Raw genomic sequence first — 57,671 nt, 5'->3', positions numbered from 1 at the left:
AAATCTCCCTGAAATTAAGCGTATGGAGTGTTTCGATATAAGCCACACGATGGGAAATCAAACGGTAGCATCTTGTGTTGTTTTTAATCAAGAAGGCCCACTGAAATCTGATTATCGTCGTTTTAATATTGAAGGCATTACTGGTGGGGATGATTATGCAGCAATGGAACAAGCGTTGCAGAAACGTTATGAGCGTGATTTAGAAGAAGATAAAATTCCTGATATTATTTTTATTGATGGTGGAAAAGGGCAATTAAATCGTGCGCTGAACGTGTTCCAACATCTTCAAGTAAAATGGGATAAAAATAGACCGCACTTAATTGGCGTGGCAAAAGGTGTGGATCGTCGAGCAGGGCAGGAAGTACTGATCATCAGCAAACAAGACCGCGAAATTCATTTGCCTGATGATAGTTTGGCATTGCATTTGATTCAACACATCCGTGATGAAAGTCATAATCACGCAATAAGCGGACACCGTAAAAAACGTCAAAAAGCCTTTACACAAAGTGGTTTAGAAACTATTGAAGGTGTGGGTGCTAAACGTCGTCAAGCTTTACTGAAATATCTTGGCGGTTTACAAGGTGTGAAAAAGGCGACCTTAGATGAAATAGCCTCTGTACCGGGAATTTCCCTTAAACTTGCTGAAAGGATTTTTGAAACGCTTAAAAACGACTAATCAATCATTTCTCAAATATAAATAACGATTGCTTTTCATTATAAAGCCATTATGATCCGCACTTTCGGATTTATTTAACTCTATTATAGGAAAAATTATGTTTGAATGGATTGCAGATCCTGAAGCGTGGGTATCACTTACGACACTTGCTGCTTTGGAGATCGTTTTAGGTGTCGATAATATTATTTTTATTAGCATTCTAGTTGGGCGTTTACCTGAAAGCCAACGCCAGTCTGGTCGTATTGTTGGACTTGGTTTAGCAATGCTGACAAGAATTTTACTTTTAATGTCACTTGCTTGGATGATGAAACTTACAGCACCGTTATTTACTGCGTTTAATCAAGAAATTTCTGGGCGTGATTTGATTTTATTAATCGGTGGTTTATTCCTGATTGTAAAAAGTTCAGGCGAAATTAAAGAAGCAATCAATCATCAAGGCCATCATGAATCGGAAAGAAAAAATAAAGTGAGTTATCTTGGCGTATTAATTCAAATTGCAGTGCTAGATATTGTTTTTTCTTTAGATTCTGTGATTACAGCAGTAGGTATGGCAAGCCACCTTCCTGTGATGATTTTGGCGATTATTATTGCCGTTAGCGTGATGATGTTTGCAGCAAAACCAATCGGCGATTTCGTAGATACGCATCCAACCTTGAAAATTCTAGCTTTAGCCTTCTTGGTTTTAGTGGGAATTAGTTTAATTGCAGAAAGTTTAGATATTCACATCCCGAAAGGTTATATCTATTTTGCAATGGGATTCTCTGTTGTGGTCGAAATGATCAATATTCGAATGAGAAGATTGATGAAATAAATTAGAAGTGCGGTCTATTTAGACCGCATTTTTTCGATTAAGCCTTTTTCAAAAACTCAGATTTCAACATGATTTTGCCGCAATCGACGTTATGATCGCCATTTACTAAGCGGATGTTTTTGAATTTTGTACCTTTTTTCAATACTTCTGATGAACCTTTTAATTTTAAATCTTTAATCAAAAGTACATTGTCGCCATCTGCAAGCAAATTCCCATTGCTGTCTTTTACGATCAGTTGATCGTCATCTGATTCTTGAATTTCATTATTATCCCATTCATTACCGCAATCAGGGCAAACAAAATTAATTGAATCGTGGTAAACGTATTCACTTTGACATTTTGGGCAATTAGGCATTTGATCCATTGGGTTTTCCTTCTTGATTACATATAATAGGCGCGCGAGTATAGCAAAAAAGATGTCTTTCGCCAAAGCGTGAAAGTTTTTGATAAATTTTTGAGGAAAATGTATGAAAAAACAAATTCTTGCCTTAGCCTTAGTTTGTGGCGTAATGTTTAGTAGTTCAATTTGGGCACACAATTTGCAATTAGAACAATCTTTACCATCGGTCAAAGTGAGTGAGTATGGTGAAATTGTGTTTTCTGGAAAAGATACTGTGTTTCAACCTTGGGGTTCTGCGGAATTAGCGGGCAAAGTGCGTGTTGTTCATCATTTAGCGGGTAGAACGGCTGCAAAAGAGAAAAATCAGTCGATGATTGATGCGATAAAAGCATCCCATTTTAATCCTGTAAAATACCAAACAACCACTATTATTAATGGGGATGATGCGATTGTTGGTACAGGTATGTTTGTAAAAAATAGTGCGCAAAAAGGCAAACAGGAAAATCCACATAGTCAAGTTGTGTTAGATGATAAAAGTGCGGTAAAAAATGCTTGGGGATTAAATCCTAAAGATAGTGCAATTATCGTGTTAGACAAAACGGGAAAAGTAAAATTTGTGAAAGAAGGAAAATTGTCTGATAGCGATATTCAGACTGTTATTTCACTAGTGAATGGATTGACCAAATAACGTAATACAAAGTAAAAATCCCTAAGCCGTGTGACTTAGGGATTTCTTAATTCTGATGGCGGAGGAATAGGGATTCGAACCCTAGGAGGGCGTAAACCCTCGCCGGTTTTCAAGACCGGTGCCTTCAACCACTCGACCATTCCTCCGTGATTAATGCGCGTAGTATAATGAATATTTTATTGATGTAAATAGAAATTTGATGATTTAACTTTAGATGATGATAATTTATTCATTTTGATGAAATTAATTCCATTAATACCATTGACTTTTTTATCCCTAGCCCTTACTTTACAAGAGACTTTTTATTTATTTTACAAGGAGCTTTTATGCAATCACGTCTTATTGTGGATGCTCAAAAAGAATCGTTACTCAGCACACATAAAGTGTTGCGTAACACGTATTTTTTACTGGGATTAACAATGGCTTTTTCAGCGGTTGTTGCGTTTATTTCAATGAGCTTAAACTTGCCTTATCCAAATATTATTGTGTTACTAGTGGGTTTTTATGGCTTACTTTTCTTAACCAATAAATTAGCTGATCGCCCTGCTGGTATTTTGGCTGCCTTTGCTTTCACTGGATTTATGGGATACACCATCGGGCCAATTTTAAATATGTATGTGGCACGTGGAATGGAAGATTTGATTATGCTTGCATTCGCAGGAACTGCTATCGTATTTTTTGCGTGTTCTGCTTATGTATTGACTACGAAAAAAGATATGTCATTTTTATCAAGCGCAATGTTCGCATTATTTATTGTGTTATTGCTTGGTATGGTGGCGAGTTTCTTCTTCCAAATTCCTGCTTTATCGGTCGCAATTAGTGCATTATTTGTAGTGTTCTCAACAATGACCATTTTGTATGAAACCAGTAATATTATTCACGGTGGAGAAACAAATTATATTCGCGCAACCGTGAACATCTATGTTTCAATCTACAATTTATTCTTGAGTTTATTAAGATTACTTTCTATCTTTTCAAGTGATGAATAATGATTGAATTTTGACTTTATGACCCCACTATTTAGTGGGGTTATTTTTTTGGAATAGGCAATGGAAAAACAAATTTTTGAACATTCAGTTAATGTAGAGGAAGAACACTATCAGCCCAAGCAAGAATTCCATAATATGGAAGCAAAGCTAGATGAAGCGTTGGACGGAGAGTTACTTGATGCTCAACTTGAACAAGCATTGAAACCAAAATCCAGTTTTAGAAAAACTTTATTAAAATTTACCGCACTTTTATTTGGCTTGGCGACGGTTGCGCAATCCGTGCAGTGGATTTGGGATAGCTATCAACAGCATCAATGGATTTATCTTGCTTTTGCTTTAGTCAGTTTGATTATCATTTTATTGGGTATTAAAGAGATTATTTGTGAGTGGCGACGTTTAGTTCGTTTAAAAAAACGTGAGCAATGGCAACAGCAAAGTCAGCAGATTTGGTTAGAAAGTGCGGTAAAAAATGGCGATGTTTTTTCCTTTCATAACGCAGAAAAAAGTAAAATTCTTTGCTTAGATATTGCAAAATCTTTAGGTTTGGAAAATGATTCTCCAGCGGTAATTCAATGGCAACACCAATTAAATGAAGCTTATTCAGCACAAGAAATTGCTCATTTATTCAGTCGTCATGTTTTGTCTTCTTTTGATGCACAAGCTAAAAAATTGATTAGTAAAATGGCAGCTGAATCAGCTGTGATTGTTGCGATTAGTCCACTTGCTGTAGTGGATATGTTTTTTATTGCGTGGCGCAATCTTCGATTAATGAATAAGATTGCTGAAATTTATGGGATTGAATTAGGGTATTTTTCACGTATTAGATTGTTAAGAATGGTATTGGTCAATATCGCTTTTGCTGGAGCAACCGAAGTGGCACAAGATATTGGAATGGATTGGCTTTCTCAAGATGTGACAGCAAAATTATCTACACGTATCGCTCAAGGAATTGGTGTGGGATTACTCACTGCAAGATTAGGCGTGAAAGCAATGGAACTTTGTCGTCCGTTAGCATTTCAATTAAACGAAAAACTAAAACTGTCACATATTCAACAGGAATTACTTAGTTCGGTAAAAGATATTGTTCTCGGTAAAAATAAAATTTACAAAAAGGAGCAAATCTGATGGAAATCGAGGTTGTTTATCAACATAGTGATTTTATTATTATCAACAAGTCTGAGGGTATTAGCGTTCATAAAGATCAAGAAGAACAAGGCTTAACAGAACTTGTTGCAAAACAACTGAATGTGCCTAAAGTATGGTTGGTTCATCGCTTAGATAAAGTAACTTCGGGTTTGTTAATTCTGGCGTTAAATGCTGAAAGTGCGGCTGAATTTTCACGACTTTTTTCTGAACATAAAATTCATAAAACTTATTTGGCATTAAGTAACCAAAAGCCTAAAAAGAAACAAGGTTTGATTATCGGGGATATGAAGAAAGCTCGAGAAGGTGCATGGAAACTTTGTCAAACCAAAGAAAATCCAGCAATTACGCGTTTTGAAAGTGTAAGCTGTGAACCTAATTTACGTTTATTTATTTTAAAACCACAAACGGGGAAAACGCATCAATTACGTGTTGCGATGAAAAGTTTAGGTAGCCCGATTTTAGGCGATGGACTTTATGCTAAAAACACAGAAAAAATTGACCGCACTTATTTGCACGCTACTCAATTGGAATTTGATTATCTAAATAATTTTATTTCGGTCACTTGTTTACCTTCTCAAGGTCAATTTTGGATTAAGCCTACAGTATTTGAGCAAATTCAGGTTTATCTGACAAAGCCGTTTTTATCAAAATAGAAATCTCTGTATAATAAAGCCAATTTCACTCTTTAATAGGAACAAAAATGAAATTTATTTCTTTCAATATAAATGGGTTACGTGCTCGCCCACATCAACTTGAAGCCATTATTGAAAAATATCAGCCAGATGTGATTGGCTTACAGGAAATTAAAGTTGCTGACGAGGCTTTTCCCTATGAAATTACAGAAAACTTAGGTTATCACGTATTTCATCATGGTCAGAAAGGTCATTATGGCGTGGCATTATTGACTAAACAAGAACCTAAAGTGGTTCGTCGTGGTTTTCCAACTGACAATGAAGATGCACAAAAACGCATTATTATGGCTGATCTGGAAACTGAATTTGGCTTATTGACTGTCATTAATGGCTATTTCCCACAGGGGGAAAGCCGTACACATGAGACTAAATTTCCAGCTAAAGAGAAATTTTATGCAGATCTTCAACAGTATTTAGAAAAAGAACACGACAAATCTAATCCGATTTTAATTATGGGCGATATGAATATTAGTCCAAGTGATTTAGATATTGGTATCGGAGATGAAAATCGTAAACGTTGGCTAAGCACAGGTAAATGTTCTTTCTTACCGGAAGAACGAGCGTGGTATCAACGTTTGTATGATTACGGATTAGAAGACAGTTTCCGTAAGCTGAACCCAACAGCAAATGATAAATTCTCGTGGTTTGATTACCGTTCTAAAGGTTTTGATGATAATCGAGGTTTACGAATTGATCATATTTTGGTAAGCCAAAAATTAGCTGAACGCTGTGTCGATGTGGGCATTGCATTAGATATTCGAGCAATGGAAAAACCGTCTGATCACGCACCGATTTGGGCTGAATTTAAATAGGAAAGCGAAATGGATATGGCAAATTGGCAGAATTATCGTTCTACTGTGAATGGTATGCCTGCCGTGTTTACCGCAAATATTGAAGATGTTGAAAAATATCACGGTAAAGGTCTCGATAAAATAGTGCAGTTTACTATTGATTATCAGGCTGATGATGAAACGGGTTTACCCTCAGAAGTTGAATACGATAAGTTAATTAACCGTGTATTTAAAATTTTGACACAACTAACCGCACTTCCAAATGTATTTTTTGCGGGGCATTTTATTTGTAATTCTCAAATAAAAATACATTTTTATTGTAAGCACGAAAATCTTATTGTAGAAACTTTACAACAAATTGATTTTGTTAAAGATATTAATGTGCAAAAGGATTTAATTTGGGATACTTATTTTGACTTTTTGCTTGCTTCTCCATTGGAGATTAAGTTAAATGCAACGGAAGAATTGCTTGATTTATTAAAAAGTAAAGGTCGTAATTTAAGTGATACCTATTTAGTAGAGCATAGTTTTCATTTTGATGAAGAGCAGAGAATGTTCCCTTTTATGGATGAGCTTAGTTTAGGGGATTATTCTTTCACGACATTACAATATTCAGCACAAGCGATTCAGTTTAATGAAGATGACGAACCTTATTTCTTGGTAAAATTAGAGCAAGAAATTTCATTAGAAAATGGCGAAATTTTTGAACAAGTAGAACGTTTTGAAAAATTGGCTGAACAATTTTCGGGAGAGTATATCGGTTGGGAATGTGATTCTTTACTGGATAGCAATAAGCCATTGAATTAGGTATTTGAAACATTCATAAATCATGAAAAAGAGAGAATTATCTCTCTTTTTTAATGTAATTTAACTTTTCTGCGTATTTTACGCATTAATAAAAATACCCACGGCCATAGTAAACCAGAAGCGAATGCGCCTAAGATGGCTTGCCAATGAAAAAAGGCAGTATGGAGTGAAAATTCAACTAAGAAAATAAGTAATCTTATAATGAAGACGAAAAGTACAACCAATAAACTTTGGAACCAAAGTGATAAATTTCGCAGAATTAAATAGTTTTTGGCAATGATGTACATGCTCGTAGAAAGTACGAGAGCGTGAACGCCTAATGTAGAGCCTAATATTAAATCCCAAGTTAATCCGAGTAAAAATGACCAGCCTATACTTACTTTATTGGGAATAGCTAATACCCAATAAAGTAATACAAGTACAAGCCACGCAGGCTTTAGCATTTGGAAACCAACTGGCCAAGGTGCAAGTTCTAATACAAAGGCAATAACAAAGAAGCTTAAAATAGTGAACCATTGTAAAATAAATCGTGTTTGCATTAGTCTTCTATCCTTTCTTCTTGCTGTTCTATGGGAAGATCTTCTTCATTTTGAAGAAAATCTGTTGGAATATCTGGTTCAATAATGGTTTTTTCTTCATTTTCTGGAAAGTCTTTTTCTGTTAAGCGTGTTTTTTTGACTCTATAATTTGCTTCATTAGCTTGGCTTTCTAAACGTTTTTGCACCAGATTGCGAACTTCTTCTGGCGACATTGATTTTACTTTTGATATATCTAGGTTACTTGGCCAAAGTAAAAGTACATAACGTAAACGTTCTAATAAAGATAAAGGTTTAGCCTTAACTATTGCAAAGTAATTAGAGCTATCACGCGAAACGCTTTGTACAACAGCTACGGGATAGCCTTCAAGAAAACGCCCACCAAGCCCAGAGGTTACGAGAAGATCGCCTTTTTCTATATCAATGGAACGAGGCACGTTATCGAGGCTTAGTTCATCGGTATACCCAGTCCCACTCGCAATAACACGAACATCATTGCGTAGAACTTGCACTGGAATTGAGTGTGTTACGTCTGTGAGTAGCAGTACTCGGCTAGTATTTTCGCTCACGGAAATAATTTGTCCAATGACGCCTTTTTCATCAATGACAGGCTGACCTACATAAGCACCGTCTTTTTTGCCTTGATTAATAACAATTTGTTGGCGATAAATATCTGTTTCTGCAGTAAGAACTTCGGCGATTTTTTTGTATTCATCGGTTCTTAACGGAGAATTTAATAAAAGACGTAATCGCTGATTTTCGACTTTGAGTTGATCAAGTAAAAGTAAATCTGCATTTTTTTCCAAAAGCTGTTGGCGTAGTACTTTGTTTTCAATTTGTAATTTATTGGTATCAACAAGATTTTCTGAAATGCCATCTAAGATACTTCTAGGGCTATTTGCAAGATAATATAAACCGCCTATTGCCGTTTCCATTGCACTACGTGCTTTCGTTATTGAGCTATTACGTCCATCAGCTAAAATTAAGGCAATAGATGCAAAGATAGCGATAAGCAGACGAATACCTAGGGGAGGGGCTTTGCCGAAAATGGGTTTCATTAAACTTTCTCTTGTTGAATGAAAAAAGTGAAAGGAAAAGTGCGGTTATTTTTAACCGCACTTTTTGTTCATATTCTGATTAAATTTCATCACTAAAAATATCGCCGCCGTGCATATCGATCATTTCTAATGCTTCGCCACCACCACGAGCAACACAGGTTAATGGATCTTCTGCGATGATAACAGGGACACCAGATTCTTTAGAAAGTAAAATATCAATATTACGTAATAAAGCACCGCCACCAGTTAATACCATACCACGTTCGAAAATGTCTGCTGCGTGTTCTGGTTGGCATTCTTCAAGTGCGGTTCGAACCGCTGCCACAATACCGTTTAATGGTTGTTGAAGGGCTTCTAGGAGATCACGTGATGTTAAAGTAAATGAACGTGGCGCACCTTCGGCTAAATTATGTCCGTGTACTTCCATTTCTTTAATTTCGTCACCTTCTTGAATATAAGCAGAACCAATTTCTTGTTTGATGCGTTCGGCGGTAGGTTCTCCGATAACCGAGCCAAAAGTGCGGCGAACATAAGAAATAATCGCCTCGTCGAAACGGTCACCACCGATACGCACGGAAGAAGAATATACGATACCATTTAAGGAAATTACAGCCACTTCTGTCGTACCACCACCGATATCAATTACCATAGAACCAACTGCAGTAGAAACGGGTAATTTAGCTCCAATTGCAGCTGCCATTGGTTCTTCAATTAAATATACTTCACGCGCACCAGCACCGATTGCTGATTCTTTAATTGCGCGGCGTTCTACTTGTGTTGCACCAGCTGGCACGCATACTAATACACGCGGGCTTGGACGCATAAAATTACCGCTATGAACTTGTTTGATAAAGTATTGCAACATTTTTTCTGTCACAAAAAAGTCTGCAATAACGCCATCTTTCATCGGACGAATTGCTACAATACTTTTGGGAGTACGACCTAACATTAATTTAGCTTCTTTACCCACAGCTGCAATGCTTTTTAATTTGCCTACGCGATCTTGACGAATCGCAACAACAGAGGGTTCATCAAGTACAATACCTTGTCTTTTGACATAAATTAAAGTATTAGCTGTGCCTAAATCAATAGAAAGATCGTTTGAAAACAACCCACGAATTTTTTTAAATAACATAATTATACCGTTTAAAATGAAAGTTAGTTTTGTTTGACAAAAAGTAGAAAATGACTTTGTCAAACATACAAAAAATTGCGCTAAATGTATCAAAAAAAGCGTTGCGATTACAGTGTTTTTTTAGCGTTTTTTTATAGCACTTGCCATTGCCCTTTGTCTTGCAGAATTAACTGTTGTTGATGTAAGGTTTTAAGGGTTGAACGGTGTCCCACACTGATGATTGTTGTTTGTGGTAGTTCTTGTTGTAACAATTGATACATCGAAAATTCTAAACCTTCATCCATACTAGCTGTGGTTTCATCTAAAAATGCCACCGCTGGTTTGTGTAGAATTAATCGTGCAAACGCCAAACGCTGTTGTTCGCCAAGAGAAAGAATACGTGTCCAGTCTTGTTCTTTTTCTAATTGTTCAGCCAAATGTCCTAGTTGTACTTTATTTAATATTTCTACAGCTTGTGTATGTGAAATATTGTCAGCGTTATTTGGATAAGCTAATGCTGACATTAAATTTCCTTGTGGCACATAGGGCTTTTGTGACAAGAAAAGCTGATTTTGCGTAGGGCAATTTATTTCCCCCTCGGCGTAGCTCCAAAGCCCCGCAATGGTGCGTAAAAGAGTGGTTTTTCCTGCTCCAGATTTTCCTTGAATAAGCAAACTTGTTCCTTGCGGTAAGGTAATGTTTAGATGTTTAATTAGTGTATGACCTAATGGATTTTGAATACTTAAATTTTTGAAAATCACATCTGTTGGATGATTGTGGATCTGTGTTTGTGATTTATTATTTGCTTTTTCAATGGCATAACAGAACCCAGTTAAACGATCTAGCGTTGCTTTATAGCTTGCAAAATTATCATAAGTACTGCGGAAGAATGAAAGATTTGCGTGTAACTGACCAAATACTTGCAAGGTTTGCATTAGATCGCCTAGTTTTATTTGCTTTTCAAAGTAACGTCCAACTTGAATTAACAATGGAAAAACAACAGAAATTTGGCTTACGACTAGGTTAAATCCTGAAAATTTTAGTGTTCTAAATATAATGACCCACATATTGTGAATGACGGCGTTGAACTGCTGATAAAGCTGATTTTTTTCGACTTTTTCGCCCGCATAAAAAGCAATGCTTTCAGCATATTCTTTAATGCGAATTAAAGAATAACGATAGTTTGCGTTTAGGCGTTCATTAATAAAATTCAATGAGATTAATGGGCGACCGAGCCAGAATGCGATGAGGGTTGTGAAAATGACATAACCAAACACTAAAAATACCATCATATGCGGAATTTCTACACCAAGTACTATCATTGGACCGGCTAATCCCCATAACAAAATCGTGTAAGAAATCATCGAGGTGACCGCATCAATGACGCCAGTGCTTAAAGAAAGCGTGGTTTTTACATAAGATTGCACATCTTGTTGAATACGTTGATCGGGGTTATCAAGATTTTCTGATAAATACTGTGTTTTGTAATAGGCGCGATGTGCCATCCATTTATTAACAAGCTGTTCGTTAAGCCATTCAATCCAGTTGATGACGAAACGTTGCTCTAAATAATAGCTTACTAATGCTGCTGAAACAGAACTTGCTGCGATGACGCAGAATAAGCCCATTTGTTGCCAAAATACATGTTCATTAAATTCTTGCAATGAGGTATACATATTTTTATACCACTCAGAATTTACAAGGCTGATACGTACGCTAAGTAATGTCATTGCAACAATAAGCAGAAAGAATAAGATAGGTTTAATGCTACGTTTAGGCGAAAGATAACCGCCTGCAAACATCCAAAATTGTTTTCCCCATTGGGTAAAACGCACCAAAAGAAAAATGCCAAAACTAAAGACGACTGAGGTGATGGCTAGCGTTTGTAAAATCCAAATAAGAGAAGTAATAGCTTCTTGGCTGTAATCCATAAATATTCCATCCGAGATAAAAGTGCGGTGAAAAATAACCGCACTTTTTGTAAAAGGGTCAAAAATTTTCGGTATTGTAGAGGCTATGCTCAATTTCGCAAGAAAAAATGTGACGAACGTATCATTTTTTGAGTTTGGTTAAGGTTTTCAAAAAACAACTTGGATATAATCCAAAGGAGTTAAATTTCATTTTTAAGGGGTCAATATGAGTGATATTGCGATCACGATTAGTCTTCTTGCCCTCGTCGCCGTAATCGGCTTATGGATCGGGCATTGGAAGATCCGCGGGGTTGGGCTTGGCATTGGTGGCGTGCTGTTTGGCGGCATTATTGTTGCCCATTTCACTAATCAATATGGCTTGAAACTGGATGCACATACGCTGCATTTTGTGCAAGAATTTGGTTTGATTTTATTTGTTTATACTATTGGTATTCAGGTTGGACCTGGCTTTTTTTCTTCTTTACGAAAATCTGGTTTAAAGCTAAATGCCTTTGCCATTTTGATTATTGTGCTGGGGTCAATTGCCGTGGTTCTTGTACATAAAATTGCGGATGTTCCACTGGATATTGCCTTAGGTATTTATTCTGGTGCTGTTACTAATACGCCAGCGTTGGGGGCAGGGCAGCAAATTTTAGCAGAATTAGGGGTGCCTCAAACCACTGTGACTATGGGGGTGTCTTATGCAATGGCTTATCCATTCGGGATTTGCGGTATTTTGCTTGCAATGTGGTTAATCCGCTTGTTTTTTAACGTCAAAGTGGACGATGAAGCCGCTCGTTTTAATGCGGAGAGCAGCCAAGATAAAGAAAGTTTACATAATATTTCTTTAAAAGTGACGAACCAAAATCTAGATGGTTTGACATTGATTCAAATTCCTGGATTTAGTGATGAAGAAGTCGTATGTTCACGTTTAAAACGCGATGATATGGAAATTGTTCCAAAGGCAAGTACTGAGATTCGTACCAACGATATTTTACAATTAGTGGGTGATGATAATTCGCTTGCTAAAATGCGTTTAATTATCGGACACGAAGTTGATGCACCAACCGTTGCCTATAGTGGCGAAATTCGTTCCGAGCGTGTGGTGGTAACGAATGAAAAAGTATTAGGCAAAAAGATCCGTGCGTTAGGCATTCATCAAAAATATGGGGTTGTAATTTCACGTTTAAATCGTGCAGGGATTGAGTTAGTTCCAACGGGAAATACCACACTGCAATTTGGCGATGTGCTACATATGGTTGGACGCAGTGATGTCCTAAATCAGGCCATTTCAGTTATTGGTAACGCACAACAGAAATTACTTCAAGTGCAAATGTTACCAGTGTTTATCGGTATTGGTTTAGGGGTACTCGTTGGTTCGATTCCATTCTATATTCCAGGTTTCCCTGTTGCGTTAAAATTAGGGCTTGCTGGCGGGCCATTGGTGGTTGCGTTGATTTTAGCGAGAATTGGCACGATTGGTAAACTTTACTGGTTTATGCCACCAAGCACTAACTTGGCATTGCGCGAAATTGGGATTGTTCTTTTCTTGGCGGTTGTTGGTTTAAAATCAGGTGGAAGTTTCTTTGATACTTTAGTGAATGGTTCGGGACTTGAATGGATGGGATACGGTATTTTTATCACTTTTGTGCCGTTGATTATTGTTGGGACTATAGCACGCTTATATGGAAAACTTAATTACCTAACTATCTGTGGTTTACTTGCAGGTTCAATGACGGATCCTCCCGCTTTAGCATTTGCGAATGAAATTAAAGAAGATAACGGTGCTGCAGCACTTTCTTATGCAACTGTGTATCCGTTAGTGATGTTTTTGCGAATAATGTCGCCGCAGTTATTGGCAGTGTTATTATGGGCAGCATAGTAAAAATAATTTCAATTTAGACATAAAAAGCGCGGTTAATTTCGCGCTTATTTTTTGCGTGGATTTTGCGCAAGAGGGTATTCAATGATAGAATTCCGCACTTTTATTGCTAAGTGAGAACAAAATGGCGTTAGTTGAATTTTTGATGGAAACCTTAGATGGGTTAAAGGGAACAGATATTGTACATTTTGATGTACGTGGAAAATCCTCGATTACGGATAATATGATTATTTGCACGGGGACGTCGAGTCGCCAAGTTTCTGCAATGGCAGATAATTTAATCACAGAATGTAAAAAAGCAGGTTTTGAAACCTTTGGAGAAGAAGGTAAAAATACTGCAGATTGGATTGTGGTGGATCTTGGTCAAGCTATCGTACATATCATGCAACCTGACGCCCGTGAAATGTATCAATTAGAGAAACTTTGGGCGTAAATTTTAGTAAAGTGCGGTAAAAAATAACCGCACTTTTTAGATAAGGATGACTTGTGAAAATCACGTTAATTGCCGTCGGAACAAAAATGCCTTCTTGGGTTACAACGGGTTTTGAGGAATATCAACGCCGTTTCCCAAAAGATATGCCTTTTGAACTAATTGAAATCCTAGCAGGCAAGCGTGGAAAAAATGCTGATATTAAACGTATTTTAGAACAAGAAGGTAAAGCGATGTTAGCGGCCTGTGGAAAAGGCAAAGTCGTGACGTTAGATATTCCTGGTAAACCTTGGACGACACCGCAGCTAGCTGAGCAACTAGAAGCGTGGAAAAATGATGGTCGCGATGTTTGTTTATTGATTGGTGGGCCTGAGGGGCTTTCGCCAGAATGCAAAGCTGTCGCAGAGCAAAGTTGGTCGCTTTCTCCCTTGACATTACCTCACCCGCTTGTTCGTGTCGTGGTGGCTGAAAGTTTGTATCGTGCGTGGTCGCTAACCACTAATCATCCTTATCATCGAGAATAATATATCCTTATTTTTAGTCAGATGAATTTAAAAAAATTCTTCAATACACCAACGCACGAACCGTTCCGCGATAAAAAAGCGGAGCGTAACCTTTTTGCACGCCGAACGTTAGTGGCTTTTTTGGGGATTTTGCTCTTAACAGGCGTGTTATTCACCAATATTTATCAGCTACAGATTGTTAATTTCGATACTTACCAAACGCGTTCTAATGGTAACCGAATTAAATTATTACCTTTACTACCAACGCGTGGCTTAATCTATGATCGTTACGGCAAATTATTAGCCGAAAATCTTACTTTTTTTGGTTTATACATTGTGCCAGAAAAAACTGAAAATTTAGACCGCACTTTAGATGAATTACGCTATATTGTGGGATTGACGGATAACGATATTGAAAATTTTAAAAAGGAACGTCGCCGCGGAACGCGTTATACACCGATTTTATTAAAGCCGAATTTAACAGAAGAACAAATTTCACGCTTTGCGGTAAATGGCTACCAATACCCGAGCTTAGAGGTACGTCCTTATTTCAAACGCCATTATTTATATGGCGAAACAATGGCACATATTTTGGGCTATGTAGGTAAAATGAATGATAAAGATGTAGAACGTTTGAAACGAGAGGATAAATTCGCGAATTATGCGGGAACGAACGATATTGGAAAATTGGGTATTGAACGTTATTACGAGGATATACTGCAAGGTACCACAGGTTTTGAAGAAGTAGAAATTAATAATCGCGGCAAAGTAATCCGCACTTTGCGTAGCCGACCTGCTGTGGCGGGAAAAAGTATTCATTTAACCATTGATTTGGCATTACAGCGTTATATTACTGAACTTTTATCGGGACTAAAAGGTGCTGTAGTTGTGCTTGATCCGAAAGATAGTAGTGTATTAGCGATGGTATCTACACCAAGTTATGATAATAATTTATTTGTTGATGGTATTTCCTCCGAAGATTATAAACGTTTATTAAATGATCTTGCTCGTCCACTTTATAGTCGTGCGACACAAGGTGCGTATCCGCCCGCTTCGACAGTCAAACCTTTTATTGCAGTAGCCGCACAAACTGAAAATGTGATTACACCAAACACAACGATTTTTGATCCGGGATATTGGGTATTACCTAATTCCACAAAACGTTTTCGTGATTGGAAAAAAACAGGCCACGGGGATACGGATTTGAATAAAGCGATTACTGAATCCTCTGATACTTATTTTTATCAAGTGGCTTATAATATGGGTATTGATCGCCTTTCTAATTGGATGAAGGATTTTGGTTTTGGTATGCCAACGGGGATTGAAATTCAAGAAGAAACGGCTGCCAATATACCAACTCGAGAATGGAAACAAAAACGTTATAAACGCCCTTGGGTGCAAGGCGATACGATTTCGGTTGGGATTGGTCAAGGTTATTGGACGGCAACACCACTACAAGTAGCAAAAGCGACGACAATATTGGTCAATAATGGCAAAGTAAATACACCGCATTTGATGAAAGCAATTGAAGGTGCAGTATTAGAGTCTTATGAAGATCCGTTACTTTATCCTGATATTAACACACCTAAAGTGGCAGCTTGGGAGGCAGCGAAACGCGGTATGTACAATGTTGTTAATGCTGCAAATGGAACTGGGCGAAAAGCCTTTGTAGATGCAAATTATCGTGTTGCAGGGAAATCTGGCACTGCACAAGTGTTTAGTTTAAAGGAAAATGAAAAATATAATACGGCAGGCTTAAAAAAAGAATTGCATGATCACGCTTGGTTTACCGCTTACGCCCCTTATGATAATCCTAAATTAGTTGTAACAGTGATTTTAGAAAATGCAGGTGGTGGTTCAAGTAATGCCGCGCCGTTAGCACGTAAAGTGATGGATTACTATTTAAATCAGCGTTTACCACAAGTTGAAAAATATAATGTACCTATTCAGCAAAAAAAAGATTTGTCACAAGAGAGCGAACAAATAAATGGAAGATAAAATCCCTTTTTGGTTGCGTGTTTGGCAACGTTTGCATATTGATTTTTGGCTGTTTATCGGACTTCTTGCAATAACTGCTTATGGTATGCTGGTGTTATATAGTGCATCAGGTGCCAGTGAAACGATGTTTAATAGCCGAATTATTCAGGTCTTACTTGGATTTATTGTTATGCTGTTAATGGCTCAATTTCCACCAAGATTTTACCAACGCATCGCACCTTATCTTTATTTAATTGGTTTTGTGTTATTGATCTTGGTAGATGTTATTGGTACGACAAGTAAAGGTGCACAGCGTTGGCTTGATCTTGGATTTATTCGTTTTCAACCCTCTGAAATTGTAAAACTTGCTGTGCCATTAATGGTGGCGGTGTATTTAGGTAATCGTCCGCTTCCACCTAAATTAAGTGAAACATTTATAGCGATTGCAATGATTCTACTGCCAACATTGCTTGTGGCGATTCAGCCTGATTTAGGCACATCAATTTTGGTCAGTGCGTCAGGTTTATTTGTCGTGTTTTTAGCAGGAATGAGCTGGTGGCTTATTTTAGCGGCAGTGATTGGCTTAGCTGGATTTATTCCGATCATGTGGTTATATCTAATGCACGATTATCAACGCACTCGCGTTCTCACATTATTGGACCCAGAAAAAGATCCTCTCGGTGCTGGCTATCATATTTTACAATCAAAGATTGCGATTGGTTCTGGTGGATTAAGCGGAAAAGGCTGGATGCAGGGGACTCAATCACAATTAGAATTTTTGCCCGAACCTCATACAGATTTTATTTTTGCGGTAATGGGTGAAGAGCACGGAATGATTGGTTTCTTGATTTTAATGGCGATTTACTTGTTTATTATTGTGCGAGGTTTAATGATTGCCGTCAATGCTCAAACTTCTTTTGGGCGTATTCTTGCTGGTGCAACAACATTAATTTTCTTTGTTTATGTATTTGTGAATATTGGAATGGTAAGCGGAATTTTGCCTGTTGTGGGTGTGCCATTACCTTTATTTAGTTATGGTGGTACCTCTTATGTTGCGATTATGGCAAGTTTTGGTTTACTGATGTCTATTCATACGCATAAAAGTCAATTTATGAAAAGGAGCTAATTTCATTTTTTTCTTTCTTAAAGAAAGAATAAATGAAAAGCGTTAATATTTTATGAAATTAAAAACTGGGTTAAATTTGACCGCACTTTTGCTATTTATGATAAGCGTAGCTTTTCCTGTGCAGGCTGATACGCAAAAAATGTATGGTATTCGAGGGGATAATCTTTCTATCGCAACTCAAATGCCTGCGCCAAGGACTTATTCAGTAAAAGGGCAAACTTATACTACTAAAAGTGGGAATGAAGCCAAATCTTATATTAAAGAAGGTTTAGCAAGTTATTATCATCTTAAATTTGATGGGCGCAAAACAGCAAGTGGCGATGTTTATAACTCAAAACAATTTACTGCAGCACATAAAACATTGCCAATAAATTCTTATGCTTTAGTGACAAATTTACATAACAATCGTAAAGTTATCGTACGTATTAATGATCGTGGGCCTTTTAGTGATAAGCGTTTAATTGATCTTTCACACGCTGCGGCAAAAGAAATTGGCTTAATTTCCCGCGGCATAGGGCAGGTAAGAATTGAGGCGTTGCACGTTGCTAAAAATGGGAATTTATCAGGCGCAGCCACAAAAACACTGGCTAAACAAGCAAAAACTCAGGAAGCTGCCGATCGTTTAGTATTAAAATCTAACACGCTTTTTGATAACGCATCTAAGTCAATAAATGCTCTAAAAGGAACCGAATTTTACTGTTTGAAAATGCTTGAATTAACCTCTCGTAGCCAAGCAAATAAATTAATTACGCAACTTGCGTTAGCGAATATTCAGACTGAAGTAAATCGCTCAGGAAATAAATATGAAATTTATATTGGGCCTTTTGATGACAAAACAAAAATGGCACAAGTGAGAACTAAATTACAAAAAATGGCAAATAATAAGCCATTAATTGTTTATACGTATAAAAATTAATTGTAGGAACACACTATGTTGAAAAGAACAACAAAAATCGCATTTTTATCAAGTTTTGTGGCACTTAGTGCTTTTTCGGTATCTGCAGAGGATATGCAGTTTGGCGTAACTCCACCACAAATTACGGCTCAAACGTATGTATTGATGGATTATAATTCAGGTGCAATTTTGACCGCACTTAATCCAGATCAACGTCAATATCCAGCATCACTGACTAAAATGATGACAAGTTATGTAGTTGGTGTCGCATTAAAACAAGGCAAAATCCATAATACCGATATGGTTACCATTGGTGAAAGTGCGTGGGGGCGTAATTTCCCTGATTCATCAAAAATGTTTTTAGATTTAAATACACAAGTATCTGTAGCAGACTTAAATCGAGGTGTGATTGTTGTTTCTGGTAATGATGCGACTGTTGCATTAGCTGAACATATTTCTGGCAATGTACCGAACTTTGTAGAAACAATGAATAAATATGTTCAACAATTTGGTTTGAAAAATACAAATTTCACCACGCCCCATGGTTTAGATGATCCAAATCAATATTCTTCCGCGCGTGATATGGCAATTATTGGTGCGCATATTATTCGTGATTTACCTGAAGAATATAAAATTTACTCCGAAAAAGACTTTACATTTAATAAAATTAAACAACCTAACCGTAATGGACTATTATGGGATAAAACTATCAATGTTGATGGAATGAAGACAGGGCATACTAGCCAAGCAGGATATAACTTAGTCGCTTCAGCGACTACATCAAACAATATGCGTTTAATTTCTGTAGTAATGGGTGTGCCAACTTACAAAGGTCGTGAAGTAGAAAGTAAGAAACTTTTACAATGGGGTTTTGCTAATTTTGAAACCTTTAAAACTTTAGAAGCAAGTAAAGTCATTTCAGAGCAACCTGTTTATTATGGTGATAAAGGTAGCGTGAAATTGGGAACGCTACAAGACCGCTTTATCACTATTCCGAAAGGTAAACAAAATGAGCTTAAAGCGCGCTATGAGTTCGAAGGTAAAAACTTACAAGCACCTTTAGCAAAAGGACAAATTGTAGGGAAAGTCGTTTATCAATTAGAAGGCAAGGATATTGCAGCGGTAAACTTACAAGTAATGGATGAAGTTGGCGAAGCTGGTATTTTCGGAAAAGCTTGGGATTGGCTGGTGCTCACTGTAAAAGGCTTGTTTGCATAAAATATCTGAGAAATTACCGCACTTTTTTAATTAAGAGATTACGTACTATGTGGGTAGTTTGCCATCCACGCATAATTTTTATTACTGGGAAATAATATGACAACGGAAAACGATTACGCAAAACTTAAAGAATTAATGGAATTTCCAGCAAAAATGACCTTTAAAGTTGCTGGGATTAATCGAGAAGGGTTAGCACAAGATCTTATACAAGTGGTTCAAAAATATATTAAAGGCGATTATATTCCTAAGGAAAAACGCAGTAGTAAAGGCACTTATAATTCTGTTTCAATCGACATTATTGCTGAAAACTTTGAGCAGGTAGAAACACTTTATAAAGAACTTGCTAAAGTTGAAGGCGTAAAAATGGTTATCTAGTATGAATAATTCCCTTATCGTTCGTCAGTTAGGGTTGCAAGATTATCAAGAAATTTGGCATAAAATGCAGAATTTTACAGATAGTCGAACCGAGGAAACGCAAGACGAAATTTGGTTGGTGCAACATCCTCCTGTATTTACCCAAGGGCAAGCAGGTAAACCAGAGCATCTTTTACAACGTAGTGAAATACCTGTAGTGCAGTCCGATCGTGGTGGGCAAATAACCTATCATGCACTCGGTCAGCAAGTGATGTATGTGCTCATTGATATTAAGCGTCATGAGAATTTAAATGTACGTCAATTAGTTACCGCACTTGAACAAACGGTGGTAAAAACCTTAGCTGAATATGGTATTGAAAGTTATCCAAAACCTGATGCACCAGGTGTGTATGTGGATGGAAAAAAGATTTGTTCTCTTGGACTACGTATTCGTCGTGGTTGCTCTTTTCACGGGCTAGCATTGAATATTAATATGGATCTGAATCCATTTCATTATATTAACCCATGTGGCTATGCTGGTCTTGAAATGTGTCAATTAGCGGATTTTGTTAATCAAGATGAGGCTAATTGCGATAAGGTTTCACCAAAATTAATTAAACACTTCGCCGAACTTTTAGGCTATAATGTAACAACTTTATAACATTTTATAAAAAGTAAATGCCCAACTTGGGCATTTTTATTTAGGAAAATACTATGTCTACTCCTTTCAAAATGGAACGCGGTGTAAAATATCGCGATGCGGCAAAAACCTCAATTATCCCCGTGAAAAATATCGATCCTGATCAAGAACTATTAAAAAAACCAGAATGGATGAAAATTAAACTTCCAGCAAGTTCAGTTAAGATTGAAAACATTAAAAAAGGTATGCGCCGTCACGGGCTACATTCTGTTTGCGAGGAAGCTTCTTGTCCGAATTTACACGAATGTTTTAATCATGGAACGGCAACCTTCATGATTTTAGGTGCAATTTGTACGCGTCGTTGTCCATTCTGCGATGTAGCTCACGGTAAACCATTACCGCCCGATCCTGAAGAACCTCAAAAATTGGCAGAAACCATCCAAGATATGAAATTAAAATATGTGGTGATTACATCAGTGGATCGCGATGATTTGCCTGATCGTGGCGCGGGTCATTTTGCAGAATGTGTAAAAGCTGTGCGTGAGCTTAATCCTAACATTAAGATTGAAATTTTAGTGCCTGATTTTCGTGGTCGCATTACACAGGCATTGGAAAAATTAAAAGATAATCCGCCAGATGTCTTTAACCATAATTTAGAAAACGTACCGCGCCTGTACAAAGAAATTCGCCCCGGTGCAGATTATGAATGGTCGCTTAAATTACTGCGTGAATTTAAGGAAATGTTCCCAAATATTCCAACCAAATCTGGTTTAATGGTGGGATTAGGAGAAACTAACGAGGAAATTTTGCAAGTAATGCAAGATTTACGAGATAATGGTGTAACGATGCTGACATTAGGGCAATATCTCCAACCTAGCCGTCACCATTTGCCCGTTGCGCGTTATGTTCCGCCTACCGAGTTTGATATATTTCGTGATAAAGCTAATGAAATGGGCTTTGAACATGCAGCTTGTGGACCATTTGTTCGTTCTTCTTACCACGCTGATTTACAAGCCAGCGGTGGATTGGTGAAATAATTTAAAATTGCGCTGAATTAAACCGCACTTTCTGCTTGCAACAAAAGTGCGGTTTATTTTTACAACTCAGAGTAACCGCCAATATTGCCTATTCATTAATCAACTATTAAGCCTATCATCATTTCCGCAATTGTAAGGAAAAGGATATCAAGAAAATAGTATTTTTAACTTATATGATCGAGAACCATGTAAGTTTTTGAAAAAAAAGAAAATATCTATAAATTATTCAATGTATAATGCAGTGTAAAGATAATATTAGATTATAAAGTTGGGGAAAATATGAGCTTATCTTGTATCGTAATTTGCTCATCGCTTACAATAACTCTATACTACTAACTTGGTAGTGATGTTATGTTTTCTTCTTTTTTGGAGAGTCGATGCAATTTGAGCGAATTTCTACTGAACAAAAAAAACTTTCTCTCATTCAGACATTTTTACATCAAAATGCGCTTAAATTAGATGAACAAATCGAGTATTTTGTTGTTGGCTATAATGATAACGAACAAATCGTTGTCTGTGGCGGTTTAGCAGGCAATATCATAAAATGTGTTGCGATTGATGAGTCTTTGCGTGGTAGCGGTGTTGCCCTGCAATTAATTACTGAATTGGTTGATTTAGCTTACACGCTAAAACGCCCACACCTTTTTATTTATACAAAACCCGAATATGCAACGTTGTTCAAATCTTGCGGTTTTTATATCATCTCTGATGCCAATCCTTATGTAGTATTGTTAGAAAATAGTGCTACGCGTTTACAAAAACAATGCTCATTATGGGAGAAAATGCGTGTGGTTGGTAATCGAATTGGCTCGATTGTAATGAACGCGAATCCATTTACCTTAGGTCATCGTTATTTAATTGAGCAAGCATTACAACAATGTGATCATCTGCATTTATTTATTGTTGGTGAAGACGCATCGCAATTTTCTTACGCTGAACGATTTGAAATGGTTAAACAAGGTATTTTCGATTTATCCAATATCACTCTTCATTCTGGCTCTGACTATATTATTTCTCGTGCAACATTTCCAAATTATTTCCTAAAAGATCAATTAATTACAGATGAAAGTTATTTTGAGGTTGATCTGAAGTTATTCCGTTTACATATTGCTCAAGCTTTGGGAATAACACATCGCTTTGTTGGTACTGAGCTAAATTGTCCCGTCACTGCCGAATATAATCGCCAAATGCATTATTGGTTAAGGGATGCCGAAATGAATGCAGCAAAAATAAATGTTATCGAGATACCTAGAAAAACAGCAAGCAACCAGATTATTTCTGCGTCTACAGTACGAAAGCATTTGGCTGAAAAAAATTGGGCTCAACTCGCAGAGTTTGTGCCTATGACTACGTTAAATTATTTACAAAAGTGCGGTCGTTTTTAAATACATTTTTATTCATCAATATACGGAAGGAAAATCTATGAAAATAACAAAAGTAGCCGTTGCAGGGACACTGGAATCCAGTGATGTTCAAGTACGGGTTCAACCTTTTGATTCACTCGATATTGAAATCAATAGCTCAGTAGCAAAACAATTTGGTGAACAAATTGAAGCGACAGTTCGTGAAGTATTAGCAAAACTTGGCATTACAGCAGCACAAGTCATTGTAGAAGACAAAGGGGCGTTAGATTGCGTGTTACAAGCTCGAGTAAAAGCTGCTGCAATGCGTGCAACTGATGAAATGATTAACTGGGAGGCTCTGTTATGAAATTAAGAAGAAGTATGTTATTTGTGCCAGGCTCAAATGCCGCCATGTTAAGTAATAGCTTTATTTATAAACCAGATTCCATTATGTTTGACTTAGAAGATGCGGTTGCTCTCAAAGAAAAAGATTCTGCTCGTTTATTAGTCGCTCACGCACTTCAACATCCGCTTTATAAAGAAATTGAGACCGTAGTTCGTGTTAATCCGCTAGATTCTGAATTTGGTTTATTGGATTTGAATGCGGTAGTGCGTGCGGGTGTGGATGTGGTACGTATGCCAAAAACTGAAAGCGCGCAAGATGTGCTAGAGATGGATCAAGCCATTACTGAAATTGAGAAATCCTGCGGTCGAGAAGTCGGTTCGACTAAAATGTTAGCGGCTATTGAATCTCCATTAGGCATTACTCAAGCCAATCAAATCGCTTTCTCTTCTAAACGTTTAATTGGAATTGCATTGGGTGCAGAAGACTATGTGCGTAATTTGAAAACTGAGCGTTCTGCAGAGGGGATTGAATTACTTTTCGCTCGTTGTTCTATTTTACAAGCTGCACGTGCTGCTGGCATTCAGGTCTTTGACACCGTGTATTCCAACGCAAACAATGAAGAAGGCTTCTTAAAAGAGGCTGCGTTAATTAAACAGCTTGGTTTTGACGGTAAATCCTTAATCAACCCACGCCAAATTGAATTGTTACACAACTTATTTGCACCGACACAAAAAGACGTGGAGCAGGCAAAACGCATTATTGAAGCGGCAGCAGAAGCTGAACGACAAGGGGCTGGTGTTGTTTCGTTAAACGGTAAAATGATTGACGCACCGATTATTGATCGCGCAAAACTTGTATTAGAACGTGCGAAATCAGGTGTTCGTGAAGAGTAAGGGAGATAAAAAGATGACAACAAGAGAACAACGTATTGAAAAATATCACGCTGATCGCTCAGTCTATCAAGCGGTGCCTAAATCTGAATCCCTTTCTCGTACAGCGAAAGATCGCAAACTTTGTACCTCTCTAGAAGAAGCGATTAAACGCTCTGGCTTAAAAGATGGTATGACTGTTTCATTTCATCATGCTTTTCGGGGCGGAGATTTTGTGGTGAATATGGTGATGAATAAAATTGCCGAAATGGGTTTCAAAAATCTGACCCTTGCATCTTCATCTTTAATTGATAGCCACTTCCCGATTGTCGAACATATCAAAAATGGCGTGGTCACCAAAATCTATTCTTCTGGTTTACGCGGTGAACTTGCAGAGCAAATCTCTCGCGGTTTATTGAATGAACCTGTAAATATTCATTCTCATGGTGGACGTGTTCACTTAGTAAAATCTGGCGAATTAAAAATTGACGTTGCTTTTTTAGGCGTGCCTTGCTGTGACACATTCGGTAATGCCAATGGATTTACTGGAAAAAGTAAATGCGGCTCTCTAGGCTATGCGCGTGTCGATGCTGAATATGCTGACAAAGTTGTGTTGCTCACAGAGGAATTTGTTGAATACCCGCACCACCCAATCAGCATAGCTCAAGATCAAGTAGATTTAATCGTGCAAGTTGAAGCAGTCGGTGACCCGAAAAAAATTGGTGGTGGTGCAACCCGAATGACTACCAATGCACGCGAATTACTCATTGCGCGTAAATGTGCAGAAGTAATTTTTGCCAGTGGTTATTTTAAAGATGGCTTCTCATTACAAACTGGTTCTGGGGGGGCAGCATTAGCTGTTACACGCTTTCTAGAAGAAAAAATGCGTCGTGAAAATATCACTGCAGATTTCGCACTTGGCGGAATTACTGCAAGTATGGTGGCATTACATGAGACTGGTCTTATTAAAAAATTATTAGATGTACAAAGCTTTGATTCTGTTGCAGCTGAATCACTTGCCCGTAACCCAAATCATATTGAAGTCTCCGCTAACCAATATGCGAATTACAGTTCCAAAGGCGCATCTGTTGAACGTTTAGATATGGTGATTCTTTCTGCTTTAGAAATCGACACTAAATTTAACGTGAATGTATTGACTGGCTCTGACGGTGTGATTCGCGGTGCATCTGGTGGTCATTGTGATACCGCAGCTTCTGCACAAGTAGCAATCATTGTGGCACCATTAGTTCGTGGTCGTATTCCAACCGTGGTGGAAAACGTGATTACCTGTGTAACACCTGGTGAAAACGTCGATATTCTCGTTACCGATCATGGTGTAGCAGTAAATCCTAAACGTCCAGATTTGATTGAAGCTTTAAGCAAAACAGACATTCCATTGTTGACTATTGAACAACTTTGTGAACGTGCTTACAGCATTACTGGTAAACCAAAAGAAATTGAGTTTACTAATAAACCTGTGGCTATTGTTCGTTATCGTGATGGTTCGGTGATTGATACGGTGTATCAAGTTAAAGACTAGAATCAGCATTACAAGCGATCTACTTTCAATAGCCAAAATTAACTCTTGTCTTCCCATGATTATCAGGAAAGGAGCCCAAAGAGTTGAAAGGGACTCGATTAGCTCTTTCAGCTTTCGCCAGCACCATATAAATGGAAAGAGTTAAGAAAATTTATTTTTATACAAAAGAGCGGTCAAATTTTGCAGCATTTTTTTACGACATTCTCTACAGAGGGTTCAAAAATTTCACTTGAAGCATTGCTTAATGCTCGAGAGGAACGTGCAATTTTACAACAACAGCTTATAACACAATATGGACAAACCTTACTTTGCATCACTTTAACTGCTGTGGGTGGCGTAAAAAAAAATGCTTTGTTGGATTATGTTTTTACAAAAGCTCTAGAAAATCTGACCGCACTTTTTACTCAGTTAAACATCACAGCAGTAAAAGAAATAGTCCGTCCGTTAGAAACGGGGCATGAAGCCTATTTTGTAGTACCGATAGATGCTCGTACGCTAAAAGTGCTGATGATTGAATTGGAAGAAAGTATTCCTCTTGCTCGTTTGTGGGATTTAGATGTGTTTAATGCTAAAGGCAATCTACTTAGTCGTACAGATTTTGATCTTTCTCCAAGAACTTGTTTAGTGTGCGGAGAAAATGCAAAAATCTGTGCGAGAACCCGCAAGCACGAGATTGATGAGATTGTGGATAAAATTCAATCTCTCGCACAGAATCATGATTTCGCAGAACATATTGGTGAACAAGTTTATCTGGCATTAATACAAGAGGCTCGCTTATCGCCAAAACCTGGTTTAGTGGATGCCATCAATAACGGTTCGCACAAAGATATGAACCTACATACTTTTGAGCAAAGTGCGATTAGCTTAAAACCTTTTTTTACGCAGTTTGTTCTCAAAGGCATGATGACCGCGCATTTGTCTGAAAATCAAATTCTCTCTGAAATTCGTCCTTTAGGTTTATTGGCGGAAAAAGCAATGTTTAAAGTTACTGATGGCGTAAACACCCACAAAGGTGCTATTTTTTCTTTTGGTTTAGTGTGTACGGCAATTGGACGATTATTGGCACAAAAAAGTTTGGCTCAAAGTGCGGTAGATTTTGATGTTAAATTAATCTGCTCACTTGTTGCACAATTTACTCAAGGTTTAACGGATGAACTCAAAAATTATCCTGAACACTTGCCTAGTACGGCTGGAGTGCGTTTATTCCAAAAATATGGCTTAACAGGTGTCCGTGGCGAAGCAGAAAATGGTTTTAATCTCATTCAAACGTTGTTGCCACAATTTGATGAGTACCATCAGTTAGAATGGGAACATCGTTTACTGATTTTGTTGTTGAATTTAATGGCAATTAACTCCGACACTAACGTGGTTCATCGAGGTGGTTTAGCAGGATTGCATTTCATACAGCAAACAGCACGGGATCTGCTTACAGATCAACATCTTGTGACAGATAAAGTAGCACTGACACAAGCATTAATGAAATTTGATACCGCCTGCATTGAACGTAATTTAAGTTCGGGCGGTAGTGCTGATTTATTAGCACTAACAATTTTCTTTTTATCATTTAGAGGTAATTAATATGGCATTATCCAAAAATACAAAACTGGTGATTTTAATGGCTATCCCATTGATCACTTTCTTACTACCTGCTCCTGATGGGCTTTCTTTGATTGCTTGGCGATTACTTGGTGTTTATATCGCCACTATCGTTGGGCTTGTGCTTAAACCTTATGGCGAGCCCGTTATCTTATTGGCTGCAATTGCGGTTTCTGGCGTTATCATCGGTAATACTGAAGGGGCGAAAGAATTGGTTAAAGTCGGCAATATGTTGGATGGTTATAAATCTGGCACAACATGGCTTATTTTTACCGCATTCACTTTGAGTTCAGCATTTGTAATCACAGGTCTAGGTAAACGTATCGCCTATCATATGATCGGCGCAATGGGTAGCACAACCCTACGCTTAGGCTATGTTACCATGTTCTTAGATCTTTTACTCTCGCCAGCAACGCCCTCTAACACCGCGCGTTCAGGTGGGATTATCTTTCCAATCATTAATAGCGTAGTCGTTGCTCTTGGTTCAGATCCAGAAAAAAGCCCGAAAAAAGCAGGGCGTTATTTGATGATGAACGTATATATGGTGGTTAAAACTACCTCTTATATTTTCTTAACCGCAATGGCTCCTAATGCCTTAGCTCTTTCATTAATGGCACCAATTCTTGGTTTTGAAACCACTTGGATCAAATGGTTCTTAGCTGCATCCGTACCCGGCTTACTCTGCTTATTCTTAATTCCGTTAATTTGTTATTGGGTATCTCCACCAGAATTGAAAAAAGTGGATAATAAAGCCATTGCGAAAAAAGGCTTAGAAGAATTAGGTCCAATGTCTTTTCGTGAAAAAGCACTCAGCTTGTTATTCGTAATTGCATTATTCGGCTGGATTTTCTCTAATTCACTTCATATCAATGCTACCATTGTTGCAATCATTGTAATGGTGCTTTGTATTGTATTAAGTATTGTGACCTGGGACGATATCCTAAAAAGCAAAGGCGCATGGAATACCCTAGTATGGTATGGTGGTATCATCGGTATGTCTGGCTTGCTTGAAAAATCTGGCTTTTTCAAATGGTTAGCAAACACCTTAAGTACCATACTTCAGTTTGAGGGACATGGTATGATAGCGTTAATAGTGATTCTTACCTTAAGTGTCTCTGTACGTTATTTATTCGCATCAGGCGGTGCATATGTAGCTGCAATGGTACCCGTATTTGCAACAGTCGGACATGTAACAGGCGCTCCTACTGAATTGCTTGCTCTAGGCTTAGCCTTTGCTAATTCTTATGGTGGTTCAGTAACTCACTACGGAGGCGGACCAGGTCCAATTGCATTCGGTGCAGGTTATAATGATATAAAATCTTGGTGGATTACTGGCGCGATCATTGCTTTTGGCAGTTTAATTATCCATCTAACTATCGGTATGGCATGGTGGAAATTATTAATGAGTTTAGGCTGGTTATAAGCTAATCTTTTTTAAATTTAACTGCTATTTTGACGGTGTAGTAGACAAAGTAGTTGATTATAAATATATGCTTGCGTTTTCACTAAAAAGTGAGCTCTATTTAATTTAAGGATTAAGTCCTGTAATCTACAGGGCTTAATCCTTTTGGTTTACCTTGAATATACACATCGTTGTAATCGCGATAAGCTAGTATTTCCTTTAATTTTATGAACTAATATTTACCTCATACTGCATTATATCTTGAGTATATTTATGAATATCTTATTTTTTAATGATTTACAAGCCTTTCTAGCTTATCAAAATATTCTGTTTAGTGTCTTTCACCGAATATTCACTAGCCAGAATCAGCGCAAGCCTGTAGAATAGCCCATTGCTTTATTTAACTAATTATTTATAACACCTAACGATATTGTAGAAAATGACTCAAAAATTACATATTAAAACTTGGGGCTGCCAGATGAATGAATATGATTCATCTAAAATGGCAGATCTTTTATTAAGCACCCACGGATTAGAACTCACGGAAGCACCTGAAGAAGCAGACGTATTATTATTAAATACCTGTTCTATTCGTGAAAAAGCACAAGAAAAAGTGTTCCACCAACTTGGGCGTTGGAAAGAATTAAAGAAAAATAATCCAAATTTAGTGATTGGTGTGGGCGGCTGTGTAGCCTCTCAAGAAGGTGAACATATTCGCCATCGTGCGCCTTATGTGGATATTATTTTTGGCCCGCAAACTTTGCATCGCTTGCCTGAAATGATTAATCAAATTCGTGGTGGAAAAAGTTCCGTCGTAGACGTAAGTTTCCCTGAAATTGAGAAATTTGACCGCTTACCTGAACCTCGCGCAGAAGGCCCAACGGCATTTGTTTCCATTATGGAAGGCTGTAATAAATACTGTACTTTTTGTGTTGTGCCTTATACTCGTGGAGAAGAAGTTAGCCGTCCCGTAGATGATGTGTTATTTGAAATTGCGCAACTTGCGGAACAAGGTGTGCGTGAGGTAAATCTACTTGGTCAAAATGTAAATGCTTATCGTGGGCCAACGCATGATGGTCAAATTTGTAGCTTTGCTGAGTTGCTTCGTCTTGTCGCATCAATTGATGGTATTGACCGTTTACGTTTCACAACCAGTCATCCAATAGAATTTACCGATGATATTATTGATGTGTATCGTGATACGCCTGAATTAGTGAGTTTCTTACATCTTCCAGTGCAAGCAGGTTCTGACCGTGTATTAACAATGATGAAACGTGGTCATACCGCATTAGAATATAAATCTATTATTCGTAAACTTCGTGCAGTGCGCCCAGATATTCAAATCAGCTCAGACTTTATTGTTGGTTTCCCAGGTGAAACGGCGGAAGATTTTGAGCAAACTATGAATTTGATTGCACAAGTGAACTTTGATATGAGCTTCAGTTTTGTGTACTCAGCCCGACCAGGTACGCCAGCAGCAGATATGCCAGATGATGTGACGGAAGATGAAAAGAAACAGCGTCTTTATGTGCTACAAGAGCGTATTAATCAACAAGCGGCACAATTTAGCCGTCGTATGCTTGGCACAGAGCAGCGCGTGTTAGTTGAAGGCCCATCGAAGAAAGATATTATGGAATTGACGGGACGTACTGAAACGAATCGTATTGTTAATTTCCAAGGTTCTCCAGAAATGATCGGTAAGTTTGTGGATGTGAAAATCACTGATGTTTATACTAATTCGTTACGTGGCGAAGTGGTGCGTACTGAAGATGAAATGGGATTACGTATTGCGCAGTCTCCACAAGAAGTGATGAATCGCACACGTAAAGAAGATGAATTAGGCGTAGGGCGTTATCACGGCTAATTAAAATACTGAAATATTTAACCGCACTTTGAGAGATTAAAGTGCGGTTATTTTTTTAGAGATATATGGTTTAGATTTGCCAATCTATCGGTTTTATTCCGTGGCTTTCCAAATATGAATTTGTTTTGGAAAAATGATGACAACCAAAGAAACCTCGATGTGCTGACAATGGGGAAGGGTGTGGCGCCGTTAAAACAAAGTGACGAGTGCGGTCAATAATTTGCCCTTTTTTTTGTGCGTGACTGCCCCAAAGTAAAAACACCAGTTTTTCACGATGTTCATTGAGTACTGCAATAACTTTATCTGTAAACCTTTCCCAACCTAAATTGGCGTGTGAATGTGCCATACCTTGTTCCACGGTAAGCACAGTGTTAAGTAGCAACACCCCTTGTTCTGCCCATTTGACTAAATAACCATTTGATGGCATTTGAAATCCCGAAATATCTTGTGTGAGTTCTTTATATATATTTAATAGGGAAGGGGGAATCGCTACTTCAGGTTTTACTGAAAAAGCCAATCCATGAGCTTGGTTTGGTCCATGATAAGGATCCTGACCTAAAATCACCACTTTTACATCTTCAAAAGCGGTATATTTGAATGCATTAAATACCTCTTCTTGTGGTGGATAAATTGTTTTCCCGTTTGCTCTTGCAAGATGAACCTGTTGTAGTGTGTGTTGAAAGTAAGGTTGCGCTTTTTCTGTTCCGATAACGTCTGTCCAGTTTTTCATTATTTTATCCTATTAATAAGTTTTTATTCATTATAAACAAAAACATTCATTCAATAAAAAGTTAAATTAATGTTAAATTATTGATATAAATTTTATTTAAAAATTAATAAATTTTAATTTAGATCAAATTTATAAAAATTAATTAAAAAAATAACCTGCTCTTTATCAAATAAATCTAAAATAATTTGAAATATTAAAATGATTTGATAAAATTTGTACAGTTTTATTATTATTTTCGTGCCAATTAGGAGGCTATTATGATTAAAGGTATTCAAATTACTCAAGCAGCAAATGACAATTTGCTTAATTCATTCTGGTTATTAGACAGCGAAAAAAATGAAGCGCGTTGCTTATGTGCAAAAGGCGAATTTGCTGAAGACCAAGTTGTTGCTGTTAGCGAATTAGGTCAAATCGAATACCGTGAATTACCGGTAAACGTAGCGCCAACTGTTAAAGTTGAAGGTGGTCAACACTTAAACGTAAACGTATTACGTCGTGAAACGTTAGAAGATGCGGTAAATAACCCAGATAAATATCCACAATTAACTATCCGTGTTTCTGGTTACGCAGTACGTTTCAACTCTTTAACGCCAGAACAACAACGCGACGTTATCACTCGTACTTTCACTGAAAGTCTATAATTTCAGTTTGAATGAAAAAAGAAACCCCGAAGTCATTCGGGGTTTTGTTTTATCTAAAAAGTTTGAAAATTTGACCGCACTTTATTGATAAGAAAATGTATAAGTGGCAATTGCTTTCACTGTTCCAGGCTTCACATTTCCATTTGTATTGACATAATAAGCTCGGAATAAGACGGAAGGATTATTTTGAACACCAGATGAAAACGCCCATTGATTTTCTGTGCCTTTTGCGGAACTTTCAGGCCCATATTTTAAAGCGGGCGTATTCCAATTATTATAGAGTTTAATTCCGATACCTTTTGCGCTTGAATCCGCGGTTAAACTTAAAATATCACTCCGATTATTTACATTGGATTGATCGGTTAATGTGCTATAAACACGAATCCCACCCCATAAACCACTTCGCGATGAATTATCACAACGTAAACCAATTTCGAATTTACCGCCATAAACTTCATCTCCTTGAGTTGCGATACTACGCTGAGAAATAGTTAGCAATTTGAGCGTAATATCCTTTGGCGTGGTTAAAACACAAGTGTGAGGGGTAACCCTAAATCTGAATGAATTAAGAATAAATTTTGTAATTTTATTGCCTGTATATTCGCCATATCTGCTATCGGATCGGCGACGAGGTTCAATTTCGCCAATTTCTGTACGAGGAATGGTATATTCCCCTAAGGGAGGTTGTTTTAGAAGAACAGGAATCACTTTCGCTGAGGCTCCTTGACTTGATGTTGTGCACCATCCCTTAAACACTTTTTGCCAAGAATTACCATTAACAGCCACAGGTCTATTGGTATCGCCAGCATAGACTAAAATCCCAATATATTCATTCCCTATATCATAAATAGATTGGTTATCTATGGTGCCAATAACAGGTAAATTAGATCTTGCATAAAGTTCTGTGCAAAAATTATCGCCATTGTTATGACCCTGAATAAAAGTATATTTGTAGGGATCGTTTGTAAAAAACGCATTAGCGAAATTATCAAACTTGCGTGGTAAGTCATCTGCGGAGTAATGGCGTGAATATAAAGGAATGGTGCCATCTGCCATTTTTGCTCCCAACTCAAAGGGCGCAACGATATCATACTCCATACTAGAGCCTCTGTAGTGATAACCATCGCCATTAGGACGACGTTCAAATGATAGAGAGGACAAAGAGTAACAACATAAGCCTGTTAGAAATATTATTTTTTTCCACATATAATTCTCAACTTTTATTTACATTTCACATCATAAATTTGCATTGTTTCTGATTCATTATCTAAATTGACTTGATAATCAAAATAACATTGCTCGTTTTTCCCTAATCCCCAAGAAACAGCAAGTGTGCCTTTTGCTTTCGTTAAATTATTCGCAAAAAGAACGCCACCTTGCCCAACATAGCCTACGAGATTTCCTTTATCATCTTTAGCTTCAGTTGCCATTGGTAGAATAACGCCTTTTGGCGTTGCCACATTAAATAGCACTATCGTCGTTTTTTTCGTATCAAAATTGACTAGATTGATGCTATTGGCGCGTGGCACGATTTGTTGTTCTGTTGAATCAAATTCTATATTTATTGGTAAATGGGTCGGATCAATACCAATATAGTTAATAGAATAAGGGGAGGTGTAAGGCACAATAGCATTACCGAAATAATCTAAAGTTTGCCCCATACCAGTTGCCGTAACTAACGCACCTTTTGCGCCTTTAGCGTGAATAATGGCAAAATTATCTCCTACTGTTTGCCCTAACGTCACACCATAAGAATGTGCAACAACAGAACCAGAGGCGGTCATTGAGACTTGACGATTGTGTTGATTATCTTGTCCTACAGAGAATTGATAATCGCCGACATCGGCTCGGTAGCCCACATTCGCAGAAACAGAACGATTATTTTGATTATTGCTCGCGGCGGATAATGCATAATTAAATTGATTATATTGACCTGTTGAACCGCTTACGCTACTTTGCGCATTGTTATAACGTCGATTATGTGTAAATGTTGAAGACACATATTGTTCGCCCAATGGAATAGAAAAGCTTAAATACAGGCTGTTATCGCGTGTTTTTCTTTCTTGATCAACTGATTGTGAAAAACCAATTTGATAATTTAATCGTTTCCAATTATTACTGTAAGAAAGTTGGTATTCATTACGTACCCCGCTTTTTCCCCAGTAACTATAAGTTGAACCAATTAAATAAAGCACACCCCATTTTTCGCCAAGATTTTGATTAATTGAAAGTTGATATTGATTCTTAGGGCGAGAAAATAGTGAATTTCTTAAGGCTTCATTGGCAAGATTATAGTCATTATTTTTCGCCCAAATGACATCTCTCAATGTATAGAAATCTTTTGAATAATAGCGATAAGCCGCTAAAGTTACATTTGTTTTAGTCGAAAGTACATTTACGCTATAACTTGCGTGCAGGCTATAACCGTTTTTCTTTTCTCTCGTTTCATCAAAGATGCTTTGTGCAAAGGTGGCATCTGCAGAAAATGCGCCAATTGGCGTATTTAGGCTTGCGCCTAGCAATTCTGCACGATAATTTTTATGTAATGTTATTCCGCTATTAATCGTGAAATTATTTAATAAACCATATTGCAATGTACTTTGTAATACATTATCTGGATATATTTCGGAACCATAACGATAACGACCGTAAGCAGTTTGATAACGAAATTGTCCCATTCTGATCAAAGGTGCAATATTAGCAAATGGCACTGTGAATGTGCGTATTTGCCCATTTGATTCTGTAATTTCAACGACTAAATCACCACTATAGCCACTTGGATAAAGATCTGTAATCGTAAAAGCACCTGCAGGAACAGAAGTTTGATAAATAATTGAACCATTCTGACGAATTGTCACATTGGCATTACTATTCGCGACACCTTGAACAATAGGCGCGTAACCACGCATTGAGGAGGGGAGCATTCGATCATCTGAAGCCACTTTTAATCCACGTAAAGACATCCCCTCCACTAATTCGCCAGATGTATAGAAATCACCCAATGTTACGATCCCTCTAATAGCGGCAAAATCTTTTTGTAAATAGGTTTCTGTACTTTCATAGTGACTATTTTGGTTTTGATCTACTGACTTTTGCCAATTTTTAGAGCCAGAATGTCGTAATGCCCAACTGCCTATATTGGCTCCAGCACGAATACCAAGATAAGATTGCGCTAAGGTATTATTCCCATTCTTATAGCGATAATGGTTGGCATTGTAATTTAAGAAGACGGCAGGTTCGCCATCTTGCCAACGACTTGGAGAAATATAACCGCGTGGACGTTGCACGGTAAGAGCCTGAGGAATTTCCACGTTAAGACGTAAAAGTCCTGTATCAAATTCTGTTTTTACTTGTGAAATTGCTGTATTTATAGGCACGCATATTGAATTAGACGCAGATTGTAAAAAAGCATTCGGTTGTAAATCTAAGATTTCCCCTAATTCAGGGGTTAAACAAAGCGAAATACCCTGTTCAGTATCATCAAAACGCAGTTGTAAATGCCCTTTGTTAATATTATTGACAAAAATTTCTGCGGGATAATGACCTGCTAAAACCGCATTTTTTTCATTAAAACGGCGAATATCCACCACAGGTGCATTTTCACTTTGTCGTAAAAAGCCTGCATCAAATTCATCATCTGCGTGAACATAAAATGACAGGCTAAAACATAAAGCGAGCCCGCAATAAATTGGATGTAATTGATATTTTTGTAGCATTATTAATGTTCTTATTTGATTAATTAGAAAAAAGTGCGGTGAAATTTCACTTCATTTTTCGCGATTGAATTAATGTAAAATTGATTCGCCTTTTTGATCGCCACCATAATCATTTACGACAGTCCACTGAACTGTTTCATTCGCGTGTGCACCTTTAAATGGATAGGTTTGTTGTGAATAAGGCGCAACCATATCTACATTTTTCACTGATTTTCCATTGATTTTAATTTGATCGTAGGTAATAAAATAAGGCGTTGGGTTATCCACGCGTAAAGAAGAACCATCTGTTGAAAAATTCACTTTTTGATAAGCATCATTAATAGATATTGCTAACCCCTTTGGACGATAAAAAAATTTCAAGCGTGAACGGATGGCTAATTGTAAATAATTAGGGTTGATCGCTAATGATTCCGCTTTTGGTTTAGGGGGAATATCTAATAAATTAAAGTAAAAAATTGATTCTCGATCTTGGGGTAAGGCTTCGGTGCCAGTAAAGTTTACGCGTAAAGATTGTCCAGAATTGCCTTCTACTCGAACAATGGGCGGCGCAATGACAAAAGGCACTTTAGTTGAATTAGGGCTGCTATTAATATCGCCTTTATCTAACCACGATTGCACCAATGCGGGAGAATCACCTACATTACTTAATTGAATGGAAATATTTTTTTGTTCAGCAGGATAAATAATGCGTGTGCCAGTAATCACGACATTTGCTTGGGCAAAAAAAGGAAGTGCGGTTAAAAAGAGGAAAATTTTTTTTAGCATAGGATTACTCAATAGGAAACAGAAAAAAACCGACTAACGCAGAAAGCGTTAGTCGGAGAAAAGAAAGTTTATTTATAGATAATGTTATATTCAACTTTAGATTGAACGACACCCTCTCCAGCAGCACCACCAACGGCAATATATTGTGCGTAGTAAGTTAATTTAGCTGTAGCTGTTGTTGCTCCAGTATCATTTTTAAAGTTAGACCAAGGATTATAGTGATCGTTTTCATGTCCTTGAACATCAACATTCTCACCCACTGCAATCACTTTACTGGTATCGGCGTGAGTTAATTGAATTTGTACATTGTTAGCTTTAGTTTCTCCACTAGTAACCTGTGCAACATTTATTAAATTATGTGTGGTGGGATCCACATATTGGCTATTTGGTAGAAAATAAGCACGAACGCTATTTGTGCCTCCTGTTGCAGCTGGTTTACAACCCGTTAATTCAATGTTAAAACGTGTTAAACCTGCAACTGCACCATCTGTTGTTAATTGCGCTTTATTGACTGTTGGTAGTTTTACATCAAAAGTACCAGTGTTGCCACCATTTGTAACAGTACAAGTTTGATCAACGACACGACCATTAAATGTAATGGTGCCATCTGCTGCGCCAAATGCACTCGAGATTCCGCCTAAACTAAAAAGTAAGCCTGCTGCTAACGTTAATTTTTTCATTATTTAATCCTTAGAATGGAAGTAATTATGTAAAGATCACATTTTTTTGTTATTTTGTGATCACGATTGTTTTTAAAATGTTAAAGACCAGCACATAATACACTTAATGAGCAAAAAAAAAACGATTTCAGATTATTTTTTAATCATTCGATCCATTTTATAGCATTTTGAGGGGGGAGTTATATGGAATTGAACCTTTTATTTTATAGATCGCTGACTTTTCCCTTTCATCTCTAGCGATTTACACGCTTTTCAGGTACAATCCGCCAGTTAAATTTAATGATTTTCTGAGAAAAACTATCTTTTATGAAGAATATTCGCAACTTTTCTATTATTGCCCATATTGACCACGGTAAATCGACACTTTCTGACCGTTTGATTCAAACTTGTGGTGGTCTTTCGGATCGTGAAATGGAAGCGCAAGTGCTAGATTCAATGGATCTTGAGCGTGAGCGTGGAATTACCATCAAAGCACAAAGTGTGACTTTAAATTATAAAGCCAAAGATGGCGAAACTTATCAATTAAACTTTATCGATACGCCAGGACATGTGGACTTTTCCTATGAAGTGTCTCGCTCTCTTGCTGCTTGTGAAGGGGCATTGTTGGTAGTTGATGCTGGTCAAGGGGTAGAAGCCCAAACTCTAGCAAACTGTTATACCGCAATCGAAATGGATTTAGAAGTGGTACCGATTTTAAATAAAATCGACTTACCAGCTGCTGATCCTGAACGCGTAGCTGAAGAAATTGAAGATATTGTTGGAATTGATGCGATGGAAGCGGTTCGATGCTCAGCTAAAACGGGTGTAGGTATCGAAGATGTATTAGAAGAAATCGTTGCAAAAATTCCTGCACCAGAAGGTGATCCTAATGCGCCATTACAAGCATTGATTATTGATTCTTGGTTCGATAATTATTTGGGCGTGGTATCTTTAGTGCGTATTAAAAACGGGGTATTACGTAAAGGCGATAAAATTAAAGTGATGTCCACAGGGCAAACTTACAACGTAGATCGTTTAGGGATTTTCACGCCAAAACAAGAAGATACTACCGTTTTAGAATGTGGCGAAGTGGGTTGGGTTGTTTGTGCGATTAAAGATATTTTAGGTGCGCCAGTGGGCGATACCTTAACCCATCAACATAATTCTGCAACTGAAGTGTTGCCTGGCTTTAAAAAAGTAAAACCACAGGTTTATGCTGGGCTTTTCCCTGTAAGTTCTGATGATTATGAAGCGTTTCGCGATGCACTTGGTAAATTAAGTTTAAACGATGCGTCACTTTTCTATGAACCAGAAACTTCGACCGCGCTTGGTTTTGGTTTCCGTTGTGGTTTCCTTGGACTTCTGCATATGGAAATCATTCAAGAGCGTCTAGAGCGTGAGTATGATTTAGATCTTATCACGACTGCGCCAACGGTAATTTACGAAGTGCAATTAACGAATGGCGAGGTTGTTTATGTGGATAGTCCTGCAAAATTGCCTCCACTTAATAATATTGCTGAAATTCGCGAGCCAATCGCAGAATGTAATATGCTGGTGCCGCAAGAATATTTAGGTAACGTTATTACCCTTTGCGTTGAAAAACGTGGTGTGCAAACCAATATGGTATATCACGGTAATCAGATTGCGCTGACTTATGAAATTCCAATGGGCGAAGTGGTTTTAGATTTCTTTGATCGTTTAAAATCAACATCGCGTGGTTATGCTTCGTTAGATTACGGTTTTAAACGTTTCCAAGCGGCAGATATGGTTCGCGTGGATATTATGATTAACAGCGAACGAGTAGATGCCTTGGCTTTAATCGTTCATAAAGATAATTCACAATATCGTGGTCGTGAATTGGTTGAAAAAATGCGTGAGTTAATTCCTCGTCAGCAATTTGATATCGCTATTCAAGCAGCGATTGGAAACCATATTATTGCTCGTTCTACGGTGAAACAATTACGTAAAAACGTATTAGCAAAATGTTATGGTGGTGACGTGAGCCGTAAGAAAAAACTCTTACAGAAGCAGAAAGAAGGGAAAAAACGTATGAAGTCTTTAGGTAACGTAGAAGTGCCGCAAGAGGCGTTTTTAGCAATTTTACACGTAGGAAAAGATAAATAAGGAAAATTATGTCAAATTTATTTTTTGTGATTTTATTGGCTGTCGGCTTTGGTGTGTGGAAAGTTTTAGATTATTTTCAGTTGCCAAATACTTTTAGTATTTTGTTACTAATTTTGACCGCACTTTCTGGCGTATTATGGTGTTATCATCGTTTTGTGGTGATGCCAAAACGTCATCGTCAAGTGGCACGTGCAGAACAACGTTCTGGTAAAACCTTAAGTGAGGAAGAAAAAGCCAAAATTGAACCGATTTCTGAGGCTTCAGAATTTTTGTCTTCACTTTTTCCTGTGCTTGCAGTGGTATTTTTGGTTCGTTCTTTTTTGTTTGAACCGTTTCAAATTCCCTCTGGCTCAATGGAGTCCACTTTACGCGTTGGCGATTTTTTAGTTGTGAATAAATATGCTTATGGTGTGAAAGATCCGATTTTCCAAAACACCATTATTGCAGGCGAAAAACCACAACGTGGCGATGTGATTGTATTTAAAGCACCACAACAAGCGTTAATTCGTACTGGTCTTGGGGCTACTCGAGCAGCCTTTGCAGAAAATTTAGCGTTAAGTTCAAAAGATAATATGTCTGGTGTGGATTATATTAAACGTATTATTGGAAGGGGCGGAGATCGCGTCATTTTTGATGTGGAACAAAAAACGCTAAAAGTGGTATATGGTAAAGAGGGGAAACCTTGCGAAGTTGATTGCGAAACCAAGGTGTTTGAATATACACAAAATCCAACAAATCCTGCTTTTCCGAATGAATTAGAATTGACTGAAAAAGGCGATGTAACACATAACGTGTTAATTAGTGAATATCGTCGTTATTCAGGCCTTGAATTTTTCCCACAAGAGGGAATGCAAACTGCAGAATGGCTTGTGCCAGAGGGGCAGTATTTTGTGATGGGGGATCATCGCGATCACAGCGATGACAGTCGTTTTTGGGGCTTTGTGCCTGAAAAAAATATTGTGGGGAAAGCCACTTATATTTGGATGAGCTTAGAAAAAGAAGCGAATGAATGGCCAACAGGTTTCCGTTTTGAGCGTTTCTTTACAGCAATAAAATAAGATGAATCATTTAGATCGACTTGAGCGTAAAATCGGCTATTGTTTTAATGATATTGTGCTCTTAAAGCAGGCACTTACGCATCGAAGTGCGGCAACTCAACATAATGAACGCCTAGAATTCCTAGGCGATTCCATTCTTAATTTCACTATCGCTGAAGCACTTTATCATCAGTTTCCACGTTGTAATGAAGGAGAACTGAGCCGTATGCGTGCTACTTTGGTACGCGAATCCACTTTAGCGATTTTAGCTCGCCAATTTGAATTAGGCGATTATATGTCGCTTGGTTCTGGCGAGCTAAAGAACGGTGGTTTTCGCCGCGAATCTATTCTTGCCGATTGTGTAGAAGCGATCATAGGCGCAATGTCTTTGGATCAAGGATTGGCTGTGACGACCCAAGTGATACGAAATTGGTATCAACAATTATTGGCAGAAATTAAACCAGGCGATAATCAAAAAGATGCGAAAACGCGTTTACAAGAATATTTACAAGGCAAACATTTGCCATTGCCAACTTATGAAGTGATCAATATTCAAGGGGAAGCCCATTGCCAAATTTTCACTGTTAAATGCAAAGTGAAAAGTGCGGGGAAAATTGACCGCACTTTTGTGGCAAAAGGATCTAGCCGTCGTAAAGCTGAACAAGCGGCAGCAGAACAAATTTTAAAAGAACTGGACATCAAATGACCGAACAATTCGACAAAACCTATTGCGGCTTTATTGCTATCGTAGGTCGCCCAAATGTGGGTAAATCAACGCTCTTAAATAAAATTTTAGGACAAAAAATTTCAATTACATCGCGTAAAGCACAAACCACCCGTCACCGTATTGTTGGAATTAAAACTGAAGGTGCGTATCAAGAAATCTATGTGGATACTCCAGGACTTCATATTGAAGAGAAGCGTGCAATTAACCGCTTAATGAACCGTGCCGCAAGTAGTGCTATCGGCGATGTTGATTTAATTATTTTTGTCGTAGATGGTACACACTGGAATGCAGATGATGAGATGGTGCTAAACAAACTACGTAATGCAAAAGCACCCGTTGTGCTTGCTATTAACAAAGTAGATAACATCAAAAATAAAGATGATTTATTGCCGTTTATTACAGATCTTAGCAGTAAATTTAACTTTGCTCACATTGTGCCAATTTCTGCACAGCGTGGTAATAATGTTCATGAATTAGAGACAATTGTACGCCAATCTTTACGCGAAGGTGTGCATCATTTCCCAGAAGATTATGTCACAGACCGCTCGCAACGTTTTATGGCATCGGAAATAATCCGTGAAAAATTAATGCGTTTTACCGGTGAAGAATTACCCTATTCTGTTACGGTTGAAATCGAACAATTCAAAGTAAATGAACGTGGTACTTATGAAATAAATGGCTTAATTCTCGTTGAACGTGAAGGTCAGAAAAAAATGGTAATTGGTGCGGGCGGTCAAAAAATTAAAACCATTGGTATGGAAGCGCGTGCGGATATGGAACGTTTATTTGATAACAAAGTCCATCTTGAACTTTGGGTGAAAGTGAAGTCAGGTTGGGCAGATGATGAACGTGCACTGCGTAGTTTAGGATATATGGATGAATAAAGTGCGGTAAAATTTATACGCATAATAAAAATCCCCATTATTGTGATGGGGATTTTTTTGTTTCTAATTTTTCACTGAATACACTTTAAATTTTCCTGTTTGAGCAAGAACTTGATAATCATTGAAATGTTGTTTAAGTAGCTCGGGATAAGGCAAAAATGCATTGGCGACAATACGTAATTCTCCACCTTGATTGAGATGCCATTTTGCTTGAGTGATAAGTTCTTTTACGGTTCGATAGGCGGTATCAATGCCATCGTGGAATGGCGGATTTGAAATGATTAAATCAAATTTTCCTTCTATATTAGAAAAGACATCACTGGCGTAAACCTCTCCTTGTAATTGATTTTCAGAAAGTGTTTTACGCGCTGATTCTAACGCCATCGCATGAATATCCGTCATTGTAATTTGTGCGTTAGGCGCGCGTTTTTTTATCATAGAGCCAATTACCCCTGCGCCACAGCCAAGATCGATCACTTTTCCTTTTATTTTATTATCAATGGTTGAAAGTAACAGTTCTGTGCCTGTATCTAATTCCGCCGCACTAAATACCCCAGGTAAACTATATATAGTTAAGTTTTCAAGTGTTGAATGTTGATAGGTTTTCCAGAAATTTTTAAGTTCAAAGTGCGGTTTATTTTGGAGTGAAAAATGATATAAACCGCAACGACGAGCAGAGTCAATTTTCGCTATTTCACCATAGGGTGCTAATGTTTTTTCTACTGAACGCACACCACAACGGTTTTCTCCAATAATTAATATTTCTTGGCCAATAGATGCTTGAGCTAATAGTTGAAGCAGTTGGAAATTGACTTCTTGTTTGTTTTTAGTCCAATAATAAACGATTAAATCGGCCTGACCTTGAAATTCAACGGAAAAATTGACCGCACTTTGCGTTCTTGCATAGTCAAAATAGCAACTCCAAATTTGGATTGATGGGCATTTAGAGGCTAATGTTTGAGGAAAACTATCAGAAATACCGCCAGCAAATAATACCGATTTACCATCAAAAAATGAAAGATGGCGTTCTAAAACTTGGCTTTCTAGAGAAATCACGCTTTGAATCCTGTGGGTTATTAGTTAAAATTATGCATTATTTTAGCAAAGATTAATAAAAGAAATTAACACTATTTTTCAAGCAACGTTTTTAAAAATTCACTTATGAACAGACGCGATCTTCTTTTACAAGAAATGGGCATTTCCCAGTGGGAATTATATCGCCCCGAGGTACTGCAAGGTTCAGTAGGAATTAGTGTGGCAGAGAATATTCGCTTTATCACTGTTTCCGATGAAAATATCAGTAACTCGCCTTTGTTGGCTGATGTGCTGTTAAGCCTTAATCTTAAAAAAGAAAATTGTTTATGTTTGAATTACGATCAAATCCAGTATATGGAATGTAAACAGCCTATTCGTTATTGGTTACTATCAGAAAATAGCGACCAAATTGACCGCACTTTGCCATTTTGCAAGCAGGCTGAGCAGGTTTATCGCTCGCCAAGTTGGCAGCAATTTCAATCTAATCATCAAGCCAAACGAGCGTTGTGGCAACAAATTCAGCAGCCTTAATTATGTCTATTATTTCTCAAATTGAAGCCTGTGATTTCGAGCGATTGTATGAAATCGAACAGCAAGCACATCTGGTGCCTTGGTCGTTAGGGACGTTAAAAAATAATCAAGGTGAGCGTTATCTCAATTTAAAATTAATAGAGAATAATCAGATTATCGGTTTTGCTATTTGCCAAACCGTATTAGATGAAGCGACTTTGTTTAATATTGCGATTTTGCCTACTTATCAAGGTTGTGGATTTGGCAAATTATTGTTAGGCAAATTAATCTTTCAATTAAAGGAAAAAGGTGTCCAAACCTTATGGCTAGAAGTCAGAGAGTCTAACCCTGCTCGTTTCTTGTATGAAAAAATTGGTTTTAATGAAGTGGATATTCGGAAAAATTATTATCCGAAACCCAGTGGTGGACGAGAAAATGCAGTGGTAATGGCGTGTTATCTATAGATTTAAATAATTAGCCTAGATATTTCTAGGCTATATTTTTTATGCTTCTTCTGCAGGAAAAATAAATGGATTTAATCCACTTCGGGCGAAACCTTTTTCTTCCATTTCAATATCTAAGAAAATAGAAGCCAAATCATCGGCTACAGGTTCTACGTAAGGATCTTTTTCTTGGAACATCATTTTCAAGTAACTTTCACAGCTACCACTGGTTTCGGCACGAACAAGCGCAAGTTCTTCATTTAATGACCACATTTCAAGTTTGTCATGACTATTACAATTGGTGCATTGTGCGCGTACCAAATTCCATTCACTTTCACATAAATTACAATGTAAGTAGCGTAAACCTTGTGATGTACCAATTTGTACAATACTTGCAACAGGTAAAGAACCACAAATAGGGCAGTGATGTAAATTTTCGGCGTTCTCAACTTGGCTATTATGAGGAATTTGTTGAGCTGCTTGTAACCAATAAAGGGAAAGTGCAGCCCAAATAAAGACGGCTTTATCACTGCTGACTAAGTTAAATTCTTGTGCTAAGAGCTTATTTGCCATTTCTTCTAATTCGGCAGAGGATGCTTTTTCAAGAAATTCAATTGTTGCAGAAACTTGCTCATTGGCTTTGGGTTTTATTTCATCAAGAATTTCAGTTAAGTATTCACGCCAAATACTGTCTCGCTTAAAGGTTTTGGTATTTAGTGGCTCGATAGCATTTAACTGTTCAAGCTGTTGTGGCGGTAAAGGATTTTTTTCTAACGTGGAAAGTTGGCTTTCAACTATGTCTGCAGCAAATAATAAATAATCAGATAGAGGATAATTTTGTGCTAAGTCTCTTAAACGTTTCGCTCTGTGTTGGTAAAGATTTTTAGGATTGGCAAATAAAACCGCTGGGGCTTGATATGAATTTGCTACTTGTTTAATTTCTGATTCAGATAAGATTTTGATACACATATTCTCTCACTTTTATAATAAAAAGTTCGGTCAATTTTAACCGCACTTTTTCTTTTTCAGGATTTCAGCTTATTTGCCAAATCCTTTAAATAAGACTTTGGTTTTACCTACTTTGCCAGATTGCTCGTTGAGTAAATCTTCCTCAAGTTTTGATAAAACTTCTTCACGATACCATCTTGGGTGGTGTTTTTTCGCCCAACAAACGGTTACCCAACCTTCAACAATACCGCGAATTGATCCTTTAACCCAAAATGCCATATATATGCACTAAGATACCAGTGAATAACATAAAAGCACTTGCAGAGTGGAGTAAAATAGCAATTCGCAATACTGGGATTGAGAAGTAATGTGAAAAATATTGACGCCACATAATGATTCCAGTGACTAATAACGTTACCATTGCCAAGTTTAATGTCCAAAAGAGCATTTTTTGACCAAGGTTACCTTTGCCATTTAATGCCTTCATATTCCAGTGAATTGGAAGACCTATATGGTGTACGATACGTCCATAAATTTCGAGATCTTTAAGATGTTTTGTAACCACCGACCGCTTTAATATAGCCACGACGAGAAGTAATTTTTACCATATCGCCTTTTTGGATGCCTTTTTCTGCCGCTAATTTTTCGCCAATTTCCACAAATTGTTGTGGTTGTGCGATGATATTTAATGCAGATTGTGCAGTCCAGCTGTGGAAATGCTCGGTTAAACGATAAGTTGTTGCTACAAATGGATACTCTTTATTTGAACCAATAAATTCACGATCTTCTTTATAGATACGTAAAGTTGGATCGGTTACTACATTTGAATGAAATGGGTTTGTATCAATTGGGCTTTCAACTGGTTCATAGTGTTCTGGCATTGGGCCATTTGCAATTTTATCAACGGCAAATAAACGTCCTACGCCTTCTGCGGACATAATGAACGGCCCAGTATCAGAACCTAGTGGTTGCGTACCGTAGTCAGCAATATCAAACCAGTTCCAGTTTTTACCGTTCCATTTGATTAATTGGCGGTTTTTATCCCAAGGATTACCATTGATATCTAATGATGCACGGCTATAAAGTACGCGGCGGTTTGCTGGCCATGCAAAGCCCCAGCCAATAGTACAACCTAAACCCGATGGATCTGAATTATCGCGATTAGCAGTTTGGTTGCCTTTTTCAGTCCATTGACCAACATATAACCAGTTACCTGATGTTGTTGTACCATCATCACGTAAATGTGCAAATCCATTGAGTAATTGACCTTTCTTGTACATCAAGTTACCGTTTGGATCATAAAGATCTTCAAGCGCATAACCATTTAATTCTTTGGCTAATTCAACCGCACTTGGTGAGTGTGGTTGAGCATAATTCCAAGTCATCGCTTCAAAAGATTCAATTCCTTGTCCACCCTCTTTTTTATAAAGTTCGTGCATTTCTTCGCGTAGCATAGAAAGAATATCAACATCAGGTAAGGCTTCTCCCGGTTGATCGCAACCTTTCCAGTGCCATTGAGTCCAGCGACCAGAATTAACGATTGATCCTTCTTCTTCTGCGAAACAAGTAGTTGGTAAACGGAAAACTTCTGTTTGAATTTCTGCAGGATTTACATCATTTGACTCACCAAAATTTCTCCAAAACTCTGATGATTCAGTTTGTAATGGATCCATAACGACTAAGTATTTCAGTTTACTCATACCAGATAACGTTTTATTTTTATTTGGTAGTGAATTTAATACGTTAAAACCTTGTAAAATCCAACCGTGTAATTTGCCTTCATTCATCAATTTAACGTGAGTAATTGGATCATATAGGCGATCTGCTTTTGATAAGAAATCGAATCCCCAGCCATTTTCCTTAGTGGCATTATCTCCGTAGAAAGTTTTCATCATACTAACAAAGAATTTTGAAGTATGGCGATAATAGTTCACTTGGTTTGGAACGATATCTTTTGGTGTAATTGCGTTAATGTATTGATCGTAAGAGGTATCTTTATCGTTTGGCAAACGCATATAACCTAGTAAAGACATTGGCAATAAGCCCATATCTGTCGTACCTTGCACATTGGAGTGTCCACGTAATGCGTTAATACCGCCACCTGGCATCCCCATATTACCTAAAAGTAACTGGATCATCGCCATTGAGCGAATATTTTGTGTACCGATTGAATGCTCTGTAAAACCTAATGCATATAGATGCGTCATCGTTTTATTTGGCACAGAGGTTTTACCAATTTCTTCACAGATTTGTAAGAAGAGTTTTTATTTTACGCCTGTAATACGTTCAACCATTTCTGGGGTATAACGAGAAACGTGCTCTTTTAAGATGTTAATGACACAACGAGGATGTTGTAATGTCATATCACGTTTAGCGTGACCATTTTCATCAAATTGGTAGTTCCATTTAGATTTATCGTAGTTACGTTTTTCTTCGTTATACCTTACAAATAAACCGTCTTCAAATTTGAAACCTTCATCAATTAAGAATGATTCGTTGGTATAGTGTTTAACATATTCGTGTTGAATTTGGTTTGTTTCCAATAGGTAACGGATCACGCCCATTAAGAACGTAATATCAGAACCAGAACGAATTGGAGCATGAAGATCAGCAACGGATGCTGTACGGTTAAAACGCGGATCAATAACGATGATTTTCGCACCGTTTTTCTTCGCTTCAATTGCCCAACGGAAGCCAACAGGATGGGCTTCTGCAGGGTTACCGCCTTGAACGATGATTAAGTTGGCATTTTTAATATCAACCCAGTTATTTGTCATGGCACCGCTACCAAATGATGGAGCAAGACTTGCTACCGTTGGTCCGTGTCAAGTATTCGCTTGGTTACATACTGGCACCATACCGAGCATTCTAATCCACTTTTGTGTTAATAACGCAGCTTCATTGCTCATTGCTGATGCAGTCATAATTCCTGTCGTTGCCCAACGATTAACCGTTTTTCCATTTGAATCTTTTTCAACAAAGTTGGCATCTCGGTCATCTTTCATTAAACGAGCAATACGTTTAATGGCATCTTTCCAAGAAATTCGTTCCCATTTATCAGAACTGGGCGCACGATATTGAGGATATAAAGAACGGCTTTCACTATTGACATAATCGAGTGCTCCAGCACCTTTCGCGCAAAGCGCACCACGACTGACTGGATGATCTGGATCGCCCTCAATATGAAAGAGTTTTGAACGAGTATTTGTGCCAGTATGGCTGCTTAATGAATTGCAAGGTTTGCCTGTGCTATATAACAACATACCGCAACTTACAGCGCAATATGTACAGGTGTTACGGGATTCGAACGCGCGTAATAATTTATATTCGCGTGGCGCAGCTAATACGTTTGCTGGAGCAAAGCCCAACATTGCAGCTGACGTTCCCGCCATACCTCCTGCACAGATCTTGAAGAATTTTCTTCTTGATAAAACTTTTCCGAAATTAGACTGTACTTTTCAATTTGATTTAAATTTGCTAGATAGTTGTCTTATTGATCTTCAAAAAAATCAATTGCTTGGATGTAAAACTGGTGCTACCCATGCTTGTGCATTTTTCGATTTATATGGAAGTATGTTAGCTATTTACGAGGATGTGGGTCGCCACGTTGCATTAGATAAATTGCTTGGTTGGCACGCAAAATCGGGTAAACCTAGAGGTTTTATTTTAGCCTCCAGTCGAGCGAGTTATGAAATGGTGCAAAAAACAGTGGCTTGCGGGGTGGAAATGTTAGTCACGATTTCTGCCGCAACGGATTTAGCAGTAACAATGGCAGAAAAACATAATTTGACTTTAATTGGTTTTGCTAGGGAAGGAAAAGGAAATATTTATAGCGGACATCTACGACTTCACAATTAACCCCAACCAAGAGCGAGAGATTTGAGGTTTTGTGTTGATTAAGGAAATAGCGTGATTTGTCTCTTTGTATGTTAAAAATAGAGTAAATTAGCGGTAAACATAAATTATGTAATCTAAATTTAGGGGATTGGTGGGTTTATTATTGTATAATTCCCCTCATTTTTATACATACAAAAGTGGTCATAAGCCCACCAGTTTGTTATATGTATTCAATAAGTGCAAAAGTGCGGTTAGAAATTGAAAAGAATTTAGGAGAATAGAATGGGAAGTGTATTGGTTGATTTGCAAATTGCCACAGAAAATATAGAGGGGTTGCCAACAGAAGAGCAGATTGTGCAGTGGGCAACAGTTGCGATTCAACCAGAAGGGAATGAAGTCGAAATGACGGTGCGTATTGTGGATGAAGCCGAAAGCCATGAATTAAATTTAACTTATCGTGGAAAGGATCGCCCGACTAACGTGCTTTCATTTCCATTTGAATGCCCCGATGAGGTGGAGTTGCCATTGTTAGGGGATCTCGTTATTTGTCGTCAAGTTGTGGAGAGAGAAGCCGCAGAACAAGAGAAACCATTAATGGCACATTGGGCGCATATGGTCGTGCATGGTTGTTTACATTTACTTGGTTATGATCATATTGAAGACGATGAAGCGGAAGAAATGGAAAGTTTAGAAACCCAAATTATGCAAGGATTAGGCTTTGATGATCCTTATCTAGCAGAGAAATAATCTTTATTCGGAGTAATGATGTATAAAGCAGTATTTAGTGATTTTGATGGCACCTTATTAACCTCTCAACATACCATTTCTCCTCGAACTGTTACGGTAATTAAGCGTTTAACGGCGAATGGCATTCCTTTTGTGCCAATTTCGGCGCGTTCTCCTTTAGGTATTTTGCCTTATTGGAAACAGCTTGAAACGAATAATGTGCTTGTTGCATTTAGTGGCGCACTTATTTTGAATCAACATCTTGAACCAATTTATAGCGTACAAATTGAGCCAAAAGATATTTTAGAGATTAATACCGTTTTGGCGGATCACCCTTTGCTTGGCGTGAATTATTATACAAATAATGATTGCCATGCTCGTGACGTAGAAAATAAATGGGTGATTTATGAACGCAGTGTTACCAAAATTGAGATTCATCCTTTTGATGAAGTAGCGACAAGTTCACCACATAAAATTCAAATTATTGGGGAAGCAGAAGAAATCATTGAGATTGAAGTTCTTTTAAAGAAAAAATTTCCACATCTGAGTATTTGTCGTTCCCATGCTAATTTTTTAGAGGTAATGCACAAGAGTGCAACCAAAGGAAGTGCGGTGCGTTTTTTGGAAGATTATTTTGGCGTACAAACTAATGAAGTGATTGCATTTGGCGATAATTTTAATGATCTGGATATGCTAGAACATGCGGGGCTTGGGGTGGCAATGGGAAATGCGCCAAATGAAATTAAACAAGCTGCAAATGTAGTTACCACGACCAATAATGAAGATGGACTTGCATTGATTTTAGAAGAAAAATTTCCTGAATAATTAGAAAAGAAAGGCTCTCAATTGAGAGCCTTTTAGTTATGCTTCTTGTGAATGATACATTGCTTCAATTTGCTTGCGATAACGTTCTAAAATCACTTTTCTACGCAATTTTAATGTTGGTGTAATTTCGCCTAATTTAATGCTGAATGCTTGAGAAAGTAGCGTGAATTTTTTTACTTGCTCGAAATGAGCCAATTCTTTTTGTACTGCATTAATACGCTGCTCAAACATTTTCAGAATGTCAGAATTTTTTAGTAGTTCTAAACGGTCATGATATTTAATATTGAGCTGTTTAGCGTATTCTTCCAAACTATCAAAGCAAGGCACAATAAGCGCGGATACATATTTTTTCGCATCAGCGATGATCGCAATTTGTTCGATAAATTTATCTTTACCGATTTTGCTTTCGATATATTGTGGTGCGATATATTTGCCGTTTGAGGTTTTCATTAATTCTTTAATGCGATCGGTAATAAATAAATTGCCTTGTTCGTCAAATTCTCCCGCATCGCCAGTTTTTAAGAAACCATCTTCTGTAAAGGCTTGAGCCGTTTCTTCTGGCTTTTTGTAATAGCCTTTCATCACCATTCCACCACGCACAAGGATTTCATTATTTTCCCCAATTTTCACTTTCGCTTTTGGCATCAGTGTGCCGATTGAATTTGGGTTAAATTGGAAATCATGCCAGCAAGAAACGGTTGCAGTTGTTTCTGTCATGCCATAGCCTAATTTGATGTTGATACCAATGGCGTGGAAAAATAGCCCAATAGCAGGTTCTAATTTTGCTCCTCCGCAAGGCATCATTTTTATTCGTCCCCCCAATAATTGACGAAGTTTTGAGAGCACTAATTTATCCGCTAAAGCAAATAGTTTCTTCAATAAGAATGGAATAGCTTTGTTATTCGCACGTAAATCAAAATATTTTTGTCCTACAGAAATTGCCCAATGAAACATAATTTGGCGAAGTTTTGGGGCTTTTTGAACTTTATCCAATACGGCTGCATAAATTTTTTCGTAAAAACGTGGTACGGCGCACATTAAAGTTGGGCGAATTTCCGTTAAAGCTGACCGCACTTGATTGGTGTCTTCTAAATAGCAAAGTATTGCGCCTCTATGAAGAATATAAGCCGCCCAGGCTCGTTCAAAAATATGAGAGAATGGTAAAAAAGAAAGTGAAATATCCTGATCTGTCACATTAAGTGAAAGATCATGTGTTTCTAATTGGTGAGCGAGATTAGCGTAATCTAACATGACACCTTTAGGCTCTCCCGTTGTGCCTGAGGTATAAATAATCGTAAATAAATCCGATAATTGTTTTTGGTTTAAGCGTTGGGTTAGTTCATTTTGTTGGGCATTTGAACCTGTTTTAATAAAACTTTCCCAAGTGCAAGAAAGAGGATCTTGTTGTAATTGAATTGTAGGTTTCATTGCCACAATTTTTTGTAATTTTGGACAATGATGAGCAATTTCCAATGCTTGATCGTATTGCTCTTGATCGCCGACGAAGAGAATTTTTACATCGGCGTGATTTAGGATAAATTCTGCTTGCTGGGCTGTATTGGTTGCGTAAATAGGTACTGTGATTGCTCGAATTTGTAAGGTCGCAATGTCAGCGATTGTCCAACGTTCCATATTATGGGCAAAAATGGCGATTTTATCTTGTACGTCAATATTGTGAGCAAGCAATGCACGAGAAAGTTGATTGAGTTGCTCTTGAAAGTTTTTCCAAGAGATATCTCGCCACAAGCCGTGTTCTTTATAGCGAAGTGCGGTCATATTTGTACGAGTTTTAGCTTGTTGTTGAATACGATGAACAAAATGGAGATCGAGATTCATATTAACCCTATTTTTGATTTTCATTGAGCGAACAGTTGTGCGCTAATATAATCTTAAATAGGAATAAAAGCTAGAAGAATATTGATTGTTTTAAATTATTTTTAGTGATCCCTTGTTCATTTTTAGAGCGTAAATTAAATTCTAGATAATAAAAAACCGCTCTGAAGAGCGGTTAATTTTTTCAAAGTTTTAATTAGCCTTTGTAGTTGTAGATATGAGCTACTAAGTCTAATACTTTGTTTGAGTAACCCGTTTCGTTATCGTACCAAGATACCAATTTAACGAAAGAATCTGTTAATGCGATACCTGCTTCTGCATCAAATATAGAAGTTAAAGCACAACCGTTGAAGTCAGTAGAAACAACAGCATCTTCAGTGTAACCTAATACGCCTTTTAATTCGCCATTGAACGTTTTACCTTCCGCTGCATCTTTGATTGCTTGTTTGATTGCATCATAAGAAGCTGGTTTTTCAAGATTAACAGTTAAATCAACAACAGATACGTTTGGCGTTGGAACACGGAAAGCCATACCAGTTAATTTACCGTTTAATGCAGGTAATACTTTACCTACAGCTTTCGCTGCACCTGTTGAAGATGGAATGATGTTTTGTGATGCACCGCGGCCGCCGCGCCAGTCTTTAGCTGATGGACCATCCACAGTTTTTTGAGTTGCAGTCGTTGCGTGAACAGTGGTCATTAAACCATCTTTGATACCGAAAGTTTCATGAACAACACGTGCTAAAGGAGCTAAACAGTTTGTTGTACAAGATGCGTTAGAAACGATATCTTGACCTGCGTATGCGTTGAAGTTTACACCACGAACGAACATAGGGGTTGCATCTTTAGATGGACCAGTTAATACAACTTTTTTCGCGCCTGCAGTGATATGTTTACGAGCAGTTTCATCAGTTAAGAATAAACCAGTCGCTTCAACAGCGATATCAACACCGATTGCACCCCAGTTTAAGTTTGCTGGATCACGTTCTGCAGTTACACGGATAGTTTTACCATTAACCACTAAGTTACCATCTTTCACTTCAACAGTGCCGTCGAAACGACCGTGAGTTGAATCATATTTCAACATATAAGCCATGTATTCAACGTCGATTAAGTCGTTAATACCTACAACTTCAATGTCATCACGGTGTTGTGCTGCACGGAATACGATACGGCCGATACGACCAAAACCATTGATACCAATTTTAATTGCCATAAGATTTTCACCTTTTATTTAAGTTAAACAAATCTGTTTGCTTTGAGTAATACTGCTCACTCAGTAAGACAACGCACAGAGTATAGCACGAGCATTTTTATAAAACTATAAACCCTACTACTTTTTTGTGATCTATATCAAATCATCATTAGAATGAAAAAGTACCGTAAAAAATCACCGCACTTTTGATGATTTTTTATAGAGAAATCTGCATAATAGACTGAAATTGTCAGAGAAGGTTAAATATTCTATGTCTCAAGGTAATCTTTATATTTTATCTGCACCAAGTGGCGCAGGAAAATCTTCATTAATTTCTGCGTTATTGGCATCAGATAGCTCAACTCAAAAAATGGTTTCTGTGTCACATACGACCCGTGCCCCACGCCCAGGTGAAGTTGAAGGCGTACACTATTATTTTGTATCAAAAGAAGAGTTTGAATCACTCATTGAGCAAGATTTATTTCTAGAATATGCCAAAGTTTTTGGTGGCAATTATTATGGAACCTCTTTACCTGCGATTGAGGAAAATTTAGCAAAAGGCATTGATGTATTTTTAGATATTGATTGGCAAGGCGCCCAACAAATCCGCAAAAAAGTTCGTAGTGTTAAAAGCATTTTTATTTTACCGCCTTCATTGCCTGAATTAGAGCGTCGTTTAATTGGTCGTGGGCAAGATAGTGAAGAGGTTATTGCCGAACGAATGTCAAAAGCGATAAGTGAAATTTCGCATTATGACGAATATGATTATGTCATTGTGAATGATGATTTTGAGAAAACATTAAAAGATTTACAAAGTATTTTGCAATCGGAACGCTTAACTAAAGATTATCAACAAAAACAAAATGCAATGTTAATTCAACAGCTACTAGCAAAATAGGGCGAAATTGAGTATTATAACGCCCTTTCAATAGAGTAATTTTTGACAAATCGGAGTAAATTATGGCTCGTGTTACTGTGCAAGATGCAGTAGAAAAAATTGGTAACCGTTTTGATTTAATTTTAACGGCTGCACGTCGTGCAAGACAATTACAACTTAACCAAAGTGTGCCGTTAGTGCCAGAAGATAATGACAAACCAACAGTAATTGCATTACGTGAAATCGAAAAAGGTTTGATTAATCAAGATATTATGGATGCAGAAGAATTCCAAAAAATGGCGAAAGTGCAAGAAACAGAAGAAGCAGCTGTTGCATTAATTACAGAATAATCTTTTAAAAGTGCGGTAAAAAATCACGATATTTTAACTGCACTTTCTCTTTCAACGATAAGTAGGTCTCCTTTGGAACTGTTTGCGGATTTAGATCGAATTATTCAAGGGTATTTGCCCGCAGATAAAATTGAACTCATCAAGCGTGCGTTTGTGATTGCAAGAGATGCGCACGAAGGACAATTTCGCTCCAGCGGCGAACCTTACATTACCCATCCTGTGGCGGTAGCCTCCATTATTGCTCAACTTCACTTAGATCACGAAGCGGTAATGGCAGCGCTTTTACACGATGTTATCGAAGATACACCTTATACGGAAGAACAACTGAAAGAAGAGTTCGGTGCCAGTGTGGCTGAAATTGTGGACGGTGTATCAAAACTCGATAAGTTGAAATTTCGTACTCGCCAAGAAGCACAAGTCGAGAATTTTCGCAAAATGATTTTGGCGATGACGCGTGATATTCGCGTTGTGTTAATCAAGCTTGCTGACCGCACGCATAATATGCGCACGCTTGGTTCGTTACGACCAGATAAAGGCCGCCGTATTGCGAAAGAAACGCTTGAAATCTATTGTCCGCTTGCTCATCGTTTAGGTATTGAGCATATCAAAAATGAATTAGAAGATTTATCTTTTCAGGCAATGCATCCACACCGTTATGAGGTGTTAAAAAAACTCATTGATGTGGCGCGGAGTAATCGACAAGATTTAATCGAACGTATTTCACAAGAGATTAAAGTGCGGTTAGAAAACGCAGGCATTTTTGCCCGAGTGTGGGGACGTGAAAAACACCTTTACAAGATCTATCAAAAAATGCGCATAAAGGATCAAGAGTTTCATTCTATTATGGATATTTATGCGTTCCGTGTGATTGTAAAAAATGTTGATGATTGTTATCGCGTTTTGGGACAAATGCATAATCTTTATAAGCCACGCCCTGGCCGAGTAAAGGATTATATCGCGGTACCTAAAGCAAATGGCTATCAATCTTTGCAAACTTCAATGATTGGGCCGAAAGGTGTTCCGGTAGAAGTTCATATCCATACTGAGGATATGGAACAAGTCGCCGAAATGGGCATTACTGCGCATTGGGTTTATAAAGAAAATGGTAAAAACGACAGTACAACCGCACAAATCCGCGCACAACGCTGGCTGCAAAGTTTGGTCGAAATTCAACAAAGTGTAGGGAACTCGTTCGAGTTTATTGAGAATGTAAAATCAGAGTTTTTCCCGAAAGAAATTTATGTTTTTACGCCAAAAGGTCGAATTGTTGAATTGCCAATGGGCGCAACGGCAGTAGATTTCGCTTATGCTGTGCATTCAGATGTGGGGAATACTTGTGTTGGCGTAACCGTTGAGCATAAACCTTATCCGCTTTCGCAAGCCCTTGAGTCAGGTCAAACGGTTAATATCATCACCGATCCAAATGCGCATCCTGAAGCCGCATGGTTAAATTTCGTGGTAACTGCTCGTGCGAAAACACGGATTCGCCATTATCTCAAACAGCGTTGTGAAGAGGATGCGGTGAAATTAGGCGAAGTTGAGCTTAATGTAGCATTACAGCCGCATAATTTAGGTGATTTTTCTATTCAACAAATTAGCACTGTATTAGATGCTTTAGCCCTTTCTTCTTTAGATGAATTATTACGAGAAATTGGTTTAGGTAATCAGTCAGCCTCCATGATTGCGCATCAATTTGTGGGCGTGCCGTTAGAATCTGCTAATACTAAGAATCTCGAATTTGAATCAAAAATACTCACTATTGCACCAATGCAAGTGGGTAAAACACAATTTGCTCAATGTTGCCATCCAATCCTAGGTGATCCTATTGTGGGATGTTGTACAGAAAAAAATACAGTTGTGGTACACCATCAACATTGTGCAAGTTTGAAAAATGCTTGTCGTCAATCGTTGGCTAAATGGGATAACGTTCAAAGTGCGGTGAATTTTGAGGCTGAATTACAAATAGAAATATTGAATGAGCAGAATGCCTTGCTTAGTTTAATGACCGCAATTTCTGCGAGCGAAAGCAGTCTTCAAAATATTTGGACGGAAGAATTAGAGAACAATTTATTGCTTGTGATTTTGCAGGTTTGTGTAAAAGATATCAAACACCTTGCCAATATCGTTCATCGTATTAAAGGCATCACTGGCGTCGTTAATGTCAAACGCAATATTAATGAGCTATGAGCCTTGAACTTCTCGATGCCGTGCCTTTGACCAGCCTCTCTGGTGTGGGGGCTGCCATTTCTAATAAACTGGCTAAAATCGGCATTCATAACCTGCAAGATTTACTCTTTCATTTACCTATTCGCTATGAAGATCGTACGCGAATTACGCCAATCGCTAATCTTCGCCCTGAACAATATTTTACTATAGAGGGAATTGTACAAACCTGTGAAGTCGCTTTTGGCCGTCGCCCGATTTTATCGGTAAGTTTGTCAGACGGCACATCGAAAATTATGTTACGTTTTTTCAATTTTAATGCGGGAATGCGTAATAGTTTTCAAGTTGGCGTGCGAGTAAAGGCCTTTGGAGAGGTAAAACGTGGGCGTTACATGCCAGAAATTCATCATCCAGAATATCAAATTGTGCGAGATAATGCGCCCATAGTATTGGAAGAAACCCTAACGCCGATTTATTCCACAACGGAAGGGCTAAAACAAAATTCATTACGAAAATTAACGGATCAAGCTTTGGCATTGCTCGACAAAGTTCAGATTGCAGAAATTTTGCCTAATGAATTTAATCCACATCAATATAGCTTAAAAGAGGCATTGCGATTATTGCATCGTCCGCCGCCAGATATTTCATTAGAAATGTTAGAGCAAGGTAAGCATCCTGCACAACAACGATTAATTTTTGAAGAGCTTCTGGCACATAATTTAGCTATGCAAAAAGTGCGGTTAGGAACGCAACAATTTTCTGCCTTACCGCTACATTATCAAACAGATTTGAAACAGCGATTTTTAGCCACCTTGCTATTTCAACCCACTAATGCTCAAAAGCGAGTAGTGTCCGATATTGAACAAGATCTTATCAAAGATTATCCGATGATGCGCTTAGTGCAAGGGGATGTAGGATCGGGAAAAACATTGGTTGCCGCATTGGCTGCTTTAACTGCAATTGATAATGGCAAACAAGTCGCCTTAATGGCGCCAACAGAAATTCTTGCAGAGCAGCATGCGAATAATTTTAGACGGTGGTTTGAGCCTTTCGGTATTGAAGTTGG

Annotated in this window: 52 protein-coding genes, 1 tRNA gene and 3 pseudogenes (2 of these 56 cut by a window edge); 39 read left to right on the top strand and 17 right to left on the bottom strand. The window is 37.8% G+C overall.

The window, feature by feature from the left end:
- Positions 1-676: the 3' end of an excinuclease ABC subunit UvrC gene (gene uvrC, locus DQN49_RS09720; protein ID WP_006995707.1), read on the top strand. The gene continues 1,154 nt to the left of window position 1, outside the view; 676 of the gene's 1,830 nt are visible here — the last part of the coding sequence; its start codon lies off the left edge, out of view; it ends in the stop codon at positions 674-676.
- 97 nt (positions 677-773) lie between these two features.
- On the top strand, positions 774-1,487 hold the full coding sequence (locus tag DQN49_RS09715; RefSeq protein WP_006995708.1) for a TerC family protein: 714 nt from the start codon (positions 774-776) through the stop codon (positions 1,485-1,487).
- Between the two features lie 37 nt (positions 1,488-1,524).
- Here the strand turns inward: DQN49_RS09715 and DQN49_RS09710 are convergent, their stop codons facing one another.
- Positions 1,525-1,851, bottom strand: a complete 327-nt coding sequence (locus DQN49_RS09710) for a zinc ribbon domain-containing protein YjdM (protein ID WP_005652591.1) — start codon at positions 1,849-1,851, stop codon at positions 1,525-1,527.
- Positions 1,852-1,954: 103 nt separating this feature from the next.
- Here DQN49_RS09710 and DQN49_RS09705 point away from each other — a divergent pair, with 103 nt between their 5' ends.
- Positions 1,955-2,515 carry a YtfJ family protein gene (locus tag DQN49_RS09705; protein WP_006995710.1) on the top strand — a complete coding sequence of 187 codons (561 nt, stop codon included), beginning with the start codon at positions 1,955-1,957 and terminating at the stop codon, positions 2,513-2,515.
- A 56-nt stretch (positions 2,516-2,571) separates the two neighbouring features.
- Here the strand turns inward: DQN49_RS09705 and DQN49_RS09700 are convergent.
- A tRNA-Ser gene (locus DQN49_RS09700) sits at positions 2,572-2,661 on the bottom strand.
- Between the two features lie 180 nt (positions 2,662-2,841).
- Here DQN49_RS09700 and DQN49_RS09695 point away from each other — a divergent pair.
- From DQN49_RS09695 to DQN49_RS09675, 5 genes are read left to right on the top strand one after another with little or no spacing between them, the layout of a single operon-like run.
- Positions 2,842-3,504, top strand: coding sequence for a Bax inhibitor-1/YccA family membrane protein (locus DQN49_RS09695; RefSeq protein ID WP_005649826.1), 663 nt, complete (start codon positions 2,842-2,844; stop codon positions 3,502-3,504).
- Between the two features lie 60 nt (positions 3,505-3,564).
- Positions 3,565-4,629, top strand: coding sequence for a YcjF family protein (locus tag DQN49_RS09690; protein WP_006995711.1), 1,065 nt, complete (start codon positions 3,565-3,567; stop codon positions 4,627-4,629).
- Entirely contained in the window at positions 4,629-5,303 is a 675-nt protein-coding gene (locus tag DQN49_RS09685) for a TIGR01621 family pseudouridine synthase (protein WP_006995712.1), read from the top strand. The genes DQN49_RS09690 and DQN49_RS09685 overlap by 1 nt, the downstream gene beginning before the upstream one ends.
- 47 nt (positions 5,304-5,350) lie before the next feature.
- A complete protein-coding gene (gene xthA / locus DQN49_RS09680) occupies positions 5,351-6,154 on the top strand; it encodes an exodeoxyribonuclease III (RefSeq protein WP_006995713.1) in 804 nt (267 codons plus the stop codon).
- A 9-nt stretch (positions 6,155-6,163) separates the two neighbouring features.
- Entirely contained in the window at positions 6,164-6,940 is a 777-nt protein-coding gene (locus DQN49_RS09675) for a TIGR01619 family protein (protein WP_006995714.1), read from the top strand.
- 50 nt (positions 6,941-6,990) lie between these two features.
- On the opposite strand, the gene mreD is transcribed toward DQN49_RS09675, so the two are convergent.
- From mreD to DQN49_RS09655, 4 genes are all read right to left on the bottom strand, one after another.
- Positions 6,991-7,479: a rod shape-determining protein MreD gene (gene mreD / locus DQN49_RS09670; RefSeq protein WP_005657800.1), complete on the bottom strand. Its 489-nt coding sequence runs from the start codon at positions 7,477-7,479 to the stop codon at positions 6,991-6,993.
- Entirely contained in the window at positions 7,479-8,534 is a 1,056-nt protein-coding gene (mreC, locus tag DQN49_RS09665) for a rod shape-determining protein MreC (RefSeq protein WP_006995715.1), read from the bottom strand. The genes mreD and mreC overlap by 1 nt, the downstream gene beginning before the upstream one ends.
- Positions 8,535-8,613: 79 nt before the next feature.
- The gene (locus tag DQN49_RS09660; protein ID WP_006995716.1) at positions 8,614-9,669 is read right to left on the bottom strand and encodes a rod shape-determining protein; all 1,056 of its coding nucleotides are present in this window, start codon (positions 9,667-9,669) and stop codon (positions 8,614-8,616) included.
- Between the two features lie 131 nt (positions 9,670-9,800).
- A complete protein-coding gene (locus tag DQN49_RS09655; RefSeq protein ID WP_032826270.1) occupies positions 9,801-11,579 on the bottom strand; it encodes an ABC transporter ATP-binding protein/permease in 1,779 nt (592 codons plus the stop codon).
- A 205-nt stretch (positions 11,580-11,784) separates the two neighbouring features.
- Between DQN49_RS09655 and DQN49_RS09650 the strand changes: the two genes are divergently transcribed.
- From DQN49_RS09650 to miaB, 17 genes are all read left to right on the top strand, one after another.
- Positions 11,785-13,440 carry a putative transporter gene (locus DQN49_RS09650; RefSeq protein WP_006995718.1) on the top strand — a complete coding sequence of 552 codons (1,656 nt, stop codon included), beginning with the start codon at positions 11,785-11,787 and terminating at the stop codon, positions 13,438-13,440.
- A gap of 124 nt (positions 13,441-13,564) precedes the next feature.
- Positions 13,565-13,873, top strand: coding sequence for a ribosome silencing factor (rsfS, locus tag DQN49_RS09645; RefSeq protein WP_005652613.1), 309 nt, complete (start codon positions 13,565-13,567; stop codon positions 13,871-13,873).
- A gap of 53 nt (positions 13,874-13,926) precedes the next feature.
- On the top strand, positions 13,927-14,394 hold the full coding sequence (gene rlmH, locus DQN49_RS09640) for a 23S rRNA (pseudouridine(1915)-N(3))-methyltransferase RlmH (RefSeq protein WP_005663275.1): 468 nt from the start codon (positions 13,927-13,929) through the stop codon (positions 14,392-14,394).
- A 21-nt stretch (positions 14,395-14,415) separates the two neighbouring features.
- Positions 14,416-16,371 (top strand): penicillin-binding protein 2, encoded by a 1,956-nt coding sequence (gene mrdA, locus DQN49_RS09635; RefSeq protein WP_006995719.1) that lies wholly within the window; start codon positions 14,416-14,418, stop codon positions 16,369-16,371.
- Positions 16,361-17,476, top strand: a complete 1,116-nt coding sequence (gene rodA / locus DQN49_RS09630; RefSeq protein WP_005649852.1) for a rod shape-determining protein RodA — start codon at positions 16,361-16,363, stop codon at positions 17,474-17,476. The genes mrdA and rodA overlap by 11 nt, the downstream gene beginning before the upstream one ends.
- A 52-nt stretch (positions 17,477-17,528) precedes the next feature.
- Positions 17,529-18,392, top strand: a complete 864-nt coding sequence (locus DQN49_RS09625) for a septal ring lytic transglycosylase RlpA family protein (protein WP_005691062.1) — start codon at positions 17,529-17,531, stop codon at positions 18,390-18,392.
- 15 nt (positions 18,393-18,407) lie between these two features.
- Entirely contained in the window at positions 18,408-19,589 is a 1,182-nt protein-coding gene (locus DQN49_RS09620) for a D-alanyl-D-alanine carboxypeptidase family protein (RefSeq protein ID WP_006995720.1), read from the top strand.
- Between the two features lie 96 nt (positions 19,590-19,685).
- A complete protein-coding gene (gene ybeD / locus DQN49_RS09615) occupies positions 19,686-19,964 on the top strand; it encodes a DUF493 family protein YbeD (RefSeq protein WP_006995721.1) in 279 nt (92 codons plus the stop codon).
- Position 19,965: 1 nt separating this feature from the next.
- Positions 19,966-20,604: a lipoyl(octanoyl) transferase LipB gene (gene lipB / locus DQN49_RS09610; RefSeq protein ID WP_006995722.1), complete on the top strand. Its 639-nt coding sequence runs from the start codon at positions 19,966-19,968 to the stop codon at positions 20,602-20,604.
- Positions 20,605-20,657: 53 nt separating this feature from the next.
- Positions 20,658-21,620, top strand: coding sequence for a lipoyl synthase (gene lipA / locus DQN49_RS09605; protein ID WP_006995723.1), 963 nt, complete (start codon positions 20,658-20,660; stop codon positions 21,618-21,620).
- A 377-nt stretch (positions 21,621-21,997) separates the two neighbouring features.
- Positions 21,998-23,005, top strand: a complete 1,008-nt coding sequence (gene citC / locus DQN49_RS09600) for a [citrate (pro-3S)-lyase] ligase (RefSeq protein WP_006995724.1) — start codon at positions 21,998-22,000, stop codon at positions 23,003-23,005.
- A 37-nt stretch (positions 23,006-23,042) separates the two neighbouring features.
- Positions 23,043-23,330 (top strand): citrate lyase acyl carrier protein, encoded by a 288-nt coding sequence (gene citD / locus DQN49_RS09595; protein ID WP_006995725.1) that lies wholly within the window; start codon positions 23,043-23,045, stop codon positions 23,328-23,330.
- Complete coding sequence (citE, locus tag DQN49_RS09590; protein ID WP_006995726.1) at positions 23,327-24,202, top strand: citrate (pro-3S)-lyase subunit beta; 876 nt, start codon at positions 23,327-23,329, stop codon at positions 24,200-24,202. The genes citD and citE overlap by 4 nt, the downstream gene beginning before the upstream one ends.
- A 13-nt stretch (positions 24,203-24,215) precedes the next feature.
- Positions 24,216-25,718: a citrate lyase subunit alpha gene (citF, locus tag DQN49_RS09585; protein ID WP_032826271.1), complete on the top strand. Its 1,503-nt coding sequence runs from the start codon at positions 24,216-24,218 to the stop codon at positions 25,716-25,718.
- A gap of 180 nt (positions 25,719-25,898) precedes the next feature.
- Positions 25,899-27,296 (top strand): triphosphoribosyl-dephospho-CoA synthase CitG, encoded by a 1,398-nt coding sequence (gene citG, locus DQN49_RS09580; protein WP_006995728.1) that lies wholly within the window; start codon positions 25,899-25,901, stop codon positions 27,294-27,296.
- Position 27,297: 1 nt separating this feature from the next.
- Positions 27,298-28,737, top strand: coding sequence for an anion permease (locus DQN49_RS09575; RefSeq protein WP_006995729.1), 1,440 nt, complete (start codon positions 27,298-27,300; stop codon positions 28,735-28,737).
- A 418-nt stretch (positions 28,738-29,155) separates the two neighbouring features.
- Entirely contained in the window at positions 29,156-30,580 is a 1,425-nt protein-coding gene (gene miaB / locus DQN49_RS09570; RefSeq protein WP_005657832.1) for a tRNA (N6-isopentenyl adenosine(37)-C2)-methylthiotransferase MiaB, read from the top strand.
- A 70-nt stretch (positions 30,581-30,650) separates the two neighbouring features.
- Here miaB and ung read toward each other — a convergent pair whose 3' ends face one another.
- Positions 30,651-31,310, bottom strand: a complete 660-nt coding sequence (ung, locus tag DQN49_RS09565; protein ID WP_006995730.1) for a uracil-DNA glycosylase — start codon at positions 31,308-31,310, stop codon at positions 30,651-30,653.
- 257 nt (positions 31,311-31,567) lie between these two features.
- Here ung and grcA point away from each other — a divergent pair, with 257 nt between their 5' ends.
- Positions 31,568-31,951: an autonomous glycyl radical cofactor GrcA gene (gene grcA, locus DQN49_RS09560; RefSeq protein WP_005628746.1), complete on the top strand. Its 384-nt coding sequence runs from the start codon at positions 31,568-31,570 to the stop codon at positions 31,949-31,951.
- A gap of 81 nt (positions 31,952-32,032) precedes the next feature.
- On the opposite strand, the gene DQN49_RS09555 is transcribed toward grcA, so the two are convergent.
- The 4 genes from DQN49_RS09555 to DQN49_RS09540 form a co-directional block, all read right to left on the bottom strand.
- On the bottom strand, positions 32,033-33,112 hold the full coding sequence (locus tag DQN49_RS09555; RefSeq protein WP_223395574.1) for a fimbrial protein: 1,080 nt from the start codon (positions 33,110-33,112) through the stop codon (positions 32,033-32,035).
- A 59-nt stretch (positions 33,113-33,171) separates the two neighbouring features.
- Complete coding sequence (locus DQN49_RS09550; RefSeq protein WP_006995732.1) at positions 33,172-35,667, bottom strand: fimbria/pilus outer membrane usher protein; 2,496 nt, start codon at positions 35,665-35,667, stop codon at positions 33,172-33,174.
- 69 nt (positions 35,668-35,736) lie between these two features.
- On the bottom strand, positions 35,737-36,432 hold the full coding sequence (locus DQN49_RS09545; protein WP_006995733.1) for a fimbrial biogenesis chaperone: 696 nt from the start codon (positions 36,430-36,432) through the stop codon (positions 35,737-35,739).
- Positions 36,433-36,500: 68 nt separating this feature from the next.
- Positions 36,501-37,112 (bottom strand): fimbrial protein, encoded by a 612-nt coding sequence (locus DQN49_RS09540; RefSeq protein ID WP_006995734.1) that lies wholly within the window; start codon positions 37,110-37,112, stop codon positions 36,501-36,503.
- A 306-nt stretch (positions 37,113-37,418) separates the two neighbouring features.
- Here DQN49_RS09540 and lepA point away from each other — a divergent pair, with 306 nt between their 5' ends.
- From lepA to era, 4 genes are read left to right on the top strand one after another with little or no spacing between them, the layout of a single operon-like run.
- Positions 37,419-39,215 (top strand): translation elongation factor 4, encoded by a 1,797-nt coding sequence (lepA, locus tag DQN49_RS09535; RefSeq protein WP_005652644.1) that lies wholly within the window; start codon positions 37,419-37,421, stop codon positions 39,213-39,215.
- 8 nt (positions 39,216-39,223) lie between these two features.
- Positions 39,224-40,273: a signal peptidase I gene (lepB, locus tag DQN49_RS09530; protein ID WP_006995735.1), complete on the top strand. Its 1,050-nt coding sequence runs from the start codon at positions 39,224-39,226 to the stop codon at positions 40,271-40,273.
- A gap of 1 nt (position 40,274) precedes the next feature.
- The gene (gene rnc / locus DQN49_RS09525) at positions 40,275-40,958 is read left to right on the top strand and encodes a ribonuclease III (protein WP_006995736.1); all 684 of its coding nucleotides are present in this window, start codon (positions 40,275-40,277) and stop codon (positions 40,956-40,958) included.
- A complete protein-coding gene (era, locus tag DQN49_RS09520) occupies positions 40,955-41,863 on the top strand; it encodes a GTPase Era (RefSeq protein WP_006995737.1) in 909 nt (302 codons plus the stop codon). Before rnc ends, era begins: the two co-directional genes overlap by 4 nt.
- Positions 41,864-41,926: 63 nt before the next feature.
- Here era and rsmC read toward each other — a convergent pair whose 3' ends face one another.
- The gene (gene rsmC / locus DQN49_RS09515; protein ID WP_006995738.1) at positions 41,927-42,919 is read right to left on the bottom strand and encodes a 16S rRNA (guanine(1207)-N(2))-methyltransferase RsmC; all 993 of its coding nucleotides are present in this window, start codon (positions 42,917-42,919) and stop codon (positions 41,927-41,929) included.
- 105 nt (positions 42,920-43,024) lie between these two features.
- Here rsmC and holD point away from each other — a divergent pair, with 105 nt between their 5' ends.
- Together holD and rimI are read left to right on the top strand one after the other, a co-directional pair.
- Positions 43,025-43,429 (top strand): DNA polymerase III subunit psi, encoded by a 405-nt coding sequence (gene holD / locus DQN49_RS09510; protein WP_006995739.1) that lies wholly within the window; start codon positions 43,025-43,027, stop codon positions 43,427-43,429.
- Between the two features lie 2 nt (positions 43,430-43,431).
- Positions 43,432-43,872: a ribosomal protein S18-alanine N-acetyltransferase gene (gene rimI, locus DQN49_RS09505; protein WP_013525390.1), complete on the top strand. Its 441-nt coding sequence runs from the start codon at positions 43,432-43,434 to the stop codon at positions 43,870-43,872.
- 39 nt (positions 43,873-43,911) lie between these two features.
- Here the strand turns inward: rimI and fdhE are convergent, their stop codons facing one another.
- The 3 genes and pseudogenes from fdhE to fdnG form a co-directional block, all read right to left on the bottom strand.
- Positions 43,912-44,820: a formate dehydrogenase accessory protein FdhE gene (fdhE, locus tag DQN49_RS09500; RefSeq protein ID WP_006995741.1), complete on the bottom strand. Its 909-nt coding sequence runs from the start codon at positions 44,818-44,820 to the stop codon at positions 43,912-43,914.
- A 69-nt stretch (positions 44,821-44,889) separates the two neighbouring features.
- Positions 44,890-45,274: pseudogene (locus DQN49_RS09495) on the bottom strand (formate dehydrogenase subunit gamma); the annotation flags it as partial.
- A pseudogene (gene fdnG / locus DQN49_RS10540) lies at positions 45,254-48,191 on the bottom strand (formate dehydrogenase-N subunit alpha); the annotation flags it as partial. The pseudogenes DQN49_RS09495 and fdnG, both read right to left, overlap by 21 nt.
- Positions 48,192-48,228: 37 nt before the next feature.
- Here fdnG and fdhD point away from each other — a divergent pair.
- The 3 genes and pseudogenes from fdhD to DQN49_RS09465 all read left to right on the top strand — a co-directional run.
- Positions 48,229-48,657 (top strand): annotated as a pseudogene (gene fdhD / locus DQN49_RS09475) (formate dehydrogenase accessory sulfurtransferase FdhD); the annotation flags it as partial.
- A 261-nt stretch (positions 48,658-48,918) separates the two neighbouring features.
- On the top strand, positions 48,919-49,383 hold the full coding sequence (gene ybeY / locus DQN49_RS09470) for an rRNA maturation RNase YbeY (protein ID WP_006995748.1): 465 nt from the start codon (positions 48,919-48,921) through the stop codon (positions 49,381-49,383).
- Between the two features lie 18 nt (positions 49,384-49,401).
- Entirely contained in the window at positions 49,402-50,187 is a 786-nt protein-coding gene (locus DQN49_RS09465) for a Cof-type HAD-IIB family hydrolase (protein ID WP_006995749.1), read from the top strand.
- 36 nt (positions 50,188-50,223) lie between these two features.
- Here the strand turns inward: DQN49_RS09465 and DQN49_RS09460 are convergent, their stop codons facing one another.
- On the bottom strand, positions 50,224-52,023 hold the full coding sequence (locus DQN49_RS09460) for an AMP-dependent synthetase/ligase (protein ID WP_013527208.1): 1,800 nt from the start codon (positions 52,021-52,023) through the stop codon (positions 50,224-50,226).
- A 193-nt stretch (positions 52,024-52,216) separates the two neighbouring features.
- Positions 52,217-53,236: a type I glyceraldehyde-3-phosphate dehydrogenase gene (gene gap, locus DQN49_RS09455; protein ID WP_006995751.1), complete on the bottom strand. Its 1,020-nt coding sequence runs from the start codon at positions 53,234-53,236 to the stop codon at positions 52,217-52,219.
- A gap of 250 nt (positions 53,237-53,486) precedes the next feature.
- On the opposite strand from gap, the gene gmk reads away from it, so the two are divergent.
- From gmk to recG, 4 genes are all read left to right on the top strand, one after another.
- Positions 53,487-54,113, top strand: coding sequence for a guanylate kinase (gmk, locus tag DQN49_RS09450; RefSeq protein WP_006995752.1), 627 nt, complete (start codon positions 53,487-53,489; stop codon positions 54,111-54,113).
- 62 nt (positions 54,114-54,175) lie between these two features.
- Positions 54,176-54,442, top strand: coding sequence for a DNA-directed RNA polymerase subunit omega (gene rpoZ, locus DQN49_RS09445; RefSeq protein ID WP_006995753.1), 267 nt, complete (start codon positions 54,176-54,178; stop codon positions 54,440-54,442).
- A 72-nt stretch (positions 54,443-54,514) separates the two neighbouring features.
- Positions 54,515-56,629, top strand: a complete 2,115-nt coding sequence (spoT, locus tag DQN49_RS09440; protein WP_006995754.1) for a bifunctional GTP diphosphokinase/guanosine-3',5'-bis pyrophosphate 3'-pyrophosphohydrolase — start codon at positions 54,515-54,517, stop codon at positions 56,627-56,629.
- Positions 56,626-57,671 carry the 5' portion of an ATP-dependent DNA helicase RecG gene (recG, locus tag DQN49_RS09435; protein WP_006995755.1) on the top strand. It continues 1,036 nt past the right edge of the window, so only the first 1,046 of its 2,082 coding nucleotides appear in the window; its start codon is at positions 56,626-56,628; its stop codon lies off the right edge, out of view. Before spoT ends, recG begins: the two co-directional genes overlap by 4 nt.

Origin of the sequence: Haemophilus aegyptius (assembly GCF_900475885.1) — a bacterium.
Taxonomy (GTDB): domain Bacteria; phylum Pseudomonadota; class Gammaproteobacteria; order Enterobacterales; family Pasteurellaceae; genus Haemophilus; species Haemophilus influenzae.
The sequence above is the reverse complement of the archived record's forward strand: the minus strand, read 5'-3'. Positions and strand labels throughout refer to the sequence as shown.

Bases quoted from the DNA above. Each gene is read 5' to 3' on its own strand.
- DQN49_RS09620 (WP_006995720.1), top strand. From the start codon at position 18,408: ATGTTGAAAAGAACAACAAAAATCGCATTTTTATCAAGTTTTGTGGCA.
- rsfS (WP_005652613.1), top strand. From the start codon at position 13,565: ATGGCGTTAGTTGAATTTTTGATGGAAACCTTAGATGGGTTAAAGGGA.
- gmk (WP_006995752.1), top strand. From the start codon at position 53,487: ATGTCTCAAGGTAATCTTTATATTTTATCTGCACCAAGTGGCGCAGGA.
- miaB (WP_005657832.1), top strand. From the start codon at position 29,156: ATGACTCAAAAATTACATATTAAAACTTGGGGCTGCCAGATGAATGAA.
- citD (WP_006995725.1), top strand. From the start codon at position 23,043: ATGAAAATAACAAAAGTAGCCGTTGCAGGGACACTGGAATCCAGTGAT.
- DQN49_RS09460 (WP_013527208.1), bottom strand. From the start codon at position 52,023: ATGAATCTCGATCTCCATTTTGTTCATCGTATTCAACAACAAGCTAAA.
- DQN49_RS09685 (WP_006995712.1), top strand. From the start codon at position 4,629: ATGGAAATCGAGGTTGTTTATCAACATAGTGATTTTATTATTATCAAC.
- mrdA (WP_006995719.1), top strand. From the start codon at position 14,416: ATGAATTTAAAAAAATTCTTCAATACACCAACGCACGAACCGTTCCGC.
- DQN49_RS09550 (WP_006995732.1), bottom strand. From the start codon at position 35,667: ATGCTACAAAAATATCAATTACATCCAATTTATTGCGGGCTCGCTTTA.
- DQN49_RS09575 (WP_006995729.1), top strand. From the start codon at position 27,298: ATGGCATTATCCAAAAATACAAAACTGGTGATTTTAATGGCTATCCCA.
- mreC (WP_006995715.1), bottom strand. From the start codon at position 8,534: ATGAAACCCATTTTCGGCAAAGCCCCTCCCCTAGGTATTCGTCTGCTT.
- DQN49_RS09650 (WP_006995718.1), top strand. From the start codon at position 11,785: ATGAGTGATATTGCGATCACGATTAGTCTTCTTGCCCTCGTCGCCGTA.
- DQN49_RS09690 (WP_006995711.1), top strand. From the start codon at position 3,565: ATGGAAAAACAAATTTTTGAACATTCAGTTAATGTAGAGGAAGAACAC.
- lepA (WP_005652644.1), top strand. From the start codon at position 37,419: ATGAAGAATATTCGCAACTTTTCTATTATTGCCCATATTGACCACGGT.
- DQN49_RS09675 (WP_006995714.1), top strand. From the start codon at position 6,164: ATGGATATGGCAAATTGGCAGAATTATCGTTCTACTGTGAATGGTATG.
- holD (WP_006995739.1), top strand. From the start codon at position 43,025: ATGAACAGACGCGATCTTCTTTTACAAGAAATGGGCATTTCCCAGTGG.
- DQN49_RS09695 (WP_005649826.1), top strand. From the start codon at position 2,842: ATGCAATCACGTCTTATTGTGGATGCTCAAAAAGAATCGTTACTCAGC.
- lipA (WP_006995723.1), top strand. From the start codon at position 20,658: ATGTCTACTCCTTTCAAAATGGAACGCGGTGTAAAATATCGCGATGCG.
- gap (WP_006995751.1), bottom strand. From the start codon at position 53,236: ATGGCAATTAAAATTGGTATCAATGGTTTTGGTCGTATCGGCCGTATC.
- DQN49_RS09655 (WP_032826270.1), bottom strand. From the start codon at position 11,579: ATGGATTACAGCCAAGAAGCTATTACTTCTCTTATTTGGATTTTACAA.
- ybeY (WP_006995748.1), top strand. From the start codon at position 48,919: ATGGGAAGTGTATTGGTTGATTTGCAAATTGCCACAGAAAATATAGAG.
- DQN49_RS09625 (WP_005691062.1), top strand. From the start codon at position 17,529: ATGAAATTAAAAACTGGGTTAAATTTGACCGCACTTTTGCTATTTATG.
- ybeD (WP_006995721.1), top strand. From the start codon at position 19,686: ATGACAACGGAAAACGATTACGCAAAACTTAAAGAATTAATGGAATTT.
- rodA (WP_005649852.1), top strand. From the start codon at position 16,361: ATGGAAGATAAAATCCCTTTTTGGTTGCGTGTTTGGCAACGTTTGCAT.
- DQN49_RS09710 (WP_005652591.1), bottom strand. From the start codon at position 1,851: ATGGATCAAATGCCTAATTGCCCAAAATGTCAAAGTGAATACGTTTAC.
- lepB (WP_006995735.1), top strand. From the start codon at position 39,224: ATGTCAAATTTATTTTTTGTGATTTTATTGGCTGTCGGCTTTGGTGTG.
- DQN49_RS09540 (WP_006995734.1), bottom strand. From the start codon at position 37,112: ATGAAAAAATTAACGTTAGCAGCAGGCTTACTTTTTAGTTTAGGCGGA.
- era (WP_006995737.1), top strand. From the start codon at position 40,955: ATGACCGAACAATTCGACAAAACCTATTGCGGCTTTATTGCTATCGTA.
- DQN49_RS09705 (WP_006995710.1), top strand. From the start codon at position 1,955: ATGAAAAAACAAATTCTTGCCTTAGCCTTAGTTTGTGGCGTAATGTTT.
- citF (WP_032826271.1), top strand. From the start codon at position 24,216: ATGACAACAAGAGAACAACGTATTGAAAAATATCACGCTGATCGCTCA.
- mreD (WP_005657800.1), bottom strand. From the start codon at position 7,479: ATGCAAACACGATTTATTTTACAATGGTTCACTATTTTAAGCTTCTTT.
- DQN49_RS09715 (WP_006995708.1), top strand. From the start codon at position 774: ATGTTTGAATGGATTGCAGATCCTGAAGCGTGGGTATCACTTACGACA.
- lipB (WP_006995722.1), top strand. From the start codon at position 19,966: ATGAATAATTCCCTTATCGTTCGTCAGTTAGGGTTGCAAGATTATCAA.
- citE (WP_006995726.1), top strand. From the start codon at position 23,327: ATGAAATTAAGAAGAAGTATGTTATTTGTGCCAGGCTCAAATGCCGCC.
- rpoZ (WP_006995753.1), top strand. From the start codon at position 54,176: ATGGCTCGTGTTACTGTGCAAGATGCAGTAGAAAAAATTGGTAACCGT.
- ung (WP_006995730.1), bottom strand. From the start codon at position 31,310: ATGAAAAACTGGACAGACGTTATCGGAACAGAAAAAGCGCAACCTTAC.
- DQN49_RS09660 (WP_006995716.1), bottom strand. From the start codon at position 9,669: ATGTTATTTAAAAAAATTCGTGGGTTGTTTTCAAACGATCTTTCTATT.
- rimI (WP_013525390.1), top strand. From the start codon at position 43,432: ATGTCTATTATTTCTCAAATTGAAGCCTGTGATTTCGAGCGATTGTAT.
- DQN49_RS09545 (WP_006995733.1), bottom strand. From the start codon at position 36,432: ATGCTAAAAAAAATTTTCCTCTTTTTAACCGCACTTCCTTTTTTTGCC.
- DQN49_RS09465 (WP_006995749.1), top strand. From the start codon at position 49,402: ATGTATAAAGCAGTATTTAGTGATTTTGATGGCACCTTATTAACCTCT.
- citC (WP_006995724.1), top strand. From the start codon at position 21,998: ATGCAATTTGAGCGAATTTCTACTGAACAAAAAAAACTTTCTCTCATT.
- xthA (WP_006995713.1), top strand. From the start codon at position 5,351: ATGAAATTTATTTCTTTCAATATAAATGGGTTACGTGCTCGCCCACAT.
- rnc (WP_006995736.1), top strand. From the start codon at position 40,275: ATGAATCATTTAGATCGACTTGAGCGTAAAATCGGCTATTGTTTTAAT.
- grcA (WP_005628746.1), top strand. From the start codon at position 31,568: ATGATTAAAGGTATTCAAATTACTCAAGCAGCAAATGACAATTTGCTT.
- fdhE (WP_006995741.1), bottom strand. From the start codon at position 44,820: ATGTGTATCAAAATCTTATCTGAATCAGAAATTAAACAAGTAGCAAAT.